The sequence below is a fragment of the Streptomyces sp. NPDC017991 genome, assembly GCF_044328075.1.
Classification (GTDB): domain Bacteria; phylum Actinomycetota; class Actinomycetes; order Streptomycetales; family Streptomycetaceae; genus Streptomyces.
Genome location: NZ_JBIRGP010000003.1, coordinates 588,735 through 644,836 on the forward strand (window position 1 = coordinate 588,735; position 56,102 = coordinate 644,836).

Sequence of the window (56,102 nt, forward strand, 5' to 3'; positions counted from 1 at the left end):
AAGAGGACCATGCCTCCGTCGCGGCCGACGAGCACGGTGGGCCGGCCCTGTGTGGCGCCGCCCATGTCGACCCATGAGCCGTGCCAGCCGTGGCCGTCCTCCGGACCACGTTGCCAGGTGTGGGTGACGCGCCCCTCGGGCCCCCGGGCGAACACCGACAGCGCGCCGTTGGGGTTGAGCACCACCGACGGGTCGCTCACGGGCCGGCCGCCCAGGGACACCCACTCCGGCGCCCACGCGCCCGCCTCCGACTGCCAGGTGTGCCACAGCGTCCCGTCGGTGCCCCGTACGAACACCGCGAGCTTGCCGTAGCGGCCGACCAGCGCCCATGGCCGCCCCACCGCGCCGGAGGACGGACGGCCCAGCGGGGTCCACGCCGACCACGCGCCGCCCGCCTGGTTCTGCCAGCGGTGCGCCACGTCCCCCGTCCCGTCGACCCCGGACACGACCATGCCCGAGCCGTGGTCCACCACGGACGGGATCCCGACGCCGACCTGCGGCGCGACCGCCCGGCCACCGGTCCACCAGGTGGTCTCCCGGCGGGCCCCCGCCCAGCCGAAACTGAAGTGGACGTGGTCGGTGTGCGGACTGCGACCGGTGTACGGGGTCCAGCCGGCGTCCGCGCGGGCGGCCTGCCAGATCCGCCGGTTCCAGATCATGTACATGATTCCGAAGCGGCGGGCGAGGGCGTGGCGGTTGCCGTGCCGGTCGGTGGCGAGCAGCCAGCCGATGAGATAGTCGGCGATACCGGCCTGGCTGTCGGCGGCGACCGCCCAGTCCCAGGCCCTGCCCTCCTTGTGCTCGCTGACTCCCGGCTCGCCGCACTCCCTGCTGATGCCCAGGCTGTGCGTGTCGGGGTAGGCGGCGAGGACCAGATCGCGGAAGCCGAGGAGGCCCGGCTTCGCCGCCGGGTCGCAGCCGCGTTGCCCCTCGTGGGGGGCGTAGTCGTCGATGTCGGAACCGAAGTCCGGGGTGGGGGGCGTGGGCATGCGATGGCCTCCTGGCATGACATGACGTCATGACCTGACGTGGTGCCGTGGCGTGGTGCTGTGAAGTGGTGCCGTGACGTGGCGCCGTGGGCGGATCACTTCGCCCCGGCTTCCTGCTCCACCCTGGCTGGCCGCGCTGTCGTCCCGGTCGGGCTTCGGTCACTTCCGCCCCAACGGATGAACGCCCCCGACGGGTTCACGTCACAGCTCTCGGCGTGCGCCGGGCGTGACGCCGAACGTGACGCCGAACGTGACGCCGGGCCGACGATCGCCCGGCGATAACTGTTCGACATCGCCCGAGGCATCCGGGAGGCTCCCCGCCATGACCCGAACCCCCGCACCTTCCGTCGTCCGCAACCCCGTCATCCACAGCATCACCTTCGACTGCACGGGCGATCCCTACGCTCTCGGCCTGTTCTGGAGCGAGTTGCTGGGCCGCCCGCTGGCCGACGACGACAAGCCGGGTGACCCGGAGGCGCTGATCGCGGACCCCGACGGAGGTCCGCGGCTGCTCTTCGTCCGCGTCCCGGAAGGCAAGACGGCCAAGAACCGCATCCACTTCGACCTGCGGCCGACGGGACGCACGCGGGCGGCGGAGGTCGAGCGGGCGCTCGCGCTCGGCGCGACCCTGATAGCGGACCGGACCCGCCCGGACGGCACCGGCTGGTTCCTCCTGGCGGACCCGGAGGGGAACGAGTTCTGTGTGGAGCGGGGGGAGTCGGACCGACTCGCCAGCTGACGCTGTCTCCGGCCCTGCTCTGGCGAGGAAGGGCCCCGGTCTCCACCTCGTCCGACCGTAGACGCCAAGGAGGCCGGTGCCGGCCGGTGAGGGCTTGTCGCGCAGTTCCCCGCGCCCCTGGGGGGTGGACCGGTTGTGTGTCGGCTGCGGGGCGGTGGGGGCTGGTCGCGCAGTTCCCCGCGCCCCCAGGAGGGGGCGTCTCGTTGTACGCCCGCGTTTCGGTCGGCGGTCGGTAGGGCGAGGCACGCAGTGCCCGCCCTCAGGGGCGCGGGGAACTGCGCGGCCAGCCCCCACCGGCCCGCACGGCGGATGCCGCATGCACCCATGTGGGTCGCCAAATGTGCGGCATGTGAGATTCACACCGATATTGGGCGCAAAGGAACCGGCTCCGGCGCCGGAGCCGCAGCGCACCGATGAGGAGGCACTCCATGCGTGGAGCCACACACGCCAGATGGGCCGTATGCGCGACGGCGGCAGCCCTCGCGGCGACGGCCTGTGGGGGAGGCGGGGACGGCGGCGACAGCGGCGGCGGTGGCGACGGCTCCGGAGTCCTCAGTTCGTCGTGGGGCGACCCGCAGAACCCCCTGGAGCCGGCCAACACCAACGAGGTGCAGGGCGGCAAGGTCCTCGACATGCTCTTCCGCGGTCTCAAGCGCTACGACGCCAAGACCGGCGAGGCCGAGGACATGCTGGCCGAGAAGATCGACACCTCGGACTCGCAGAACTTCACCGTCACCGTCAGGAGCGGCTGGACGTTCAGCAACGGCGAGGCGGTCACCGCCAAGTCGTTCGTGGACGCCTGGAACTACGGCGCCAGCCTCAAGAACAACCAGAAGAACGCGTACTTCTTCGGGTACATCGACGGCTACGACAAGGTCCATCCGGAAGACGGTGGCAAGCAGTCGGCCCAGACCTTGAGCGGGCTCAAGGTAACCGGCGACAACACCTTCACGATCAAGCTCAACCAGAAGTTCTCGACCTTCCCCGACACCCTCGGCTACGCCGCCTTCGCCCCGCTGCCCAAGGCGTTCTTCGACGACCACGCGACCTGGCTGAAGAAGCCGGTCGGCAACGGCCCGTACACGATCGACTCGTACGCCAAGGGCTCGGTGATGAAGATGCGCAAGTGGGACAAGTACCCGGGGGAGGACAAGGCCGAGAACGGTGGGGTGGACCTGAAGGTCTACACGGACAACAACACCGCCTACACGGACCTGATGGCCGGCAACCTCGACCTCGTCGACGACGTGCCCGCCGCCCAGCTCAAGAACGCCAAGAGCGACCTCGGCGACCGGTACATCAACACCCCCGCCGGCATCATCCAGACCCTCGCCTTCCCGTTCTACGACAAGAACTGGGGCAAGGACGGGATGGAGAAGGTCCGTACCGGTCTGTCCATGGCGATCAACCGGAAGCAGATCACCGAGACGATCTTCCAGAAGACGCGGACCCCCGCCACCGACTGGACCTCGCCCGTCCTCGGCGAGGACGGCGGCTTCAAGGACGGGCTGTGCGGTGACGCCTGCGAGTACGACCCCGACAAGGCCAAGAAGATGATCGAGGACGGCGGCGGGCTCCCCGGCGGGCAGGTCAAGATCTCGTACAACGCGGACACCGGCTCCCACAAGGAATGGGTGGACGCCGTCTGCAACTCCGTCAACAACGCGCTCGACAACGACAAGGCCTGCGTCGGCAACCCGGTCGGCACCTTCGCCGACTTCCGCAACCAGATCACCCAGTCCAAGATGTCGGGCCCCTTCCGGGCGGGCTGGCAGATGGACTACCCGCTGATCCAGAACTTCCTGCAGCCGCTGTACTACACCAACGCCTCGTCCAACGACGGCAAGTGGACCAGCGAGAAGTTCGACGACCTCGTCGACAAGGCGAACGCGGAGACCGACCAGGCCAAGGCCGTCGACCTGTTCCAGCAGGCCGAGGAGGTCCTGCGGGACGAGATGGGCGCCATTCCGCTCTGGTACCAGAACGGCAGCGCCGGCTACTCGGACCGGATCTCGAACGTGGCACTGAACCCGTTCAGCCTGCCCGTCTACAACGAGATCAAGGTCAGCTGAGCCACGGGGGCGCGCACTTCAGCAAGAAGGCAGGCGCGCGCCCCCGCCTACCTCCGGAGCCCTCATGGGACGGTATGTGATCCGGCGTCTGCTGCAGATGATCCCGGTCTTCATCGGCGCCACCCTGTTGATCTTTCTGATGGTGAACGTGATGGGCGACCCCATCGCGGGCCTGTGCGGCGACCGGAGTTGCGACCCCGCGACGGCGGCCCAGCTGCGCAAGGAGTTCGGCCTGGACAAGCCCGTGTGGCAGCAGTACGCGACCTACATGGGCAACGTCTTCACCGGCGACTTCGGCACCGCGTTCAACGGGCAGGAGGTCACCGAGCTGATGTCGACCGCCTTCCCGGTCACCATCCGGCTCACGATCGTCGCGATCCTCTTCGAGGTCGTCATCGGCATCGCGCTCGGTGTCGTCACCGGACTGCGCCGCGGCCGGCCCGTCGACACCGGTGTCCTGCTGATCACCCTCGTCGTCATCTCGGTGCCCACCTTCGTCACCGGTCTGCTGCTGCAACTGCTGCTCGGCGTCAAATGGGGGTGGATCAGTCCGTCCGTCTCCTCGGACGCCCCGTTCGACGAGCTGATCGTGCCCGGCCTCGTGCTCGCGTCCGTCTCCCTCGCCTATGTGACCCGGCTGACCCGGACGTCCATCGCCGAGAACCGGCGCGCCGACTACGTCCGTACGGCCATCGCCAAGGGCCTGCCCCGGCGCCGGGTCATCACCCGGCACCTGCTGCGCAACTCCCTCATCCCGGTGGTCACCTTCATCGGCACCGACATCGGCGCGCTGATGGGCGGCGCGATCGTCACCGAGCGGATCTTCAACATCCACGGCGTCGGCTTCCAGCTCTACCAGGGGATCCTGCGCCAGAACACGCAGACCGTCGTCGGCTTCGTGACCGTCCTCGTCCTCGTCTTCCTGGTGGCCAACCTGCTGGTCGACCTCCTGTACGCCGTACTCGACCCGAGGATCCGCTATGCCTGAGCAGCCGACGCCGCCGGAGCGGCCCCTGCCCTCCATGCCGCCGGGGCCGCACCTGTCCGGCGGCGGGCGCGCCCCCGAGGACGGCGCCATCGCCGCGACCGGCATGGGCGGCGCGATGGACCTCGCCACGCAGGAGGCCGACTCGCTGCGGAAGTCCCCGACCGGGCCGGACGGCTCCGGCCCGCAGGACAAGCCCCGGTCCCTGTGGTCCGACGCCTGGCGCGATCTTCGGCGCAACCCCGTCTTCATCATCTCGGGGCTCGTCATCCTCTTCCTGGTCGTCATCTCCCTGTGGCCCTCGGCGATCGCCTCCGGCAACCCCCTCAAGTGCGACCTCGCCAAGTCCCAGGAGGGATCCCAGCCGGGCCACCCCTTCGGCTACAACGGCCAGGGCTGCGACGTCTACACACGTACGGTGTACGGGGCCCGGGTCTCCGTCACCGTCGGCGTCTGCGCCACGCTCGGGGTGGCGATCCTCGGCTCGGTGCTGGGCGGACTCGCCGGGTTCTTCGGCGGGGCGTGGGACGCGGTCCTCTCCCGTATCACCGACATCTTCTTCGCCATCCCCGTCGTCCTCGGCGGTCTGGTGCTGCTGTCCGTCGTCACCAGCGCCACCATCTGGCCGGTGATCGGCTTCATGGTGCTGCTCGGCTGGCCGCAGATCTCCCGGATCGCCCGCGGGTCGGTCATCACCACCAAGCAGAACGACTACGTGCAGGCCGCCCGCGCGCTCGGCGCCTCCAACACCCGCATGCTGCTGAGGCACATCACGCCCAACGCGATCGCCCCGGTCATCGTCGTGGCGACCATCGCGCTGGGGACGTACATCTCGTTGGAGGCGACCCTCTCGTTCCTCGGCGTCGGGCTGAAGCCGCCCACGGTGAGCTGGGGCATCGACATCTCCTCGGCGTCCCAGTACATCCGCACCGCGCCGCACGCCCTGCTCTGGCCGGCCGGGGCGCTGGCCGTCACCGTCCTCGCGTTCATCATGCTCGGCGACGCGGTGCGCGACGCCCTCGACCCGAAGCTGAGGTGAGTGACGTGCTGCTCGAAGTGCGCGACCTGCACGTGGAGTTCAGGACCCGGGACGGGGTCGCCAAGGCCGTCAACGGGGTCACCTACAGCGTGGACGAGGGCGAGACGCTCGCCGTGCTCGGCGAGTCCGGCTCCGGCAAGTCCGTCACCGCGCAGGCCGTGATGGGCATCCTCGACACCCCGCCGGGGAAGATCACCGCGGGCGAGATCCTCTTCAAGGGCCAGGACCTCCTGAAGTTCAAGGAGGAGGCCCGGCGCAAGGTCCGCGGCGCCCAGATGGCGATGATCTTCCAGGACGCCCTGTCGTCCCTGAACCCGGTGCTCAGCGTCGGCGCCCAGCTCGGCGAGATGTTCACCGTCCACCGGGGCATGTCCCGCAAGGACGCGAAGGCCAAGGCCGTCGAGCTGATGGACCGGGTCCGCATCCCGGGCGCCGCCTCCCGGGTGGGCGACTACCCCCACCAGTTCTCCGGCGGCATGCGCCAGCGCATCATGATCGCGATGGCGCTGGCCCTCGAACCCGCCCTGATCATCGCCGACGAACCCACCACCGCCCTCGACGTCACCGTCCAGGCCCAGGTCATGGACCTGCTCGCCGAGCTGCAGCGCGAACTCAACATGGGCCTCATCCTCATCACCCACGACCTCGGCGTGGTCGCGGACGTCGCCGACCGCATCGCCGTGATGTACGCGGGCCGCATCGTCGAGTCCGCCCCGGTCCACGACATCTACAAGGCCCCCGCGCACCCGTACACGAAGGGCCTGCTCGAATCGATCCCGCGGCTCGACCAGAAGGGCCGGGAGCTGTACGCGATCAAGGGCCTGCCGCCCAACCTGATGAACATCCCACCGGGCTGCGCCTTCAACCCCCGCTGCCCCATGGCCCAGGACGTCTGCCGCACCGACGTACCGCCCCTGTACGAGGTGACCGAGGCGGGCACGGACCGCGTGAGCGCCTGCCACTTCTGGAGGGAGTGCCTCAATGGCTGAGCCGATCCTTCAGGTACGGGGCCTGGTCAAGCACTACCCGCTCACCCAGGGAATCCTGTTCCGCAAACAGGTGGGCGCGGTGAAGGCGGTCGACGGCGTCGACTTCGACCTCGGCGCCGGGGAAACCCTCGGCATCGTCGGCGAGTCCGGCTGCGGCAAGTCGACCGTCGCCAAGATGCTGGTCAACCTGGAGAGGCCGACCGCGGGCGAGATCAGATACAAGGGCGACGACATCACCAAGCTGTCCGGCCGCGCCCTCAAGGCCGTCCGCCGCAACATCCAGATGGTCTTCCAGGACCCGTACACCTCGCTCAACCCCCGTATGACCGTCGGCGACATCATCGGGGAGCCGTACGAGATCCACCCCGAGGTCGCGCCCAAGGGCGACCGGCGTCGCCAGGTGCAGGACCTGCTGGACGTGGTCGGGCTCAACCCGGAGTACATCAACCGCTATCCGCACCAGTTCTCCGGCGGCCAGCGCCAGCGCATCGGCATCGCGCGCGGCCTCGCCCTGCGCCCCGAGATCATCGTCGCGGACGAGCCGGTGTCGGCCCTCGACGTGTCCGTACAGGCGCAGGTCATCAACCTGATGGACCGCCTGCAGAGCGAGTTCGCCCTCTCCTACGTCTTCATCGCGCACGACCTGTCGATCGTGCGGCACATCTCCGACCGGGTCGGGGTGATGTACCTCGGCCGGATCGTGGAGACCGGCCGGGACGAGGAGATCTACGACCATCCGACGCACCCGTACACCCAGGCGCTGCTGTCCGCCGTGCCCGTACCGGACCCGGAGGCCCGTGAGCACCGGGAGCGGATCATCCTCTTCGGTGACGTGCCCTCCCCGGCGAACATCCCCTCCGGCTGCCGCTTCCGCACCCGCTGCTGGAAGGCCGCCGAGCGCTGCGCGATGGAGGTCCCGCTGCTGGCGGTGCCCGCGGAGTTCCGGTACGAGGCCGGTCCCGCCGCCCATGACTCGGCCTGCCACTTCGCGGAGGAGAAACAGGTCGTGCCCCCGGAGGAGCCGCGTGAGCAGCCGGAGGAACCGCCGGGCCGGATCCCGGACGAGCCGACCGACGGGCTGACATAAGATGACAAACATGCGGCAACTGCGTTAACACGCAGGCAACTTGGCCGACCCGGCACCGATATACGGACGCGGCACTCTGAACAGCGTACGGCCGTGCGGGTGCCGTAGACCGGCCGGGGAGCGCCATGTCTCCCCGGCCGGTCGCCGTTCCCGCGCGGGTCGCCGAGACCCGGGCTGATCCGAAAGAAGCGCCCTAGTTGCGGGCGGACCCGGCGAGTTCGTGTCGCGGCCCGTCCTCCTTCGGCGGTCCCTCCTGGTCGAGGGACGAACCCTCGGTGTCGATGTCCGGCAGCACCCGGTCCAGCGCGCGGGGTATCCACCAGCCCGCCTCACCGAGGAGCCGCAGGGCCGCCGGTACGAGCAGCATGCGGACGACGAGCGCGTCGACCAGTACCCCGACGGTCAGGGCCAGTCCGATGGACGCGACCATCTGGTCGCCGCCGCTGAAGGCGAAGCCGGCGAACACCGAGGCCATGATGGCGGCCGCCGCGACGACGACGGGGGAGGCCTGCCCGAAGCCCCGCACGATGGCCGCCCGGGTGGGGAGTCCGTTGCGGTGCGCCTCGTGCATACGGGCCACCAGGAACACCTGGTAGTCCATGGCGAGGCCGAACAGCACGCCCACCACGATCAGCGGCGTCAGACTGGCCAGCGGCCGGGCCTCGTCGAGGCCGACCAGGGCGCCGGCCCAGCCCCACTGGAAGACCGCCACCGTCACGCCGAGGCCCGCGGCCAGGGACATGAGGAACCCGGCGGTGGCCAGCAGCGGCACCATGACGGAACGGAACACGAGGGTGAGCAGGAGCAGCGAGAGCCCGACCACGGCGATCAGATAGATGATCAGGCCCGACGAGAGCGCCGAGTCGACGTCCACGTCGACCGCGGTCTGGCCGGTCACCGAGACCTTCGCGCCGGCCACGTCGTCCATCGCCGTGCGCAGCGAGTTCACCAGGTCGCCGGTGCGCGGGTCGGTCGGGCCGTGGTCGGGGGTGACGGCCAGGAAGGCGGCGTCCGCTTCCTCGGCGCGCTGGACGGGACTGACGTCGGCCACACCGTCCAGCGCGGTGATCTTCTTCGCCGTGCCGGTGGCGGTGTCCGCCGCCTCGGTGCCTTCGAAGAGCACGATCAGGGGGTTCTGTTCGCCGGCGCCGAACGCGTCGCTCACGGTGGTGTAGGCAGCGCGCTGGGAACTGGCCGGGTCGGGGCCGCCCGGGGGATCGAGTTCGGTCGTGAGCGAGAGGGCCGGAACGGCGAGCAGGGCGACGAGGGCGATGCCGCCCAGCATCGTGAGGACGGGCCGGTCGACCACCATCCGGGCCCAGCGACTCAGCAGGCCCGGCCCGCGGCGGCTGCCCGACCCCTCCGTGGCCGCTGACGCGTCCGCCGGTGCGTCTGCCGCCGGTGCTTCCGCCACCGGTGCCTGCTCCGTCGGTACTTGCTCCGCGGCCGGTGTTCCGGCCGCCGCGGTCACGGGTGCCGCGTACGCCGCGCCCCGTGCCGGGCGCTCCCTGCGCGGCAGCGCCCGGTGGCCGAGGGTCCGCAGCACGACCGGCACGAGGGTGAGAGAGGCGGCCACGGCCACGATCACGGCGAGTGCCGCGCCGAGCCCCATCTCGGTGATGAACGCGATCCGCACGACCGACAGGCCCGCCAGGGCGATCACCACGGTGGTCCCGGCCACCACCACGGAGGTGCCGGCCGTGCCGGAGGCGCGGGCCACGGCCGCGTCGATGCCGGCGCCCCGGCGGAGCTCGTCACGGAAGCGCGAGAGGATCAGCAGGGCGTAGTCGATGCCGACGGCCAGTCCCAGCATCACCGCGATGATCAGCGTGGTGGACTGGATGCCCTCGCCCGTCGCCGACCAGGCGAGAATGCCCAGGACGCCGACCACGACACCACTGAGCGCGGTCAGCATGTTCGCGCCGGCGGCGGCCAGCGAACCGAAGGTCAGCAGCAGCACGACGAAGGCGATCACGACTCCGGCGATCTCGGTGACGCCGGCGATCTCGGGCGGCCCGTCGTCGAGGGCCCCGCCGAGTTCGACGCCGTAACCCCGGTCCGTCAGCGCCGCCGCGGCCTCCCGGAGGTTGTCCTCGACGACCGCCTGGTCGGCCTCCAGGTCGACGGTGAGCGTCGAGACGGCGACCGAACCGTCCCGTGAGACGTAGGGCCGGCTCTCGTCGAACGGGTCCGCGGCGGACTTCACGTCGGGGACGGCCGCGGCACGTGACACGAGGCCGGCGACCAGGCGCCGGTCGTTCGGCCGCGTCAGGGAGGTGCCACCGGGTGCCTCGACGACCAGCAACAACTCACCGGCATCGGGGTCCGCTTCGGGAAACGCCTCCTTCATCGTGGCGAGCGCCGTGGTCGACTCGGCGCCCGAGATGCTGAATTCGGCGTCGGAGAATTTGGCGCCGCTGATCGTCACGACGGTGAGGACCACGGTCAGCACCAACCATGCGCCGGCGACGACGAGCCGGTGGCCGGCGCTGAACGCGCCGATCCTGGACAACAATCGGGACATCGGGGCTCCTGCGGAAAGCGGTACGCGGGCCGCTCGTGCGGCCGGTGCTCAGCTTCCGCCGGGAGGTGCCGGGCGGTCGTCGCACAGCGGCGGTAGTGGATCTACCGCCGCTGGTGTACTTCCGGTCCCCCGGTTCTCCTCCACCCGCGGTGGTTCGTCGCCTGCGGTGGTTCGTTGCCCGCCGCGCCCCGTCGCCCGGCTCGGTCAGTCCTCGCGCAGGCCCGCCCGCAGGGCCGCGACCACGAGTTGGGCCCGGTCCCGTACGTGCATCTTGCTCATGGCCCGGTTCACGTGGGTCTTCACCGTCAGCGGCGAGATGAACAGGCGCTCCGCGATGGCGTCGTTGTTCAGCCCCTGGGTGACCAGAACGGTGATCTCCCGTTCGCGGGAGGTCAGGGACCCGGCCTTGCGCAGATCCTCGGGCGAGACCGGTTCCCGCGGCCGCTGCTGCCGTGCCGTGCGGGTGAGATGTCCGACGACGGTGTCCGTCGCGACGGCGGACAGGGAGGAGCCGCCCGCGGCGACCCGCTCGACCGCCCGCAGGAGTTCCTCGTGGTCCGCCGACTTCCCGAGGAAGCCGTTGGCGCCGGCCTGGAGGGCGGCCAGGATGTCCTGGTCGGTGTCGAAGGTGGTCAGGACCAGGATCCCGATGTCCGCGGTGACGGCGTCGGCGCGCAGCCGGGTGATCGCTCCCACCCCGTCGAGCACCGGCATCCGCAGGTCCATCAGGATCACGTCGGGCACGAGGGCCCGCGCCATGTCGACGGCCCGGTGTCCGTCGGCCGCCTCGCCGACGACGTCGACTCCGGTGCCGGTCTCCAGCAGTGCGCGTATGCCGGAGCGGATCATCACCTGGTCGTCGACGACGAGTACGCGTACGACGCTCATCCGGACATCTCCCTCGTTCTGCGCGGCGCGGCGGCCGGCAGTTGTGCGGTCACCAGGAATCCCGCCGCGTCCGGACCCGCGTAAAACGTGCCGCCGAGGGCGTGGACCCGTTCCTCCATGCCCACGAGCCCCAGCCCGCTTCCGGCGGACTCCGTCTCCCGCGGTACCCAGGGGTTGCGGACCGACAGAGTGACGTATCCGCCGGCCGGCGGGCCGACGGTCACGGTGGCGCCGCCGTCGCCGTACCGCTGTGCGTTGGTGAGTGATTCCTGGAGCAGGCGCCGGGCGGCGGTCCGGGCGACCGGTGCGAGGGCGAGCAGGTGGTCCAGCCCCTCGGTGCCGACTTTCAGCCCGATGCCCTCGAAGCTCTCCAGTAGTTCGTCGACCATGGCGGCGTCCACCGGAGCGGCCGGGGCGATCTCGGACTCGGATGAGCGCAGGACGCCCAGGACGACCCCCAGTTCCTCCATCACCGACCGGGTGGCGGCCTGTACCTCGTCGAGGGCGCGCCGCGACACCTGTTGCGAGGGGTCGAGATTGGCCTTGGCGACATTGGTGTGGACGCTGACCACCGCGAGGTGATGGGCCACGCTGTCGTGGAGTTCGCGGGCGATCCTCAGCCGTTCCTCCGCCACGTGCCGGGCCACCTCCTCCCGTCTGCGCTCGGCTTCCTGGCGGCGGCGCCCCGTCTCCGCGGTCACGTAGCGCCGCTGCGCCTGCACCCACTGCCCCACCCCGACCATGGCGGCCGCGAGAGTGACGAGCCCGAACACCCCGACGTTGTCGCCGTCCTGCCACGGGTTGTAGGCGGCGACCATCGCGGCGCCCGCGACCGCGGCACCGGCGGCGATCGCGTCGAAGCGGGGACGGCGGAGGGCGAACAGGAACAGCAGTCCTCCCGCGACCGCCCAGGTGGCCCACGGCGCCGGATCGCGCACCTCCAGGGCGGCCAGCAGGGCGGATACGACGACGGCGGAAACCGAAGCCCGCACGGCCAGGGCGAGGCCGGCCGCGCCCATGGCGAGAATGACCCACAGCGTCGTCGAACCGGCGTGCTCGCCGACGGCCGCGGACACCGTGCCCACGGCCAACGCGCCCGCCACGGTGAGCGTGCCGCCGGCCGCCCATGGATCGGATCGCACCAGTGATCACTCCGGTTGCTGCGAGGTGGGCACGAGGAAACGCGCTGTAGAACGATGTTATACAGGCTTGCCCGCCCGGCGGGCCGAACAGGAGGAGTACGACGGATGAGTACCGGAGCGGGCCCGCCGTCCAGGCGCCGTACGGCGAGCGACCGACTGCACGCGGTCCTGCTGGACGCGGCGCAGAACGTGCTCGACCGCGAGGGCCTGGCCTCGGTCACCGTGCGCGCGGTCGCCCGCGAGGCCGAGGTCGCGCCCATGGGCGTGTACAACCGGTTCGGCAACAAGGAGGGACTGCTCGGCGCTCTGGCCGTCCGGGCGCTGAACGATCTCTGGCTCGCGGTCGAGGTGGACCGGTCGCCGGACCCCGAGCTGCGCTTCCGTCAGGCCTGCGACGGGTACCGGCACTTCGCGCTCGCGCATCCGCAGCGCTACGCGCTCATCTTCGGCGGCGGCGGACCGGTCGCCCGGACGGGTTCCGAGGCATCGGTGTACGGCCATGCGGTGTTCGAGGTCCTGATCGAGCTGGTCCAGGACCTCGCCGGCCGCCGCACCCCCGAGGGGTTCGCCGACTCGGGGGAGGCCGCGCAGGTGGTCTGGACGGCCCTGCACGGCGCGGTCCACCTGGAGCTGGGTGGCATCGGGCAGGTGTCCGGCTCGCAGGACACCTACCGGCGGCTGATCGACCTGCTGGTCCGCGCTCTGCGGTAGAGACCGACCGGGCGGTGGGTCCCGGCCGTCCTTCGGGTCCCGCCCACCGCGGTCCGCCTGCCGCGGTCTGCCTACCTCGGTCCGCCTACCGCAGTCCCAGTGACCGCTTCAGGAAGTCCACCTGGAGCAGCAGCAGATTCTCCGCGACCTGTTCCTGCGGGGTCATGTGCGTGACCCCGGACAGCGGCAGCACCTCGTGCGGACGGCCCGCGGCCAGCAGCGCGGAGGACAGCCGCAGGGAGTGCGCGACCACCACGTTGTCGTCGGCGAGGCCGTGCACGATCATCATGGGCCGCGCCGGTTCGACCGCCCCCACGAGGCCGTCGTCGTCGATCAGTGAGTTCGCCGCGTACACCTCGGGCTGCCGGTTCGGGTCGCCCAGATACCGCTCCGTGTAGTGGGTGTCGTACAGCCGCTGGTCGGTGACCGGCGCGCCCACCACGGCCGCGTGGAAGACGTCGGGGCGGCGCAGCGCCGCGAGCCCCGCGAGATAGCCGCCGAACGACCAGCCGCGGATCGCCACCCGGGTCAGATCCAGCGGGAAGCGCTCGGCGAGGGCCTGGAGCGCGTGGACCTGGTCGTCGAGGACGACCGCCGCCAGATCGTCCTTGACCGCCTTCTCCCAGGCCGGTGAGCGGCCCGGCATGCCCCGCCCGTCCGCCACGACCACGGCGAACCCCTGGTCGGCGAACCACTGGGGCGCGAGGTACGCGTTGTGCGCCGCCAGCACCCGCTGTCCGTGCGGCCCGCCGTAGGGGTCCATGAGCACCGGCAGCGGACCGTCGGTGTAGCCCGTGGGGAGCACGACGGCGCACGGTACCCGGCGCTCACCGGCTTCCGTGAGGTGCACGCGCGGGCTCGTTCCGGGGTGCTCGGCGTACGAGGCCACGGTCACCGGCACCGCGCGGGCGCCGGTCCGGGCGTTCCCCGTCGCCTTGCGGCCCCCGTCGCGCAATACCTTGACCTGCGCCCCGGGCCGGTCGGGCACGGCCGACACGAGTACGGTCACACCGCCCGCCCGGACCGCCGAGTGCACGCCGGGCTCCTGGGAGATCCGTTCCATGCCGAGGTCGTTGACCCGGTAGACGTGCACCTCCCCGATCTCGGGGTCGGCCGCGTCGGTGCCGGCCGACGCGGACACGAGCACGTCGTCGTCGGACACGTCGAGCACGGCGCGCACGTGCAACTGCGGCCCCGTGAGGGGGCGCTCGCCCACTGCCAGCACACGCGCCCCTCCCTCGTCGGTGATCCGCACGAGCTGTCCGCTCGGGCTCCAGCTCGGCACACCAGGGAAAAGATCAAGCCAAATCGGATCTTCGTCCGCGTGCACCATCCTGGTCGTCCCGCTGTCCGGATCGACGGCCAGATAGAGCTGACTCGCCTGGTCGCGCGCCTGTACGAGCAACAGCGGGGCCCCGGCGGCCGACCAGTGCACTCGCGCCAGGTACGGGTAACGGGCCCGGTCCCACCGGACCTCCGTACGTGCCCCGTCGAGTCCCAGTACGAAAAGCCGGACCTCCGCGTTGTCGGTGCCCGCCGCCGGATACGCGACCTGCTGCGGCTCCCGCTCGGGATGCGCGGGGTCCGAGATCCACCAGCGGCGTACGGGGGCGTCGTCGGCCCGCGCCACCAGCAGGCGGTCCGACTCCGGGGACCACCAGAAGCCCCGTGAGCGGCCCATCTCCTCGGCCGCGACGAACTCGGCGAGCCCGTAGGCGACCGTGTCCGACTCGGGCTCCGCGAGCGCCCGGTCGTCCTCGCCCTCGGCGCCGACGACGCGCAGGGTGCCCCCGGCGACGTACGCGACGAGCCGTCCGTCGGGGGACGGGCGGGGGTCGATCACCGGTCCGCGAACCCGCAGTTCACGTGCGGTGCCGGCCCTCAACTCGGCGGTGAAGAGCCGCCCCGACAGGGCGAAGGACGCCAACTCCACGGCGGCGTCCGTGGCGTAGCCGACGATGCCCGCGCCCCCCTCGCGGCTGCGCTCGCGACGGGCCCGTTCCGCCGCCGGGAGACGCTCGGAGGAACCCCCGAGGAGCGCCCCCGGGTCGGCTGCCGGGCGCTCCTCGCCGCTCGCCACGTCGAGAACCCACAACTGGTTCGCCCGGTCCGTGCCGGACGAGGACCGCAGGAACACCACACGTGAACCATCGGGCGCCACGGTGAACGCGCGGGGCGCGCCCAGCGTGAAACGCAGGGTGCGCGCCTGCCGGCGCGGAAAGGAGAGAGGCTCGGTCGTCATGCTCCGACCATATTGGCCATGCGCCCCCTTGTGCGGCCGTGCGCCGATCAATGCGCACGCACGAATAGTTATGATCACTAGCGCTGTGTGGGTATCAACCCGGTGACTGCTGTATGGATTTGCTGCCCCCCAATGTTCGACCCCACCCCCCGTTGTCCCTGGGATCTTTGGAGGTGAGCCGCCGTGGCACTTTCGATTTCGGCGGTGGTGCTACTGGCGATCATCGTCTTCATCCTGGTCAAGAAATCAGGGCTGAAGGCGCCTCACGCCATCGTGTGTGTCCTGCTCGGCTTCTACCTGGCGAGCTCGACGATCGCCCCGACGATCAACGAGCTGACCACGAACATCGCCGGCATGATCGGAGACATCAAGTTCTGACCCCGGTACGGGAGTGGGCTCTGGGCCGCGGGAGGCCGGGGCCCACGCCCGGCCGGAGGCCGGGGCCCGGTAGCCGGTCCGCTCAGCCTTCGGACCCGTACGGCACGATGTAGTTGCTTTTGCACCACGCCGGTTCGGAGGCGTGTCCGGCGGCAGTCTTGCGGACCATGTCTCTCCCGGCAGTTGCTCGATGAAGGCCGGCGACTCCCGTGGCGGGCGAGCCTGCGCTCGGATGGTGCCGTACCGCAGTTCAAGGATGCGGAGCCCCTTTCTCGTCGGAGGGCCCCGAAAGCCCCGAGAGCGCTGGGAGGCACGCGGAGCCCTCGAAGCCGGACGCGCCGGAGCAACTGAAGGCGCGCGCACCCGGCGTGCCCACCGCACGGCCTCGTAAGCCGCCCCGCTCCCCGCCGTACCGCGCCCCGCCTACGCCGCCCCCGCCCTCCTCCAAGCCGCCACGGACCTTCTCGCGGGCCTCCGGCGCCACAACCCGGGGCTCCTCCTCGTCCCCGGTGTCGCCGCCTGGCTGGAGCGGGACGTCGGCCCGACCGCCGTACGGCACGCGCAGACCTCGGACCTGCCTCCGGAGGGCCTAGGGCCTGTCGTCGGCGGCCTGCCGCTCTGCCGGCCCACCGCCTCGCCGCCCAGCTGCCGCCCCCGGCCCCGATCCGCCCGACCGCACCGGAGTCACCGGCCGTCCGCCGGTACCCGCTGCACAACTGCGACGGCTGCGACCGCGCCTTCCGCACCCCCGAACCGGGCCGCTGCCGGGACTGCCGGGTGACGGAACCCACGCCCGTCCGAGTGCGCGCGGACAAGTGACGGACGGGCCGTCGGGCACGTGCCGTGCGGCCGCGTGCGCCTCGTAGGGTGAGGGCATGACGGAACTGCCCGCCGGGCGTCTGCTCCTGGTGCACGCGCACCCGGACGACGAGGCGATCAACAACGGCGCCACCATGGCCGGGTACGCGGCCACGGGCGCCCAGGTCACCCTCGTGACCTGCACACGGGGCGAACTGGGCGAGGTCATCCCGCCCGGACTCGCGCATCTGTCGGGAGAGCAGCTCGGCGAGCACCGCCTGGCGGAGCTCGCCGAGGCGATGCGCGCACTGGGCGTGCGGGACACCCGCTCGCTCGGCGGCGCCGGCCGCTACGAGGACTCCGGGATGATGGGCCTCCCGGACAACGACAACCCGCGCTGCTTCTGGCGCGCGGATGTGGATGAAGCCGCCGCGCATCTGGTCGGTGTGATCCGCGAGGTACGCCCCCACGTGCTCGTCACCTATGACCCGGACGGCGGATACGGCCACCCGGATCACATCCAGGCCCACCGCGTCGCCATGCGCGCCGCCGACCTGGCGGCCGAGCCGGACTTCCGGACCGACCTCGGCGAACCGTGGGCGATCGCGAAGATCTACTGGAACCGCGTGCCGCGTTCCGTCGCCGAGGAGGGCTTCGCCCGGCTGAAGGACGTACTCGACGAACTGCCGTTCCCCGCAGCCGCGACGGTCGACGACGTGCCGGGCGTGGTGGACGACCCGGTGGTCACCACGGAGATCGACGGCACCGCCCAGGGCGCGGCCAAGGCCGCCGCTATGCGGGCGCACGCCACCCAGATCGAGGTCGCCGAACCCTGGTTCGCCCTCTCCAACCGGCTCGCGCAGCCCCTCTTCCTCGTGGAGTACTACGAGTTGGTGCGCGGCGAACGCGCCGGGACGGGCCGGGAGACCGATCTGTTCGCAGGGATCACAGAAGCAACCACCGAGGGCGGTACCCGATGAACGCGGCGAACAGGTCGAACGCGAACCGTTCGTACGCGGACCGGTCGAACGCGGGCGCCATGCTCGCCCAGCCCCTGCGCCCGCCGTCGGCCGTCCGGATCGTCGTCCACCTGGGCCTCTTCGTACTCGGCGCCGTGGTCGCGGCGGCCGGGGCGCTGGTCCAGTCGGGCTGGTTCCCGGGCGGGCTGCTGCTCGCGCTGGCCGGTGCGGCGGGCCTGTTCCTCGGGGGATCGCGCGCGACCGGCGGCCGGGCCGGTGCGGTCGCACCCGCGGCCGGCTGGATGATCGCCGTCGTCCTGCTCACCGCCAGCCGCCCCGAGGGCGACTTCCTCTTCGCTGCGGGAGCGGGCTCCTATCTCTTCCTGCTCGGCGGTATGGCGGTGGCTGTGATGTGCGCCACCCTTGGCCAGGGGCGGCAACCAAGCGGCGGCGCCGCCCGACTTGGCAAGTGACGTACCACTTCGCCACAGCTCGCAGGTGCGAGTCCGGTGTGGGTTTCCCCGACGGCCGCAAAATGAGCGGGACAAGTGGCCAGTATGGTGGAGCGCGCCGCCGAGCCGCCCGAATCGAGGTCGAGGTCGAGTAACCGGGCGGTGGAGCCAACCAGGAGAACCTGCCTTGAGTCGTGAAACTGACAGTTCGTCCTCCGGGCCCAACGGGCGCGGGGGAACCGCATACCCGTCGGGGACTCCGCCGTACGGAACGCCGATGGCGTCCGACGGCACCGCCGACGCGGGGCGTGCCGCCGGTGACCGGCCGGAACAGCCCAAGACCGAGACCACGCTGACGACGCGGATCCGTATCAACATCCCCGGATCCCGGCCGATTCCGCCGGTCGTCGTGCGCACGCCCGTGGCCAACGCGGAGTCCTCCGACGCCACAGGTGCGTCCCGGTCCGCCGCCCCGGACGCCGGACCGGCCACCGGTCCCGGCGGGCCCGTGGACTCCGACACGGGGTCCCACCCCATGCCCGGTGCCGGTGGCGCCGGCGGCGGTGGCGGCGCCGAGGAGAAGCGGAGCGACTGGTTCGCCCCCCGCAAGGCCGGTGCGCCGAAGGGCGGACCGGGCGGCGGCAACGCCAACGGCGCGGGTATGGCGGCCGGTTCGAGCGCCCAGGGCCCGGCGACGGGTGCCGGTGGGGGAGTTGGCCCCTCCGGCGCACCCGGCGCACCCGGTACGCCCGCAGCGCGGCCCGGCGGCGGTACCAGCGGCGCGGGGGCGGCCGGCGCGGGCGGCACCGGACCTGTGGCCCCCGGCCACGGCGGCGGTACCGGCTCCTTCGACGTCTCCCGGGCGCTGGCGGCGGGGCCGCTGGGCACCGGGCCGGGCGGATCGCCCTATCCGACGGGCGCCACGGCGGGCGACAACGGCGGCGCCGAACCGCGCCGCGACGTACTCCCGTACTTCTCCGACGGCGGCCAGGGCGGCCAGGCCGACCAAGGCGTACAGAACGGCCAGGGCGGTCAGCGCGGGCCCGTGGGCCCGACCGGCGGCCCGGTCAGCGGCGACACGCCCCTGGCGGCCCCCGGCGCTCCGGGCGGTCAGAGCGGTCAGGGCTTCCCCGGTGGTCCCGGTGGCCCCGGTGGTGCTCCCGGCGGCCAGCCCGGCCCAGGTGGTCACCGTGCGATCGGCCCCGGCGGCCCCGGCGCCCCTGCGGGCCCGGGCGGCCACCGTGCTCCCGGCGGTCAGGGCGCTCCCGGCAACCCCGGCGCGCCCGCGGGCCCCGGCGGCCCCGGCAGCCACCGTGCTCCCGGCGGCCCCGGCCCCGGTGGTCCGGGCGCTCCCGGTGCCCCGGACGCCTCGGGCTTCCCCGGCGGCAAGGGGCCCCAGAGCGGCTCCGCCTTCTCCGGTGCCCCCGCGGGGGCCGGCCGCCCCGGTGGCGGCCTGAGCGACGACACCGCGATCCTCACCCCGCAGATCCCCGCGCCCGAACCGGGCGCGCCGGGCTACGGCGGCGCCGGTGAGAACGTATCCGGACATACCCTCACCAGCGGCATCCCCGTCGTGCCCCCCGCCCCGAACTCGCCGTTCGGACCGGGCGCGCACACCGACGGACCCCTGCCGCACCAGCCCCCGAAGCTGCCGGAACCGGTCTCACCGGCCGCGCCCGCCGCAGCCCGGACCAAGAAGAAGAAAAAGGGCCGCAACAAGCTGGTGCTGCTGGTCACCGGCGTGGTGACCCTCGGCGGCCTCGCCTACGGCGCCGGACTGCTCATGAACCACTCCGATGTCCCCAAGGGCACCAGCGTGCTCGGTGTGGACATCGGCGGCGGTACGCGCGACGAGGCCGTCCAGAAGCTCGACGACGCCTTCAAGGCGTCGGCCGCCAAACCGCTGCAGCTCTCGGTCGAGGGCGACACCGTCGCGCTCAAGCCGGACCAGGCCGGACTCCAGCTCGACAGCCAGGCCACGGTGCGGGCCGCCGCGGGCAGCGACTACAACCCCGTCTCGGTGATCGGCTCGCTGTTCGGCAACGAGCGGGTCGTCGCCCCCGTGATGCCCGTCGACGAGGAGAAGCTGGCCGCCGCCCTCGAAGGCGCCGCGGGCGGCTCCGGTTCGGCGACCGAGGGCACGATCAAGTTCCAGTCGGGCAAGGCCGTCGCCGTCTACGGCAAGGCGGGCCAGGGCATCGACATCGGCCGGTCGACCGAGGCCGTCGAGGACGCGTACCGCACCCAGGTGGAGACCGGGAAGTCGGCTCCCGTGCGGGTGCCCACCACGGCGAAGGAGCCCAAGGTCTCCAAGGCCGAGGTCGACCGCATGATGAAGGAGTTCGCGCAGCCCGCGATGTCCGGACTCGTGACCGTCAAGGCGGGCACGGCGGTGGTCCAGTTCAGCCCCGAGAACTCCCTGTGGAAGTTCCTCGGCGTCAAGGCCACCGCCGACGGCAAGCTGGTCGACTACTACGACCTGCCCGCCCTGAAGGAACTGTACGGCGGCGCGTTCGACGGTGTGACGATCGCCCGGGGCAACGGCAAGAAGACCGCCGTCACCCCGCAGGACGTGGTCGGCGCACTGCGTGAGGCACTCCTCGGCAAGACGGCGACGGACCGCGTCGGAGTGATCGAGACCAACCCCACGTAGCGGCTGCGCGCTTCGCGGAAGGTCGAGAGGGCACCGGGTGATGGCCGGGTGCCCTCTCGACCTGTCCGGACGTCCGCCGCATCGCTGCCCGAGCGGGGCGCGAGCACGAGTTGGCAGCCGCGGAGGACGCTGTCCGGTCGGCAGTACGGCCGGCGGTCGCGATGCCCGGGCCCGGCCCTGGTTGCGTCATCTGGTCGAGTTGGGCGTGGAGTTGACCGAGCGGCCTACTTCGGGTCGGTGGCGGGGCGCTGCGGGAACTGGCCGCCAAGACGTCTTGAGGGGTCGGCCGGGAGTCAGTTGAGCATCGCGCGGGCCGCGTGCGCCTGGCTGCGTACGCGGGCCGCGGCCGGTTCGTCGACGGCGGCCACGATCTCCGCGTACGCGTCGAGTTCGGTGGCTCCCGTGAGGAAGTCGCCGCGCTGTACGAGGAGCTGGGCGCGCTCGTAACGCAGGCGGGCCGGGTGCGAGGGCAGCAGGAGGGTGAGATCGACCGCCCAGAGGGCCACGTCGGAGCGTTCGGGACGGGCGGCGGCCCAGGCGCGGATGTTGTTGAGGATGCGCAGGACGACGTCGAGCGGATCGGCGGGCGAGAGCATGGACGGGTCGAGGGGCGAGCCGGTGGCGCCGGCCACCAGCAGTTCCGCGTCGGTGCCGGTCAGTACGCGCCCGCCGACGAAGGGATCGACGAGGACCTGCTGCTCGGGCGGCCCGAAGCCGACGACGAAGTGACCGGGCAGGGCGACTCCGTAGACGGGCGCCCCGGCCCTTCTCGCGACCTCCATCCACACCACGGAGAGCAGGATGGGCAGTCCGCGGCGGCGCTTCAGCACCTTGTCCAGCAGTGAGGACTCCAGTCGCTGGTAGTCGCCGGGTGTACCGCGGTAGCCGAGGCCGCCGCCGAGGTGCTCGGAGAGTGCCGTCGCCCAGGACCGGGGGCCGCCGGGCCGGAACGGCAGCTCTCCGGCCAGCCGGTCCAGCTCGATCTGGGCCGCGTCCATCCCGGCCTCGGTCAGTTCGCCGTCCGCCTGGGCGCCCACCAGCAGACACAGGGCCGACAGGTCGGGGCGTTCGGCTCGTGCCTCTTCGCCGAAGCGCCGCCGCCATTCGGCGCTTCGCGCCGGGTCGGGGGGATGTAGTGGACGCATAGCTGCTTCGTGCCCTTTCACGCCGATCGATACCGGGTCCGCGCCGCGGGGTTCTCAGTAGGGGGTTCGGGGGCGTCCGTGGGGCGGCCGGGTGCGGGTGCGTCGTGGCCGGCCGCGCCGTTCCCCGCGCCCCTTGCGGGGCCTGGGTACAGGGGACTGTCGGGTGCGGCGGCGTCGTGGCTGGTCGCGCCGTTCCCCGCGCCCTTGATGGGGGGCGGGGTTGGGGCTCGGTAGTGGTGGTAGGCGTGGTGGGGGGTGAAGGTCAGGCGGGTGTACAGGGAACGGGCGCCCGTGTTGTCCGATTCCACCTGGAGCCAGGCCGCCGAGGCGCCCTCTGCCAGGGCCTGGCGGGCCAGCGCCGTCATGACCGTGGTGGCGAGGCCCTGGCGGCGCAGCGCGGGATCCACCTCCACCGCGGCGAAACCGGCCCAGCGGCCGTCGACGACACACCGGCCGATCGCCGCGGGCACGCCCGGCTCGCTGCCGGGCACGGTCGCGAACCACACCGAGGGCCCGCCGCCCAGCACCTTCAGCGCCACCTCGCTCACGCCCTTGCGCTGGTAGCGGCTCAGCCACGCCTCGTCGGCCTCGCGCGACAGCGCGACCGTCCGGCCGGAGCCGGAGCCGGTATCCGGGAGGTCGGCCATCGGCGCCAGCGCGCCGGTCCACAGCTCCGCGGACACCTCACGCACCCACCCCCGCGCCTCCAGCTCCGCGCACAGCGCTTCCTGCGTACCCTCCGCGCCGGTGGCGGTCTGCGTATAGGCGGGCAGCCCACGGGCCGCGTACCACTCCCGTACGAGCGACAGCGCCTCGTCCAGGGGCACGCCCGGATCGCCGAGGGGCAGGACCGAATTCGCGCGCCGGGTGAAACCGGACGCGGCCCGCAGCTCCCACTCGCCGAGCCGTTCGCGCTCCACCGGCTGCCAGGCCCGTGCGGCGACCCGCGCCAGTTCCTCGTACGAGGCCGCGGGGCCCCGTCTGCGGGCCGGCGCCGAGGGAACGACCTTGCCCGCCACCAGCGTCGATTCCGAAATGCGGACGCTTTCCCCGGACCGGCGTGTGATCAGCAGCACACCGTTGTCCCATGATGTGAGAACACCGACCGTGTCGGTGAACTTCTCACCCGCGGGAGCCCCTTCGCGCATCCGTCGCACCGAGACGCGTTTGCCCACGTCAGCGGGGGTGACACGGACCTCCAGCCGGATATGTGGAGAGAAATCCACAGCTCAGTCCAACCCTCCTGTTCGGATCATGCCCAAGAACGGAGATACTAGGTGCGGGCATCGACGACGCCGCGCTCCCGCGCGCCAGGTGGCGGAGCCTGAAGACGGCTCGCCAGCGCCCTATCGAGGAGGAACGACAGCGTGACCTACGTCATCGCGCAGCCTTGTGTCGACGTCAAGGACAAGGCGTGCATCGAGGAGTGCCCGGTCGACTGCATCTACGAGGGCCAGCGGTCCTTGTACATCCACCCGGACGAATGCGTCGACTGTGGTGCCTGTGAGCCGGTCTGCCCGGTCGAGGCGATCTTCTACGAGGACGACACTCCCGAGGAGTGGAAGGACTACTACAAGGCGAACGTCGAGTTCTTCGACGAGCTCGGCTCGCCCGGTGGTGCCAGCAAGCTGGGACTCATCGAGCGCGACCACCCCTTCGTCGCAGCGCTGCCGCCGCAGAACCAGTAAGCGGCCCGTACGCCGGCGGCCCCGCCCGGCGGCAGCCGTGGGCGCCGTCTCGGTCCCGTACGGCCCGCCGCCGTGCGGGGCCGCCGTGTCTGTCTTGTCTGCCATGTCTGCCGTGTCTGCCGTGCAGAAAGTGAGCCAGAACCCGTGTCCGCAGTCTCCGACCGGCTTCCCGCCTTTCCCTGGGACAAGCTGGAGCCCTTCAAGGCGAAGGCCGCCGCTCACCCGGACGGCATCGTCGACCTCTCCGTCGGCACCCCGGTCGACCCGGTGCCCGAGCTGATCCAGAAAGCTCTGGTCGCGGCCGCCGACTCGCCCGGCTATCCGACGGTGTGGGGCACACCGGAACTGCGGGACGCGCTGGTCGGCTGGTGCGGGCGACGGCTTGGCGCCCGGGACCTCACCCACCGCAACGTCCTGCCGGTGGTCGGTTCCAAGGAACTCGTGGCCTGGCTGCCGACCCAGCTGGGACTCGGCCCGGGGGAGAGGGTGGCCTACCCGCGCCTGGCGTACCCGACGTACGAGGTCGGCGCCCGCCTCGCCCGCGCGGACCACGTGGCCTACGACGACCCGACGGACCTGGACCCCACCGGCCTGAAGCTGCTGTGGCTCAACTCCCCGTCGAACCCGACAGGCCGCGTGCTCTCCCAGCAGGAACTCACCCGGATCGTCGCCTGGGCGCGCGAGCACGGTGTCCTCGTCCTCGCCGACGAGTGCTACATCGAACTGGGCTGGGAGGCCGACCCGGTCTCCGTCCTGCACCCCGAGGTGTGCGGCGGCTCGTACGAGGGGATCGTCGCGGTCCACTCGCTGTCGAAGCGGTCGAACCTCGCGGGCTACCGGTCGGCGTTCCTCGCCGGTGACCCCGCCGTCCTGGGTGACCTGCTCCAGATCCGCAAGCACGGCGGCATGATGACGTCCGCGCCCACGCAGGCCGCCACGGTGGCCGCCCTCTCCGACGACACGCACGTCCACGAGCAGCGCGAGCGGTACGCGGCCCGCCGCGAGGCCCTCCGCGACGCCCTGGTCCGGCACGGCTTCCGCATCGAGCACAGCGAGGCCAGCCTCTACCTCTGGGCGACCCGCGACGAGTCCTGCTGGGACACGGTGGCCCACCTGGCCGCCCTCGGCATCCTGGTGGCCCCCGGCGACTTCTACGGCCCGGCGGGCGCCAAGTTCGTAAGGGTGGCCCTGACGGCAACGGACGAAAGAGTCCAGGCGGCAACAACCCGCCTGACGACGGGCTGACCCCTGAAGGCGCCCCGCAGGGGCAGCCTTTCAGGGACGCGGGGAACGGCGCGCCCGGCCGAGACGCCCCCGCACCCGAAACCCCGTGGCCAGCCCCCACAAGGGGCGCGGGGAACGGCGCGCCCAGCCACGACGCTCCCGCACCCGAAACCGCGTGGCCAGCCCCCTCAAGGGGCGCGGGGAACGGCGCGCCCAGCCACGACGCACCCGCACCCAACAACCCACCAGCCCGCCGCAGGCGCAGGCGCAGGCGCCAAAGGGCAAAGGGGCCCAGGGGAAAACCCCTGAGCCCCTTCACCGCACAAGCCGAGCAGACGGCAAGCCGATCAGCCGAGCGGCAGCCCCTGCAGCGGCAGCCCCTCGGTCGGCAGCCCGCCCTTCGAGACCGCGTCGGTCGGCAGCCCACCACCGGTCGCCGACCCCGCGGTGTCACCGAGCACGTCACCCGTGGTCCCGGCAACGTCCCCGGCGGTCTTCTGCGCGGCGGGCGTCGCGGTCTTGACGGCCTTGCCGCCCGTCTTGCCCGCGGACGGCACAGCCTTCTTCACGGCCTTGCCGCCCGTTTCGCCGGCCATCCCGGTGGCGTTCTGCGCGGCGCCGTCCACGGTGGTGCCCGCGTTGTCCAGCGCGCTCAGGCCGCCGAGGTCGGGGGTGGCCGGCAGTGCGGCCGCGCTCGCGGAGCCGGCCGCACCGACCACGGGTGCCGCTCCCGCTGCGATGAGCAGCGCGACACGGGCGATCCGACGGGTCAGGGGGAGGGACATGGTGCTCCTTTGACGGGGAGAGAACGATGAAATCTTCCGCCGTGCCCGGCAGTTGACCGACGGACTGTCGACTGGCTGCCGACCGGCTGTTGATCTTTCCGGGCTCGGACGCAGTGACTACCGCTCGAAGCCCGCGAAGGTTGCGGTGGCCCGAAGTAAAGAGTTGGTAATGCGTCGCATTATCGGCTGTGGAGAAACCCGGGCAAAGAAGGCCTGGTCGCACAGTCCGCCGAATCCCTACAGCCCTTTGCTGACAAGGGATTTGGCGTCCACGGAGCAGATGCGGGACAAGCGCGCGGAAGGGCCGCAGAAAACCGTGGCTGCCTGTCGACCTGGCACGCCGGGAGTGCCACCAACGGGTGAGGGCCCGTACTACTGCCCGGTGACGATTCGAACCTCGCCCGCGGCGTTCCGGGCGACCGGATCCTCGTCGCGCCACTCGCTCCGGGTGCTGCCGGCCGTCCACACCCGGCCCGCGTAGGAGACCCGTTCGACGTGCAGCGCGGACGAGTTGGCGACGGCCCAGTGCGCGAGGGCCCAGCCGCGCTGCCGCTGCCCGCCTCCGGTGGCCGCGGTCTTCGGCACGGGCACGGTCACCGTGCGCTTGCCCCCGGAGCCGCTCACGGAGGCGGACGGCGCGGCCGGGGTGGACGGCGTGAGCGCAGGGTCTGCCGATGGATCTGCCGACGGGTCGGCCGAAGGGCTCGTGGCCACCGCGGCGCCCGCCTCCCGGAAGGCCCCGCGCCCGAAGTCCCGTACCAGCGCGGTGCGTACCGACTCCGGGCCGCCGGGCCGTGTGTCCGGGCGGCCCTCGCAGGTGAGGGTGGCGGCGGCGCGGCCGGTCAGGGCCGCCGCGAGGAGCGTCGCGTCCGGCTCGTGCTTCGCGTACGCCTCCGGGTAGCCGCTGCGCTGGACGCGCTGCGCGGCGACGGTGAGCGGCAGTCGCTTGTAGTCGGGCACCTTGTCCAGATGCTCGTAGAACTCGCCCGCCGCGTACGCCGGATCCAGGATCTCCTGCTCGGTGCCCCAGCCCTGCGAGGGCCGCTGCTGGAAGAGCCCCAGTGAATCCCGGTCGCCATGGCCGAGGTTGCGCAGGGCGGACTCCTGGAGGGCTGTCGCGAGGGCGATCGTGACGGCCCGCTCGGGCATACCGCGGTTGGTGCCGACGGCCGAGATCGTCGCCGCGTTCACCGCCTGCTCCGAAGTGAACTCGTACGACGTGCCGTCGTCCCCGGCCGAGACGACCGTGCACTTGGGCACCCCGGACCCGCCGGTCAGGTACTGCACGGTGAGATAGGCCGCGACGCCGAGCAGTACGACGAGCGCCGCTCCGAAACGGAGGAAGCGGCCACGGCGTACGGGAGCGACGGAAGTGGGGGACGGCTCAGGCACGCGTACAAGGTACTGGAGAGTACTGTCGGGGCCGTGTGAGGTTGAGGAGATTCACCGGCCCGTGGACAAGCCTCCGGGGAGGCCGCGAGGACCGGGCGCGTTAGGGTCGACGGCATGGCCGACACCCCTCTTGACCTCACGCTGGACGCCGCCCGGCTCACCGCGCGGCTCGTCGACTTCCCGTCCGAGAGCGGCACGGAGAAGCCCCTCGCGGACGCCGTCGAGACCGCCCTGCGCGCCCTGCCGCACCTCACGGTCGACCGGTACGGCAACAACGTCGTCGCGCGGACGAACCTGGGCCGGGCCGAGCGCGTGGTCCTGGCCGGGCACATCGACACGGTGCCCATCGCGGACAACGTGCCGTCGCGCCTGGACGAGGACGGCGTGCTCTGGGGCTGCGGCACCTGCGACATGAAGTCGGGCGTCGCGGTACAGCTGCGGATCGCGGCCACGGTGCCGGCCCCCAACCGCGACCTCACCTTCATCTTCTACGACAACGAAGAGGTCGCCGCAGACCTGAACGGCCTCAAGCATGTGGCCGAGGCCCGTCCGGAGTGGCTTGAGGGCGACTTCGCGGTCCTCCTGGAGCCCTCCGACGGACAGGTCGAGGGCGGCTGCCAGGGGACCCTGCGGGTGCTCCTGAGGACCACGGGGGAGCGGGCGCACTCGGCGCGCGGCTGGATGGGCTCGAACGCCATCCACGCCGCCTCCGCGATCCTCGCCCGCCTCGCCTCCTACGAGCCGCGTTACCCGGTCATCGACGGCCTCGAATACCGCGAGGGCCTGAACGCCGTCGGGATCTCGGGCGGGGTGGCGGGCAACGTGATCCCCGACGAGTGCGTGGTGAGCGTCAACTTCCGTTACGCGCCCGACCGCAGCGAGGAGGAGGCCCTCGCCCACGTCCGCGAGGTCTTCGCCGACTGCCGCGTGGCCGAGTTCGTCGTCGACGACCACAGCGGGGCGGCGCTGCCCGGCCTCTCGCATCCGGCCGCGGCGGCCTTCATCGAGGCCGTCGGAGGCACCCCGCAGCCCAAGTACGGCTGGACGGACGTCTCCCGCTTCAGCGCGCTGGGCGTCCCGGCGGTCAACTACGGCCCCGGCAATCCGCACTTGGCACACAAGCGGGACGAACGGGTCGAAACCGCCAAAATCCTGGCGGGCGAGGAACGGCTGAGGGCCTGGCTGACGGCCTGACCGGCCACCGCGCCGGCGGCCCGATCCGAGGCGGACATGCCGGCGTCCCCCCTCCTTAACCCGTGTAGATCTACGCTGAGGTGGAACGATCGGCAAGCGGAGGGAGCGGACATGGCTACCGGCAACCCCGAGGGCAGCAAGCAGCCACCGGAGGAGCAGCAGCTGGGCCCCGTGCTGCGCAGGCGGGGGCAGGTGCAGGCGAGCACGACGGACCAGCGGCTGCTGGACGCCGGCGGGCCGTCGGACTGGGTGCACACCGATCCCTGGCGCGTGCTGCGCATCCAGTCGGAGTTCATCGAGGGCTTCGGCACGCTGGCCGAACTCCCGGCCGCCATCAGTGTTTTCGGCTCGGCGCGCACACCGGCGGGCTCGCCCGAGTACGAGGCGGGGGTCGCGCTCGGCCGAGGCCTGGTCGAGGCGGGCTTCGCGGTGATCACCGGCGGTGGCCCCGGGGCCATGGAGGCCGCCAACAGGGGCGCCTGCGAGGCGAAGGGCATCTCCGTCGGCCTCGGCATCGAGCTGCCCTTCGAGCAGGGGCTCAACGAGTACGTCGACATCGGTCTCAACTTCCGGTACTTCTTCGTCCGCAAGATGATGTTCGTCAAGTACGCGCAGGGGTTCGTGGTGCTGCCGGGCGGCCTCGGCACGCTCGACGAACTCTTCGAGGCCCTCACCCTCGTGCAGACCCAGAAGGTCACGCGCTTCCCGATCGTGCTCTTCGGTACGGAGTACTGGGGCGGGCTGGTCGACTGGCTCAAGAACACCCTGATCGCCCAGGGCAAGGCGTCGGAGAAGGACCTGCTCCTGTTCCACCTCACGGACGACGTGGACGAGGCGGTGGCCCTGGTCTCCAAGGAGGCGGGGAGGTAGGAGGGGCTTCCGCCCCTGCCTCGGGGGCGCTGCCCCCGACCCCCGCCGCTCCTCAAACGCCGGAGGGGCTACCCACTCAGCCTGTCCGGCGTTTGAGGACGAGCGCGCAGCGCGATACGGGGGGCGGGGGCGAGAACCCCTACGCCAGCCCCCGCCGGGCCACGGCCGGCGGACGGTGGCCCGCGATCGACGCCACCATGTCCAACACCTGCCGCGTCTCCGCGACCTCATGCACCCGATACACCTGAGCCCCCAGCCACGCCGACACGGCAGTGGTCGCGAGCGTCCCCACCACCCGCTCCTTGACCGGCCGGTCGAGCGTCTCGCCCACGAAGTCCTTGTTGGACAACGACACCAGCACCGGCCACCCCGTGGACACCATCTCCCCGAGCCGCCGCGTCGCCTCCAGACTGTGCCGCGTGTTCTTCCCGAAGTCGTGCCCAGGGTCGATCAGCACGGACTCCCGGGGCACCCCGAGGGACACCGCCCGCTCGGCCAGCCCCACCGTCACCTCCAGGATGTCGGCCATGACGTCGTCGTAGGCGATGCGATGCGGCCGCGTACGAGGCTGGGTACCGCCCGCGTGCGTGCACACGATGCCCACCCCGTACCGCCCGGCGACCTCGGCGAGTCGCGGATCGACCCCGCCCCAGGCGTCGTTCAGCAGGTCCGCGCCGGCCTCGCACACGGCCTCGCCGACCTCGTGCCGCCAGGTGTCGACGCTGATGATCACGTCGGGGAAGCGGCGCCGTACCTCGGCGACGAACCCGACGGTCCGCCGCGCCTCCTCCTCGGCGGTCACTTCCTCGCCCGGCCCGGCCTTGACCCCGCCGATGTCGATGACGGCGGCTCCCTCGGACACCGCCTGCTCCACGCGTGCGAGCGCAGGCTCGTCGCGGAAGGTGGCTCCCTGGTCGTAGAAGGAGTCCGGGGTCCGGTTCACGATCGCCATGATCACCGGCTCGTGCGCGTCGAACTCGCGCCTGCCCAGCCTGAGCATCCCCTGTGACCTCTCCCAGTAGTTGTCGCCGTCGGGCCGCCTGCGACCCTAACGGTCAGAGTCGCATGGCACGATCGGTGCCTGACACTTTCCGTGCCGACGCGCCCCGCGTCGGCATCAGAGCGTGGGGACCTCAGAGATGTTCATGTTCCTGTTCCTGGTCGTCGCCCTCGTCGTCGTGGTCGGCGCGGTGACCCTCTCCGTCGTGGGAGGCGGTGACAGCGGCGCCCTCCCCGAGGCGCTGCCGGAGCGTCTGCGGGACCCGCTTCCCCCGGACCGCCCGGTGCACCGCGGCGACGTGGAGGCGCTGCGCTTCCCGCTGACCCTGCGCGGCTACCGCATGGCGGACGTGGACGACGCCCTCAACCGCCTCGGCGCCGAACTGGCCGAGCGGGACGCCCGTATCGCCGACCTGGAGGCCGCCCTGTCCGGCGCCCGCTCGGCCACGGCTCCCTCCGCGACCGCCTCCCCGGCCACCTCCCTGGAGAAGCCCGCGGAGGAGGACCACCGGTGAGCGACGCCCTGAAGGGTGCGGACGGGGCTCTGCGCTGCCCCTGGGCGCTGTCCACCGACGACTACGTGGCGTACCACGACGAGGAGTGGGGGCGCCCGGTCCACGGCGACGACGCGCTGTACGAGCGGCTGTGCCTGGAGGCCTTCCAGTCGGGTCTGTCCTGGATCACGATCCTGCGTCGCCGCGAGGGCTTCCGGGCCGCCTTCGCGGCGTTCAGGATCGCCGATGTGGCGACTTTCACGGACACCGACAAGGAGCGTCTCCTCGCCGACACGGGGATCATCCGCAACCGCGCCAAGATCGAGGCGACGGTCGCCAACGCGCGCGTGCTCGTCGACTGGGCGCCGGGCGAACTGGACGAGCTGATCTGGTCCTTCGCCCCGGACCCGGCCTCGCGCCCCGCCCCGAAGGCGCTGTCCGACGTTCCGGCGGTGACCGACGAGTCGACCGCCCTCTCCAGGACCCTCAAGAAGCGGGGCATCCGCTTCGTGGGCCCCACCACGGCCTACGCCCTGATGCAGGCCTGCGGCCTGGTCAACGACCATTTGGCGGACTGCGCCTCCCGGAAAGGCGCCCCGAAGGGGGCCTTTTAGGGGCGCGGGGAACTGCGTGCCCGGCCCCCACCGGACCGGCACCGTCGAACCGAACCAATCCGGTCCCCCTTCGGCTACCGGCCCAGGTACTTCGGCTTCTCCTTGTTGACGAACGCCTGTACGGCGATCAGGTGATCCTCTGATTCCCCCGCCCGCGTCTGCAGCTCGTCCTCCTTCTCCAAGGTCTCGTCCAGCGAGTGCGCGAGCCCGAACGCGAGGGACTCCTTGAGCGCGGCGTACGCGAGAGTCGGCCCCTCGGCCAGGGAGCGGGCCAGCTTCAACCCCTCCGCGGCCAGCTCCGCGGACGGCACGATCCGATTCGCGATCCCCAGCTCGTACGCCTCCTGCGCGGTGATGCTGCGCGGGAAGAGCAGCAGGTCGGCGGCGCGGGAGGGCCCGACGACCCGGGGCAGCGTCCAGGAGATCCCGGAGTCGGCGGTGAGCGCGACCCCGGCGAACGACGTGTTGAAGGCGGCCGTGTCGGCGACGATGCGGTAGTCCGCGGCGAGCGCGAAGCCGAAACCCGCGCCGGCCGCGACGCCGTTGACGGCCGCCACCACCGGCTTCGCCGCACCCGTCAGAGCCCGCACGATCGGGTTGTAATGCTCCTGGACCGTGCTCATGACGCCCTCGCCCGCGCCCGACTCGCGCGCCGCCAGCAGTCCGCCGACATGCTCCTTGAGGTCCTGGCCCACACAGAACGCCCGGTCGCCGGCGGCGGTGAGGAGCACGGCCCGTACGGACTCGTCCGCCGCGGCGGCCTGTGCCGCCTCGCGGAAGGCGACCTTGGTCGCGGTGTTCATCGCGTTCATCGCCTCGGGGCGGTTCAGCGTGATCGTCGCGAGTCCGTCGCTCACCTCGTAGAGCACGGTGTCGGCCATGATGGTCCCCTCAGGAGTTGCGGATCCGTCGTACCCGTCGGTACGCACTGCTTCCGAGGACAGCATGGCGGAGATCACGGTGGGCGGCGGCGTTCGTACATGTGACCTGCGTCAAAGAATTCCGGTGTCCGAAAGTCCATGCAGTGGCGCAGTATCGCAGTCACACCGCCGAAATGGGTGGTTTTGATCAAGCGCGTTGCGCAAGCGATGCCGACTGATGTTGGTCATCGGGTCCTGAGATGCGGGATAATGGCTGGGAAGCAATGTGTTCGATGCCGGTGACGCGTGTCCGACGAGAGGACGCGTGCCCTTCAACGGGGCCGTCGGCGACGATGAGCTGGTTTCAGGAAGGGGAACGAGCATGGCGGCCATGAAGCCGCGGACGGGCGATGGCCCGCTCGAGGTGACAAAGGAGGGGCGGGGCATCGTCATGCGCGTTCCGCTCGAAGGCGGCGGACGGCTCGTCGTGGAGCTGACCCCCGACGAGGCTGACGCGCTCGGCGACGCCCTCAAGAAGGTCGTCGGCTGACGCGGAACGCGACCATACCCTTCCACTGCCCCGGCATCAACGCGATGCCGGGGCAGTGGTATTTCCTGGGATTCCGGGGGCTCAGGGGGTTTCAGGGGGCCCGGATCAGCGCTTGACCGCGCACAGCAGGCCGTCGCCCACCGGCAGCAGTGAGGGAACCAGCTCCTGGCTCTCGCGGATCGCGCGCAGCAGTTCGCGCAGCCGCAGCACCTCCGTGGGCTGCGGGCCCGACTCCACCGTGCGCCCGTTCGCGAACACGCCCTCGAAGACGACGAGGCCGCCCACTCGGAGCAGGCGCAACGATTCAGCGAGGTAGTCGAGGCACTCCAGCCGGTCGCCGTCGCAGAAGACGAGGTCGTAGCCCGCGTCCGCGAGCCGGGGCAGGACGTCCAGCGCGCGGCCCGGGATGAAGCGGGCCCGGTTGCTGGCGAAGCCGGACGCCCGGAAGGCCTGGCGGGCGAACTGCTGGTGCTCCGGCTCGGGATCCACGGTCGTCAGTACGCCGTCCGGTCGCATGCCGTGCAGCAGATGAATACCGGAGACTCCGGTTCCGGTACCGATCTCCGCGACCGCCTTGGCGTCCACGGTGGCAGCGAGCAGTCGCAGCGCGGCGCCCGTGCCGGGCGACACCGAGCGCAGCCCTGCTTCCCGGGCCCGGTCCCGGGCCCAGTGCAGTGCCTCGTCCTCGGCGACAAAGGCGTCGGCGAACGCCCAGCTCGTCAGCCGGTTGCCGGTAATGGCCCTCTCCTGTCCCCGTGGTTGCCTGGGCGTGACTGTATCCGTTGCCGCCGGGAACCCGCAGATGGGACCAGGCGTTTAGAGAGGGTGGGGAACACGGGTCGGGAACTGCACGGGGGTGGCGGATGGAGCGGGACGGCCGGCAAGTGCTGACGCAGCCATATGAGCGCGTATCAATTTCTCGTAAAACCGCTTATCCGGAGCTAACGGGCGAGGTGGCTATGGTAGGGGCTCCACTGGACACCACCAGAGCCGACAGGGGAGGTGCGGCTGAACCTGTGGATCGAGGAGGGGTGCTCCGGCGCCTGCTCAGATCGTCGGGGGAGCCGAAATCCGTGAACAACACTGCTGACCGATCCCGCATCGCTGACTCCGCTCAGACCGCGACCTTCACGTCCGACGCGGACTCGCAGGCGTGGACTCCCCCCACGTGGGAGGAGATCGTCAGCACACACAGCGGCCGGGTGTACCGGCTCGCCTACCGCCTGACGGGCAACCAGCACGACGCCGAGGACCTGACGCAGGAAGTCTTCGTCCGGGTCTTCCGCTCCTTGTCGACCTACACGCCCGGCACCTTCGAGGGCTGGCTCCACCGCATCACCACCAACCTCTTCCTGGACATGGTCCGCCGCAAGCAGCGCATCCGTTTCGACGCCCTCGGCGACGACGCGGCCGAGCGCCTGCCCAGCCGCGAGCCCTCCCCGCAGCAGGTCTTCAACGACACGCACTTCGACGCGGACGTCCAGCAGGCTCTCGACACCCTGGCCCCGGAGTTCCGCGCCGCGGTCGTCCTCTGTGACATCGAGGGGCTTTCGTACGAGGAGATCGCCGCGACCCTGGGCGTCAAGCTCGGTACGGTCCGCAGCCGGATCCACCGCGGCCGCTCCCAGCTCCGCAAGGCGCTCGCCCACCGTTCCCCCGAGGCCCGTGCCGAGCGCCGCGGTTTCGCGGTCACCGGTGCGCCCGCTCTGGGAGGAGGGGGCGCGAGCGCGTGAGTGGATCACGGCTGAATCCTGCCGACGGACCCCTGGCCGAGCAGCACCTCGGCGACCGACTTTCCGCCCTGGTGGACGGTGAGCTCGGCCATGAGGCGCGCGAACGCGTCCTGGCCCACCTCGCCACCTGTGCGAAGTGCAAGTCGGAGGCCGACGAGCAGCGACGACTGAAGAACGTGTTCGCGGAGGTCGCCCCGCCGCCCCCGTCCGAGAGTTTCCTGGCCAGACTGCAGGGGCTCCCCGGAGGAGGTGACCCGGACGGCGACAGCCCGCGACTGGGCCGGGGAGCGTTCGGAGCGTCCGGAGTCTTCGACATGACGCCGGACTCCTTCGGTTACCTGCCCTCCGGCCCCCATGCGACCGCACTGCCCTCGGAAGAGCGCGGATTCCGCATCCATGACATCAGCAAGCGCGAGGCCGAGCGCTCCGCCTCCCGGGGACTGCGCTTCGCCGCCGCCGCGGCCGGTGCCGTCTCGCTCGCCGCGATCGCCCTCGGCGGGGTCTCGACCGGCGTCCCGTCCGACACCGCGGACGCACGCGGCGGTTCGGGCAGCGGAAGCAACGTGACCCCGATGCGCACATCGAGCACGACCGGTGCCACCGGTTCCGACTCGCAGCGCCGCCGGTCCCTCGCACCGCTGCTCGCCCAGGGGCAGCGTTCGTTCGGCAACGAAGGGGGCGCGCGGACCGAGATGTCCGCGCCGCTGCTGCCCGGTGTGCCGGCGCCCGGACTGCCCGCGACCGGCGAGCAGAACAAGGGCTCGGGTTCGATGCACGCGCTGACCACCCCCGTGGTGGCCGGGGCCGCCGCGATGTCCCCGCTGATACGTCCGTTCGCGCCGGCCCCACGGGTCACGCTGACCGCCTGGTCGTCGGGTCCGGAGTTCGAGGCGTCCGTGCTGTCGGCCGTGCCGTCGTTCGACCCGTCCGCCTCACCCGCGCCTTCCTCCTCGGGCTGAACCGGCCCTCTGCGCGGCGGCCCGCGAACCTGGTTGAATCCAGGGATGGGCCGCGCCCGCCGCTGGAATCCGGGCGCGGAGGTCGAGACAACGCGGCGAGCGCCGACATGCCGTGCCGCGGGTCAGGTGTGGGGAGAGCATGGACGAGGGGAAGCCCACGAAGCCGAAGTGGTGGAGCCGGCCACGGACCCATGGGCCGGATCCCGCTCCGGCGGACCCGGTTTCCACGGGGAGCGGCGCGAGCGGGTTGCACGGGGGAGACATGGACGGCGACTTCGAGCTGGAGAAGCCCGCGGGTCCGGGTCGGGATCCGGGTACACCCGCTGCGACCGCTGCGACCGCTGCGACCGCTGTCGGAGACGCCGGCGCCGGCGGGGCGGGCCCCATCGCCGCGCCGGCCGCGGGCGCCCCAGGTGAGCGGCCCAGGCCCCTGCACGATCCGGACCCCTACAGCACACCGCCGTACGGCGGGCCGGGCCCCTGGGCGCCCGCGCCGCCGGTGCAGCACCCGGGGACGACCCCCGCGCACGGCACGACGGTGGAGGCGGTCGCTCCGCCTCAGGACGCTCCGGGTGAGGCAGTTTCCGGGGCTCCTGCCCCGCAGACATTCACCCCTACCCCTCAGACATCCGCCTCTCAGACCTCCGCCCCCCAAGCATCCGTCTCTCAGGTATCCGCACCGCAGACGCAGGGCGCGGGCGCCCTCGGGCCGGAGTGGCCGGTCGGCCTTCAGGCGGCTGGGGCGTCCCACGACGCCACCGAGAACGGCGCCCCCGCTCCCGGCACCCCCTGGCAGAACTACGACCCCTGGGCCGCCGCGCCCCTCCAGCACCACGGGGTGGTCGTCGAGGCGCCGGGCGGGCGCCGCGGGCGGACCGGGCGTGCGCTGGTCCTCGGCGCCGCACTGCTCGCCCTGGTCTCCGGAGGCGTGGGCGGGGCCGTGGGCGCCTATCTGGAGCGGACCGGGGGGATCGACGACATCGAGCTGCCACAGGCTGGAGTGGAGGCCGAGGGACGGGCACCGGACAGCGTGGCCGGTATCGCGGCCAGCGCTCTGCCCGGCGTGGTGACACTGCACGTGAGCGGTTCGGAGGCGCAGGGCACCGGTACGGGGTTCGTCCTCGACCGGCGCGGCCACATCCTCACCAACAACCACGTCGTGGAACCGGCGGACGGCAGCGGCGAGATCACCGTGACGTTCAGCGGCGGCGAGACCGCCAAGGCCGAGGTCGTGGGCCACGACAGCGGCTACGACCTCGCCGTGGTCAAGGTCGCCCATGTCAGCGGGCTCAAGCCCCTTTCGCTCGGCAACTCGGACAACGTCCAGGTCGGTGACCCGGTGGTGGCCATCGGAGCACCCTTCGACCTGGAGAACACCGTCACCGCGGGCATCATCAGCGCCAAGGAGCGCCCCATCACGGCGGGCGGCGAGGAGGGCGACGGCAGCGACATCTCGTACGTGGACGCGCTGCAGACGGACGCCCCGATAAACCCCGGCAACTCCGGCGGTCCCCTGGTCGACTCCAAGGCCCGTGTCATCGGCATCAACAGCGCCATCCGCTCCGCCGACAGCGGCTCCGACCTGGAGGGCGGCCAGTCCGGTTCGATCGGCCTGGGCTTCGCCATACCGATCAACCAGGGCAGGCGCGTCGCCGAGGAGCTCATCAACACGGGCCGGGCGACCCATCCGGTGATCGGCGTGACGCTCGACATGGAGTACTCCGGCGACGGCGCCCGCGTCGGCACCAAGGGCAACGACGGCGGCGCGGCGGTCACCCGGGGCGGCCCCGGCGCCCAGGCAGGCGTCGAGGCCGGTGACGTCATCACCGAGGTCGACGGGCAGCGGGTGCACTCCGGCGAGGAGCTCATCGTCAAGACGCGGTCCCACCGGCCCGGCGACCGGCTGCGGCTGACGCTGGAGCGTGACGGCAAGGAGCGGAAGGTCACCCTCGTCCTCGGCTCGGCCGACGGGAACTGACACGGCGGACGACCGATGCGTACAAGGGGATGAACCGGGCCGGAAGCGGGGGCGGACGGTTGGTCACGAATCCGACAGGAAGTGCACAGGGAACGGCCCGGCCCCTTGTGCCACAAGGCAAACAACCGGGAAAACCCGCCGTGTACACGCGGTCCGGGGCCCCGGGACAGTACCGGTCGGACAGGAACGCCGGGTACCGTGGACCCGGCCCGGACCACGGACGAACTGCCGAGCGCCGAGGACATCGCAAGGAGCTGCAAGGTGTTCAATGACATAGGACCGCTTGAGCTGGTCACGATCGTTGTCCTTGCCGTGCTCGTCTTCGGTCCGGAGAAGCTCCCGAAGATGATCCAGGACGTCACGCGGACCATTCGCAAGATCCGTGAGTTCTCGGAGAGCGCCAAGGCGGACATCCGCGAGGAGCTGGGTCCGGAGTTCAAGGACTTCGAGTTCGAGGACCTCAACCCCAAGACGTTCATCCGCAAGCAGCTGGACAACGACGAGCTGGGGCTCAAGGAGATCCGTAACGGCTTCGACCTGAAGAAGGAGATGGCCGAGGTCACGGACGCCGTGCACGGCCGCGAGTCCGAGACGTCGTCCTCGACCTCCTCGTCCTCCTCGTCCTCGTCGGCGGGCTCGGCCGGTGGCACCGTGGACATGACGAAGAAGCGCGGGGAGTCGGCGCCGGAAGAGCGCCCGCCGTTCGACGCGGACGCGACCTGACACACCCCTGACACGACCCTGGCGGGACCCTGGCGCGACCCCGAGGCGGCCTGACGCGGCCCGACCCCGGGCGGCGCGCCCGTCGTCCGGAACGCGCTTCACTTTCAGTCGAACGCCGTCCGTCTCCCCGTGCCCCGCTTGGATTCCGTCCGTTCGAGATGCGTCGGATCGGGTACGTATGTGAGCCATGTGCCGACCGGTTTTCCGGCCTTCGGCGGAGCTGTGGCTATCCTGCCTAGTTGTTGTGCGGACCGGACGGACGCCCGAAGGGGGGCGGGCCACCCGGTCCGCCGAGAGCGAGGAGGCGTCCGGGCAGATGGAGACGACAAGTCGGGTAGGCGCGCAGGCGCCGGCTGCGGAGGGTGGACAACAGCTCCCCTCCGCCCGGCGCACGGTCGACGGCTACCTGCTGGCGCCCTTCCCGTGGTACGGCCTCGACGAGGCCTTCACGGGGCCGCGCTGGCTGATGCAGGTCGGCGCCGCGGCCGACGGAGCCATTGAACACGGCTCGATCGGACACGGTGACGAGCCGTCGGTGCGCAGTGAGTCCACCGAGGACAAGGAGCGATTCGCGGTCGTGGTGACCGTCGCGGGCAACCCCGTGCGGCGCAGCGCCGACGGCACGGGGCTGCTGGAGGCCACCTCGGTGTCCTCCGCGGCCTGGCTCGCCGGAGTGGGGCTGCTGTCCTTCACCTGGCCCGGCCAGATGGACCACACCCTGCGCGACGACTGGCTGGACCAGCAGACCGAGACGGCGTGGGTCCTCGCGGACGATCTGGACGGGTCCGACTGGTCGACGCTGTCCCTTCCCGTGGACGGGGTGCCGACGCCGTTCCACTACAGAGAATCCGAGTTCGGCTGGGTCCTCGCGGGCTCGACGCAGGAAGGGGTTCATGTGGGGGCGTACGGGCGGGGGATGAGTGCGTACGGGGTGGCTTTCGCCATGATCAAGGACATCGGCACGTACGCCTAGGCGGCGGGCCGCGTCGTATTTCGGGTGCGGGCCGGTGGGGGTTGCTCGCGCAGTTCCCCGCGCCCCTGAAAGACGGGGCTGCGCCCCTGTCTTTCGCCTTGGGGGCGCGGGGAACTGCGCGGCCGACCCCCACCGGCCCGCACCCGACAGCCCGGCCCAAGCGGCTCGCGCCCGAAGGCCCGCGGGGAACTGCGCGGCCCGCCACCGTGCGCCCGCGGTCGCCCGGGCACAGACCCCCGGCGGGAGACCCCCGGCGGGCCGTTCGCGGCGTTCTAGAACTTGTTCCTCGGGGTGATGCCCAGCGACATGCCCGACAGGCCCCGCTGGCGCCCCCCCAGCTTGCCCGCGATCGCGCGCAGCGCCGAGCCGGCCGGCGAGTCGGGGTCCGTCAGGACGACCGGCCTGCCGTCGTCGCCGCCCTCGCGCAGGCGGACGTCGATGGGAATGGAGCCGAGCACCGGCACGGTGGCACCCGTCGTGCGGGTCAGCCCGTCGGCCACCGACTGCCCACCACCCGTACCGAAGATGTCGACCATCTCGTCGCAGTGGGGGCACGGCATGCCCGCCATGTTCTCGACCACACCGACGATCTTCTGGTGGGTCTGCACGGCGATCGACCCGGCCCGCTCGGCGACCTCGGCCGCGGCCTGCTGAGGAGTCGTCACGACCAGGATCTCCGCGTTCGGGACGAGCTGCGCGACCGAGATCGCGATGTCGCCCGTACCCGGTGGCAGGTCCAGGAGCAGGACGTCCAGGTCGCCCCAGTACACGTCCGCGAGGAACTGCTGCAGCGCGCGGTGGAGCATCGGGCCGCGCCACACGACCGGCGCGTTGCCGGGGGTGAACATGCCGATCGAGATGACCTTCACACCGTTCGCCGACGGCGGCATGATCATGTTCTCGACCTGGGTCGGACGGCCCTCGGCGCCGAGCATGCGCGGCACGGAGTGGCCGTAGATGTCGGCGTCCACGACACCGACCTTCAGCCCGTCCGCGGCCATCGCCGCCGCGAGGTTGACCGTCACGGACGACTTTCCGACGCCGCCCTTGCCGGAGGCGACCGCGTAGACGCGCGTGAGGGAGCCCGGCTTGGCGAAGGGCACCTCGCGCTCGGCCTGCCCGCCGCGCAGCGCGGACGCCAGGTCCTTGCGCTGCTCGTCGCTCATCACGTCCAGCGTGACGTCGACGCGCGTGACGCCCTCAAGGCGTGCGACGGCCTCGGTCACGTTGTTCGTGATGGTCTCGCGCATCGGGCACCCGGAGACAGTCAGGTACACCGCGACCGCGACCGAACCGTCCGCGCCGATCTCCACGGATTTGACCATCCCCAACTCGGTGATGGGTCGATGGATCTCGGGGTCGTTCACCGTCGCCAGTGCTTCACGCACCGCGTCTTCCGTAGCCATGGGGTCGATGGTACGGCGCCCGGCCCGGGGGCCGGAAAGCCCCGTCACCGGTCGTCTACGTCACGTGCCCGGGGGTGTTCCGCCGGGAATACGCCACGCCGGTTGCCGGGCCGGTCGCCGGGCCGGTCGCCAGGCCCGTCCCCGGTGCCGTCGCGGCGCCGCTCCTCCAGCTCCTTGACCAGGTCCGCGAGCTCGGAGCGGATCCAGTCCCGGGTGGCGACCTCGCCGAGGCCCACGCGCAGCGCGGCGATCTCCCGGGTCAGATACTCGGTGTCCGCGATCGACCGTTCGTTCTGCTTGCGGTCCTGTTCGAGGTTGACCTTGTCGCGGTCGTCCTGCCGGTTCTGCGCGAGAAGGATCAAGGGCGCGGCGTACGAGGCCTGGAGCGAGAGCATCAGGGTGAGGAAGATGAACGGGTAGTTGTCGAAGCGCAGATCACGCGGCGCGAAGACGTTCCACACCACCCACAGGATGATGACGAACGTCATCCAGACGATGAACCGGCCGGTGCCGAGGAACCGCGCGATCCGCTCGGAGAGCCGTCCGAAGGCCTCCGGGTCGTACTCGGGCAGGAATCTGCGCCGCGGCGGCTGCGGCTGGTCGAGCCGCAGCCGGGGCCGCGCGGTGGTGCCCGCCCCCGTGGCCGCCCGCTCGCGGGCGTCGCGCTCAGGAGCCATCAGTGGCCTCCTCGGCGCCCGTGTGTCCGCCGCCGGCCGCTGAGGTGGCAGCCGGCTCGGTGCCGGACCCGATCGCTTCCTCGTCCGAGTGGAACTCCCTCTCCCGCCAGTCCTCGGGCAGCATGTGGTCGAGTACGTCGTCCACGGTGACCGCGCCGAGCAGCGAACCGCTCTCGTCGACGACGGGGGCCGCGACCATGTCGTACGTGGCGAAGAAGCCGGCCACGACGGGCAGCACGGCCTCCGGGTCCAGCGGCCGCAGGTCGTCGTCGATGATCGAGCCCACCAGCGTGTACGGCGGGTCGCGAAGGAGCCGCTGGAAGTGGACCGTGCCGAGGTACTTGCCGGTCGGGGTCTCGTCCGGGGGGCGGCACACGTACACCTGGGCGGCCAGCGCGGGGGAGAGGTCGGCGTTGCGCACCCGGGCGAGCGCGTCCGCGACGGTCGCGTCGGGCCGCAGCACGATCGGCTCGGTCGTCATCAGACCGCCCGCGGTGCGTTCCTCGTACGCCATCAGCCGCCGTACGTCCGCCGCGTCGTCCGGACGCATCAGCGCGAGCAGCCGCTCCTTGTCCTCCTCCGGCAGCTCGCCGAGCAGGTCGGCCGCGTCGTCGGGGTCCATGGCCTCCAGGACGTCCGCGGCGCGCTCCTCCTTGAGCTTGCCGAGGATCTCGATCTGGTCGTCCTCGGGGAGCTCCTCCAGGACGTCGGCGAGCCGGTCGTCGTCCAGGGCCGCGGCGACCTCGGCGCGCCGCTTCGCGGACAGATGGTGCAGGACGTTCGCCAGGTCGGCGGGGCGCAGCTGCTCGAAGGAGGCGAGCAGGTTCTCGGCGCCCTGTCCGTGCTCCTCCAGCGAGAACCCGGTGACGGCCGACCACTCGACGGTCAGGGTCTCCCCCTTGGCCCGCCGGAACGCGCCGCCGGTCCGCCCCTTCCGTACGAAGACCCGGTCGATCTCCCAGTCGCGGCGGGCCGGCAGCTGCTGGATGGCGATGTCCAGGACGGTGACCGTCTCGGGCGGTTCGCCGCTCTCCGCGAGGGTGACGCGCCGGTCGAGCAGTTCGCCGAGGACGAGCCGCTCGGTGGGGCGCTGCTCGAACCGGCGGACGTTCAGCACGCCGGTGGTGATGACCTGGCCCGACTCGATGCCCGTCACCCGGGTCATGGGCAGGAAGATACGACGCCGGGTGGACAGTTCGACGACGAGGCCGAGCAGTCGTGGGGGCCGCCGTCCGACGCGCAGCATGGCGACGAGGTCGCGCACGCGTCCCACCTGGTCGCCGTTGGGGTCGAAGACGGCGATGCCGGAGAGGTGCGAGACGAAGATCCTGGGGGCGCCTGCCGCCATCCGGGCGCCTCCTTCTTCGTACGGGCTTCGGTTCGGGTGTTATGGAGTGTCATGTCCGCTCGGGTGGGCTTCAGGCTAGCCCGTCCCGGTCGGATACGCCCTGGTGAGCGGTGCGGACGGACTGACTCCGAGGGGCGTTGCGGGCCCCGGTACGCTGCGGTACGCCGTTGAGGACGACCGCACGAGAGGCAGCGCCACCTGTGACTGCGATTCCCGGGGGACGAACCCGTAAGGCCGCGTTGGCGAGGGCCGTGTGCGCGCTCTTCGTGGCGGGGGCAGGGGTGACGGGGTGCGGCGGTGAGGATCCGGACGCGGGGACGAACGGGGTCGGGAAACTTCCCCCCGCCAAGATCCAGAGCCGGACGCAGTCGGCCGCGGGGGCCGCCGGGACGGTACGGCTGTCCGGGGCTGTGGTCAGCAACAAGCGCACCTACAAGCTGGACATGCAGCTGAAGAAGGACGGCGGTACGGGGTCGGTCACCTCGGACGGTGTCACGTTCCGCCTGCTGCGGGTGGACGAACACCTCTTCATCAAGGCCGACGCGGACTTCTGGAACCACCAGGACGGCAAGAGCGACGACAGTACGTCGGACACCGCGGCGGCGGGGAAGCTTGAGGGCATGTACGTGAAGGTCCCCAAGGGGGACCCCGCGTACCAGCAGCTCAGTGTCTTCACCGACAAGGACGTGCTGCTGGACGGGATTCTGTCCCTGCAGGGCGAGCTGGCGACGGACGGCCATCACGAGCTGAACGGTGTGCGCACGATCCGCCTCACCAGTGACAAGGGATCCGGCGGTCGGATCGACGTCTCGCTGGAGGGTAAGCCGTATCCGCTGCTGCTGGTCCGGGCGGGGGACGCGGGGACGATCCGTCTGACGGACTGGGGCCGGGACTTCGTCCTGAAGGCCCCGGACAAGGCGGACACGGTCGACTACGGCCAACAACTCCCGTCGTCCTGACCCGCGCAGTTCCCCGCGCCCCTAGAGGCGAAAGACTGCGCCGTTCCCCGCGCCCCTTAAAGCGAAAAGATTGCGCCGTTCCCCGCGCCCCTGAGGGGTGGGGGGTGTGTGGTTGTGACGGGGCGCAGCCCCGGCTTTTGGGGGCGCGGGGAACTGCGCGAGCAACCCCCACCGGCCCGCGGACGACACTCGACCCCACCCGCCCACCCACCCACCCGCCCACCCACCCACCCAAGCGCGCGCAGCGCTCAACGCCGGCGTCGACGGAAAAGCAGCCGCGGCAACCCCGCCGGGACAGGCAACCGCGTAGTCGCCGACGTAGGCACCGGCACCGCGGCCAACGAACCGCCGGGCAAGGCCGCGGTCGAACCCGTCGGCGCCAGCCGGACGACCCGGCACTCGCGAGCCCACCGCTCCGTCATCGCCTCACCGTCGGGCGCGTTCAACCGCTTCCCCTTCAGCTCGCCGACGGCGACCCCCCACTCCTCGGATCCGGGAGCCAGCTCCACGACGGACGCCGTCCAGGACACCAACCGCCCGCCCTTGTCCTTGCTGCGGACCGTCACGACCGCCTCGCGGCCGTCCACGAGCCCGGGCAGCGGCTGCTCACCGGGCCCGTCCCCGACCAGGTACACCGCCCCGTCGTGCCACACGTGCCACAGCGCCCGGGACGGCGCCCCCTGACCCTGACCCTGGCCCTGGTCGTGGCCATGGTCCTGGGGGTCCAGCGACGGGACACCGCTCCCGCGCACCCAGATGAGCCCGGACTTCTTGGTGGCCTCCTCGACGAGGGCCTGTTCGGCAAGAGCCTGATCCGTCATGCGGGCCAGCCTATCGGTGGCCCCGTACGGCTCCTCGGAGCGTTCTCAGAGCCAGCCGTTGCGCTTCAGCGTCCGGTGGATCCCCAGGCAGAGCACCACCGTGATGCCCATGATCGTGGGGTACCCGAACCGCCAGTGCAGCTCCGGCATGTGCTCGAAGTTCATGCCGTACACCCCGCACACCATCGTCGGCACGGCGATGATCGCCGCCCAGGACGTGATCTTGCGCATGTCCTCGTTCTGCGCGACGGACGCCTGCGCGAGGTTGGCCTGGAGGATCGAGTTGAGCAGCTCGTCGAAGGCGACGACCTGCTCGTGCACCCGCGCCAAGTGGTCGGCGACATCCCGGAAGTACTTCTGGATGTCGGGGTCGACCAGCCGCATCGGCCGCTCGCTCAGCAGCTGCATGGGCCGCAGCAGCGGCGACACCGCGCGCTTGAACTCCAGGACCTCCCGCTTGAGTTGGTAGATCCGGGCCGAGTCGACACCGCGCGACACCCCGCCCCTGCGGCCGGGCGAGAACACCTCGGTCTCGACGTCGTCGATGTCGTCCTGCATGGCGTCCGCGACCGCGATGTAACCGTCGACGACATGGTCGGCGATGGAGTGCAGTACGGCGGAGGGGCCTTTGGCGAGCAGCTCCGGGTCGTCCTGCAACCGGTGCCGCAGCGCCCGCAGCGAGCCCTGTCCGCCGTGCCGCACGGTGATGAAGAAGTCCCGCCCGGTGAAGCACATCACCTCGCCGGTCTCCACGACCTCGCTGGTGGCGGTGAGTTCGTCGTGCTCGACGTAGTGGATGGTCTTGAAGACGGCGAACAGCGTGTCGTCGTACCGCTCCAATTTGGGCCGCTGGTGGGCGTGGACGGCGTCCTCGACGGCGAGCGGGTGCAGCCCGAACTCGGCGGCCAGGCCCGAGAACTCGTCCTCGGTGGGCTCGTGCAGGCCGATCCACGCGAACCCCCCGTCGCGCCGCACCTGACGGATCGCCGTACGCGGCGTGAGGCTGTCGTCGGAGGGGAGGCGGACGCCGTCGCGGTAGACCGCGCAGTCCACGACGGCCGAACTCTCCGCAGCCGACCGGGTGGTGTCGTACGCCCCGCCGTCCTTGCGGAGCGAGGGGCGGACCGCGGCACGCAGGTTGTGGATCATCGACATGGGTGGCTCCTTCGCGAACGAAGGCCGCCGACGACGGTTGGAACTGCCCGGAATGGGGACGTCCTGACTGCGGATGTTTGGCACGTCCACAAAGCGGGGAGCACCGCACCGTCACGGTGGCGGCTTCGCTACTGATACAGATCAGAAAAATTCAGACAGATCAGGGAAAACGAAGTGCTCTTCCGTTGTGTACCGGACCGGCCATGACGCGAGCGCAGGAGATGACGCGAACGCGAGAGGTGGCAGTCGGCAGAGCGTGAGCTCGGGAAGCTGAGAGGAACTCAGCAGCCGGAAGAGCGGGTGGTACTGCCTGGTCGACTTCGATCCATGGAGCCCCACCTCCTCCGGCCGGTCCCCCGTAGGGGAGGTCCATCCCCCGTAGGGGAGTCTCATGCGTCGAGACGTGGGCCGGGACTTGAGAGCGACGCTTCTGCGTGCTGCCCCGGCCAGCGGCCAAGAGTATCAGCCGACTGAAGTGTCAAGCCGTCGCTTTGCCCGCTACTGACGAGTTCTATGCTCGGCGCATGGTTGATGTTCTTGCTCTGGTGGAAGCCCGTTTGCGTACCGCCCTGGGCGAACCGGACGCGCGCGCCGCGGTGACGTTCCTCGGCACCGACCGCATCGAGGTGCTCCGTTTCACGGACCTGGAGACCTCCGGTACGGCCCCCACCGGCATCGTCCGTTACGCGACGCTCGGCATGTCCGCCCAGCCGATGGCGGACCCCACGGCGGCCGTCGCCGACCCGGTCGCGGGCCCGCGCGCCGAGCTGGTCCTGTCGGTACGGGCCGGCGGCGCCGACACCGACACCGACAAGGTGCTCCGCCCCCTCGCCGTACTGGCCGCGTCCCCGCAGGTCGAGGGCCTGGTCGTGGCCCCGGGCGCCTCGCTCGACGTGGGCGATCCGCTGTGGCCGGGCGCCCCCTTCACCTCCGTCCTGGTCGCCGAGCCGGGCGGCCTGGTCGAGGATCTGGAACTCGACGCACCCCTGGATCCCGTACGTTTTCTGCCGCTGCTGCCCATGACGCCGAACGAGGCCGCGTGGAAGCGGGTGCACGGCGCCGGGGCGCTCCAGGAGCGCTGGCTGGCGGGCGGAACGGACCTGCGCGATCCCGCGCGCAGGTCCGTGTCCCTGGACTGACCCTCAACAGCCGACCCGGCTCGGCCGGTTGGGTATCTCACACCCCGTGAAGTCCGAGAAGCGACGGTCCGAGAAGCGACGGTCGGGGAAGTGCCGGCCAGGGAAGTGAGGGCCGGGGAACTGACGGCCGGGGAGGCGGGGCCTCAGTTCGCGAAGACGGTGACCCCGTCCTCCGCCGCGTGCCGCTCCTCCAGCTCCTGTGCCTCGTGCGTCAGGGACTCCCGGCGTACGAGGACCACGAGCGCGCCCAGCGCCGCCGTGACCGCCGCGACCACGAACGGGATGTGGATGTCGGTCCATTCCTCGATCCTCGGCGCGAAGAAGGGCGCCGCCGCGGCGGCGAACCAGCGGACGAAGTTGTAGCCGGCGCTCGCCACCGGGCGCGGCGCGTCCGACACGCCGAGGGCGAGCTCCGTGTAGACGGTGTTGTTCACGCCGATGAAGGCACCGGAGAGGATCGTGCAGACGACGGCCGTGGTGTGGCTGCCGTAGCCGAGGACGAGCACGTCGGCCGCGAGCAGCACCAGCGAGCCGCCGAGCACCTTCAGTGAGCCGAACCGGGCCTGCATGCGGGGTGCCACGAGCACCGAGAACACCGCGAGCAGCACACCCCAGGCGAAGAAGACCGCGCCCGATTTGTACGGGCTCATGTTCAGTACGAACGGCGTGAAGGCCAGCACGGTGAAGAACGTGTAGTTGTAGAAGAACGCCGAGCCCGCCACCGAGGCGAGACCGCCGTGGCCGAGAGCCCTGACCGGGTCGAGCAGGCCCGTCCTGCGCGCGGGCTTCGGCTGCTCCTTCAGGAACGCCGTGATGCACAGGAACCCGATCGCCATCAGGAACGCGGTGCCGAAGAACGGGTAGCGCCAGCTGGCGTCACCGAGCAGCGCGCCCAGCAGGGGCCCGCAGGCCATGCCGAGGCCCAGGGCCGACTCGTACAGGAGGATCGCCGCCGCGCTGCCGCCGGCCGCCGCGCCGACGATGACGGCGAGGGCGGTGGAGACGAACAGGGCGTTGCCGAGTCCCCAGCCGGCCCGGAAGCCGACGAGTTCGCCGACCGAGCCGGAGGTGCCGGAGAGTCCGGCGAAGACCACGACCAGCGCGAGGCCCAGCAGCAGGGTCTTGCGGCCGCCGATACGGCTGGAGACGAAGCCCGTGACCAGCATCGCGAGGGCGGTGATCAGGAAGTACGAGGTGAAGAGCAGGGAGACCTGGCCGGCGGTGGCGTCCAGGCCCTTGGCGATGGACGGCAGGATCGGGTCGACGAGGCCGATGCCCATGAAGGCGACGACGGATGCCCCGGCGGTCGCCCAGACCGCCTTCGGCTGACGCAGGAGGCTCGTGGCCCCCGCGTCGAAGGTGTCCCCTTCGGTGGGGCCTCCCGTGCTGCTGTTCATGCCCGCTCCTTCACGCTGCTCGCGGAGAGATGGTCGAAGATGGTTGGCGTATACACATAATAAGTTAGATCGGCTAATGAATGCAAGCTACATCTAGTTTGTGGTGGCGATGGGTCGTGGCGGGGAGGTGACAGGCGCGCGGCGGACGGGTGATCGTCCTTGACGCGACGAAGGACGGGGAGGACCGTTGTGCCACATGAGGGGCGAACCCAGTTGCCCGAAGTGTGGTGGCCGGGTCAGGGCTCCCGGCCTCTTTGCCGACTCCTGGCAGTGCGATGTGCACGGCATCGTGCATCCGCTGCAGCCCGTGATCCCGCCCAGCGTGGAAGCCCTCGGTGTGGTCGTGCACCGTGCGCGCGTACCGGTGTGGATGCCGTGGCCGCTGCCCGTCGGCTGGCTCTTCACGGGTGCGGCGTTCGCCGGTGACGACCGCAGCGGCGGTCGCGCGACGGCAGTCGCCTGCTCGGGGCCCGGGCCGCTCGGCGGATTCGGTGAGCTGATGCTCGTCGCCGAGGAGCTGGGCGTGGGTCTGGGCGCGCGGTACGCGGGCATCGAGGGGCTCGACCCGGGCCCGTACATGGACGTGGAGAAGCCCCCTCAGGTGAAGGTGCTGGCCGCGGGACGGCCGACGCCGCTCTGGCACGTCCCGGGGGTGCCCGGCGACCGGGCCGTCTTCGCCGGGGAGGCGCTCGGGCTGTGGCTGTGGGCGGTCGTGTGGCCCGAGCAGTCGGGGATGATGATGTACGACGAGCTGGTGCTGACGGATTTGCGGGATGCCGGCGCGGAGGCGGATCTGCTGCCGTGCGGGGCGCTGTCGCCGCGGATCCTGGAGCCCTAGGCTCCGCCGGTCTGTGCGGTTTCTCTGCGGCTTCCTCGGGGGGCGTCGCGTGGGAGTGCCGGGTGCGGGTCGTCGTGTGGCTGGTCGCGCGGTTCCCCGCGCCCCTTGAGTGGTGGGGCTGGGCCCGTGCCGCCTTGTGTAGGGGGCGACCCTGGGTGGTGGGTGTGACAGGAGCTGTTCCTGATCCCGTTATCCTTGAACGGTCCCCCTGTCCTGGCCTTGTCTGGAGTCCGCTCGTGCGCATCGATCTGCACTGCCACTCCAAGGCCTCCGACGGTACGGACACTCCGGCCGAGCTGGTGCGGAACGCCTCCGCGGCCGGTCTCGACGTCGTCGCGCTGACCGACCACGACACCACCCGCGGATACGCCGAGGCCATCGCGGCCGTGCCCGCCGGGCTGACGCTCGTGACCGGCGCCGAACTCTCCTGCCGCCTCGACGGCGTCGGCCTGCACATGCTGGCGTACCTCTTCGACCCCGAGGAGCCGGACCTGCTGCGTGAGCGTGAGCTGGTACGCGACGACCGGGTGCCCCGGGCCCAGGCGATGATCGGTAGCCTGCGGGAACTGGGCGTGCCCATCACCTGGGAGCACGTGGAGCGGATCGCGTCCGGCGGGTCCGTGGGCCGGCCGCACATCGCCACCGCGCTGGTCGAGCTGGGCGTGGTGCCGACCGTCTCGGACGCGTTCACGAGCGAGTGGCTCGCCGACGGCGGCCGGGCGCACATCCAGAAGCACGAGTCCGACCCCTTCGATATGATCCGGCTGGTCAAGGCCGCGGGTGGCGTGACCGTCTTCGCCCATCCCGCCGCCGCCAAGCGGGGCCGGACCGTACCGGAGTCCGCGATCGCCGAGCTGGCCGCGGCCGGGCTGGACGGCATCGAGGTCGACCACATGGACCACGACGCGGCCACCCGGGCCCGGCTGCGCGGACTCGCGGGCGAACTGGGGCTGCTGACGACCGGTTCGAGCGACTACCACGGCCACCGCAAGGCGTGCGAACTCGGCGAGTACACGACGGACCCCGAGATCTACGCCGAGATCACCCGCCGGGCGACGGGCGCGTTCCCCGTCCCGGGCACGGGCGGCCCAACGACCGCGTAACACCGACAGACCGCCACGCCCACAGACAGACGACGCCCTCAACGCCCCCTTAAGGGGCGCGGGGAACGGCGCAGTCTTTCGTCTCAAGGGGCGCGGGGAACGGCGCAGTCTTTCGCCTTAAGGGGCGCGGGGAACTGCGCGACCAGCCACGACGCACCCGCACCCGGCACGCACACGCACTCCCACCCACCCCCTCCTCAACACCACGCAAGGCTCAACTGCTCATGTTCGACCTCGCCATCTTCGGCTCCCTCTTCCTCACGCTCTTCGTCATCATGGATCCCCCCGGGATCACCCCGATCTTCCTCGCGCTGACATCCGGACGCCCCGCCAAGGTGCAGAAGCGCATGGCCCTCCAGGCCGTCTGCGTCGCCGGCGGCGTCATCACCGTCTTCGGCCTGCTCGGGCACCAGATCCTGAACTACCTGCACGTGTCGGTCCCCGCCCTGATGATCGCCGGCGGCCTGCTGCTCCTGCTCATCGCGCTCGACCTGCTCACGGGCAAGACCGACGAGCCCAAGCAGACCAAGGACGTCAACGTCGCCCTCGTACCCCTGGGCATGCCGCTGCTCGCGGGCCCCGGCGCGATCGTGTCCGTCATCCTCGCCGTGCAGAAGGCCGACAGCCCGGCGACCCAGGCGTCGGTGTGGACGGCGATCCTCGCCATCCACGTCGTGCTGTGGGTCGTGATGCGGTACTCGCTGCTGATCATCCGGGTCATCAAGGACGGCGGAGTCGTGCTCGTGACGCGCCTCGCGGGCATGATGCTCTCCGCGATCGCCGTGCAGCAGATCATCAACGGCGTCACCCAGGTCGTCCGGAGCAGCTGAACGCGGGACCCGCTGAACGTGGACCCATTGAACGCGGCCCCCTTGAACGCGAAACCCCCGCCCGGCATCGCGCCGGACGGGGGTTTCGAAGACTGTCTGTGAAGACTGTCGAACAACCGCTGTTATGAGGCCGAGGTGTCGGCCGGCCGGATCCAGAGGCGCTGCCCGATGGCGGCGGCCTGCTGAACGATCCGGTTGACGGAGGCGGCGTCCACGACGGTGCTGTCCACGGGCGTGCCGTCGACGTCGTCGAGTCGCATGATTTCGAAGCGCAAGGGCTTCTCCCTTCGTCTGGTCATCCTCCTGGAGGAGAACTACTGGTGGGGTGGGTGACCGGGTCATCTGTGTCCCGCGTTCCCATAGGAGTCAACGGGATGTTTGTTACGAACATTCCCTACGCTAAAGAAAACTTTCGAACGTCTAATTACTTGTGAGTATCGGGACCGGCTGTGTACACACAGTGACGTCCTGCGACAATGAGGCGCATATGAATGACGACATCGCGGCAGCCGACGACCCCGACGACTTCTCCACCCTCGCCGCGCGCATCGACCGCTCGAACGAGCTGCTCCAGCGCATGCTGGCCGAGGTGGCGAAGACGCCGTCGACCCACGCGATCTTCGTCGACGCCGGGTACCTCTACGCGGCGGCGGGCCGGCTCGTGGCGGGCACGGAGGACCGCCGGGCCTTCGAGCTGGACGCCGAGGGGCTCATCGACGCGCTCATCGACCGGGCGCGCACGATCTTCGCGGACAGCAGGCTGCTGCGCGTCTACTGGTACGACGGGGCGCGGCGCCGCATCCACACGGCGGAGCAGCAGTCCATCGCCGAGCTGCCCGACGTCAAGGTCCGGCTCGGCAACCTCAACGCCAACAACCAGCAGAAGGGCGTCGACTCCCTGATCCGTTCCGACCTGGAGTCACTGGCCCGGCACCGCGCCATCAGCGACGCGGCGCTCATCGGCGGCGACGAGGACCTGGTCTCGGCCGTGGAGGCGGCGCAGGGATACGGGGCCCGGGTCCACCTCTGGGGCATCGAGGCCCCGGAGGGCCGCAACCAGGCGGAGCCGCTGCTCTGGGAGGTCGACAGCCAGCGCACGTTCGATCTCGACTTCTTCAAGCCGTACGTGGTCCGGCGCGCCACCGCCTCCTACGAGACGTCGGCGGTGGCCCGGCCGAGCCGGGAGGACGTGCGGTTCGTGGGGGCGCAGATCGCCGCGAAGTGGCTGGCCGCGCGGGGGCGGGAGTCGTTGGCGGAGCTGCTTCCCGGCCATCCGTATCTGCCCGGGCCGGTCGATCAGGAGCTGCTCGTGGAGTCCGAGGGGCTCTTGCAGTATTCGCTGCGCGGGCAGGCGGATTTGCGGCGGGCGCTGCGGGACGGCTTTTGGGAGCACTTGCAGGGGCAGTACTGAGCGATTCGCTTCGGCGCCCGGCCCGAGCGGTCCGTTGTGCGTGCGTGGTGGTGACCTGTGGGCCCGGTGAGGGCTGGACGCGCAGGTCCCCGCCCTTCGGGACGGCGGATCTAGCCCAGGTGGTCCCAGAACGCGGCCAGCGCCTCCGCTGTTTCCAGGGGGCGGTCCGCGTTGGGGGAGTGCTCGGCTCCGTGGATGATCGTGCGGTGCGCCTCCAGGCGTACGGCCATGTCGTCGAGGAGCGGGACCGGCCAGGTGTCGTCGCTCTCGCCCGACAGGACGTGCACGGGCAGGCGCAGCGCCGCAAGCTCGGCCACCCGGTCGGACTCCTCACACAGCTGCCGCCCAGCCGCGGCGAGCTGAGCCGGGCTGTTGCCGAGCCAGCGTCGTCTGAGGTCCTGCTGGTCGTCCAGGCCGGCGTCCAGCTCGCCCTCGGCGTCCTCCGGCGGGTCCAGCGCCCGGATCGCCTCCCACACCTGCGCCATGTCCATCACGGTCAGCGCGTCCCGCAGCAGTTTCACGCGCTGTTGCTGACTGGGGGAGATCTCCGCGGGCCCGGAGGACACCAGGGTGAGGGACCGGAAGCGGGCCGGCTCCAGCAGGACGGCCGCGCGGGCGACCTGTCCGCCGAACGAATGGCCCAGCAGATGGAAGCGTTCCTCGGAACCGTCGGAGCCGCTTGAGCCGTCGTGGCTGTCGGCGAGCGCGTCGAGCTGCGCTAGTACATCCAGCGCCAACTCGCCCTGCGCGTAAGGCGTTTCGTCGTCGCGCGGGCCCGGTGACTCGTACTGGCCCCGGCCGTCCACCGCGACGGTCCGGTAGCCGGCCGCCGCGAGCGGCTCGTGCAGCGAGATGAAGTCCTCCTTGCTGCCGGTGAACCCTGGCAGCAGCAGCACGGTTCCCTTCGTGGGGCTGCCCGCGTCGATCACGGCGAACTCCCCGCGCGCGGTGCCGAGGCGATACGCGCGGGCCCCGGAGGGCGGGACGAAGGTGAAGGGCCTGCTCATGAGAAGGAGGCTATCCGGGCAACCTGACAGGTGGCATACCGGGCGGCGTACCGGCCCGTGGCGCCGGGCAGCGTACCCGTCGGTGGCACCGGGCTTTCGAAGCCCTGTCGGGGCCCGTTCGCGGAACGCCGACGGCCCGGCCCCCGCAAGGGGAACCGGGCCGTCGGATGCGGAACTCAGCCCTCCGTGGGCTCGGCGGACGCAGCCGCCTTGCGCGTACGGCGACGCGGCTTGGCCTCGGGCGCTGCCTCGGCCTCGGCCGACTCCGTGACCGCATCCGTGGCGGTTGCCTTGGCTGCTGTCTTGGCGGCCGTCTGGCGCGTGCGACGCGGCTTGACCGGAGCCTCGGCGGTGTCCGCCGCGGTCTCGGTGGCCTGGGCCGGGATGTCGGCCTCGGCGACCGCGGCCTTACGGGTGCGGCGGCGGGGCTTCGTCTCGGTCGCCTCGGCCGTGTCCACGGCGCTCTCCGCCGCTTCCACGGGCGCGGCGGCCTTGCGGGTGCGGCGCGGCTTCGTCACCGTGGCCGCCGGTTCCTCGACCGTCGTGCCCTCGGCGGTGTCCACCGCGGTCTCGGCGGCGACAGCGGCCTTACGCGTACGCCGACGCGGCTTGGCCTCCTCGACGGGTGCTTCCTCCACCGGAGCCGCCGGGGCGACGGGAGCCGTCTCGGCGGTCGCGGCGGCCTTGCGGGTGCGGCGGCGGGGCTTGGCCTCGGGCTCCTCGGTCGCCTGCGCCGGGATACCGGCCTCGGCGACCGCGGTGACCTCGGCGCTCTCGGTGGCCACGGCGGCCTTACGCGTACGGCGGCGCGGCTTGGTCTCAGCGGCCTCAGCGGCCTCAGCGGCCTCGGCGGTGTCCAGGGCCGTCTCGGCGGCGGCCGTGGTCGTGGCCTTGCGGGTGCGGCGCGGCTTGGCTTCGACGGCCTCGACCGGGTCGGCGACGGCGTCCACCGCGGTCACGGCTGCCTCGGCGACCGTGGCCTTGCGGGTGCGGCGGCGGGGCTTGGTCACCACGGCTTCGGCGGCCTCGGCGGCCTCGGTCACGACGGTCGGCTCGGCCTCGGGGGCCTCCTCGACGACGGCGACCTCGGGCTGTCCGGCCTCCGCCGTGCGACGGGTGCGACGGCGGCGCGGCTTGGCCTCGGCGTCCGCCACCGGCTCGGCGACGGGCGCGACGTCCGGTACGGCAGCCGGTACGACGGCCGGCTCGGGGACCTCGACGGCCGTGCCCTCGGCCGTGGCGACCGCGGTGGCGGCTGCCTCCGACCCGCCTGCGGCACGTGTACGACGACGCCGGCGCGCGCTGCGCGACTCCGTCGCCTGACCCGATCCGGTGCTGTCCGCCACGGTCTCCGGTGCGGACTGCGCTGCAGCCTGCGACGTGCTCTGCGGCTCCGCGGCGTCGAGCGCCGTGCCGTTGCGCGTACGACGACGGCGGCGCGGTGTGCGCTCCGCACGATCACGATCACGGTCACGGTCACGACCGCGGTCTCGGTCGCGCTCGGCGACCGGGGCCGGACCTGCCGCGGGACGGCCACCGCGGCCACCGCGGGCGCCACGCCCACCGGTCTCGCCGAGGTCCTCGACGACCTCGGCCGACAGACCGGCACGGGTGCGCTCGGAACGCGGCAGGACACCCTTGGTGCCGGCCGGGATGCTCAGCTCCTCGAAGAGGTGCGCGGACGTGGAGTACGTCTCCGGCGGGTCCGGGAAGCCGAGGTCCAGCGCCTTGTTGATCAGCTGCCAGCGGGGGATGTCGTCCCAGTCGACGAGCGTGACGGCGATGCCCTTGGCGCCCGCGCGGCCCGTACGGCCGATGCGGTGCAGGTACGTCTTCTCGTCCTCGGGGGACTGGTAGTTGATGACGTGCGTGACGCCCTCGACGTCGATGCCGCGCGCGGCCACGTCGGTGCAGACGAGCACGTCCACCTTGCCGTTGCGGAACGCGCGCAGCGCCTGCTCGCGGGCGCCCTGGCCGAGGTCGCCGTGGACCGCGCCGGAGGCGAATCCGCGCTGCTGCAGCTGGTCGGCGAGGTCGGCCGCCGTGCGCTTCGTACGGCAGAAGACCATCGCGAGACCGCGGCCGTCGGCCTGCAGTATGCGCGAGACCAGCTCGGGCTTGTCCATGTTGTGCGCGCGGTAGATGAACTGCGCGGTGTTCCTGACGGTCGCGCCCACGTCGTCCGGCTCCGAGGCGCGGATGTGCGTGGGCTGCGACATGTAGCGGCGCGCGAGACCGATGACCGCGCCCGGCATGGTCGCCGAGAACAGCATCGTCTGGCGGCGGACCGGCAGCATGTTCATGATCTTCTCGACGTCGGGCAGGAAGCCCAGGTCGAGCATCTCGTCGGCCTCGTCGAGGACAAGGGCGCGCACGTGCTTGAGGTTGAGCTTCTTCTGGCCCGCGAGGTCCAGCAGCCGGCCCGGGGTGCCGACGACGACGTCGATGCCCTTCTTGAGGGCCTCGACCTGCGGCTCGTACGCCCGCCCGCCGTAGATGGCGAGCACGCGGACGTTACGGACCTTGCCGGCCGTCAGCAGGTCGTTGGTGACCTGGGTGCACAGCTCGCGCGTCGGGACGACGACGAGGGCCTGCGGGGCGTCGGTGAGCTGCTCGGGCTGCGCCCGGCCCGCCTCGACGTCCGCGGGGACGGTCACGCGCTCGAGGAGCGGGAGGCCGAAACCCAGCGTCTTGCCGGTGCCGGTCTTGGCCTGGCCGATGACGTCGTTGCCCGCGAGGGCGACGGGGAGCGTCATCTCCTGGATGGGAAAGGGACTCAGGATGCCGACGGCCTCAAGGGCCTCGGCAGTCTCGGGAAGGATCCCGAGGTCTCGGAAGGTAGTCAGGGTGCTGCCTCTTCTGTGTACGCGGTGCGAGGCGAGCGCGGGGGTCGTGTCGGGGACCGTGCCGGGGACGTCGGCCGCTATTGACCAGCGGCCGGGGTGGCACAGGACCACTGCCGACGCTCAAGCGTTCGTACCGCTGAGGGTCCCTCCGCTATGCCGTACGCACTGTGCCGTACGGGCCGGAAGGGCTGTCGGGTCGGAGCCGATCGGGCCACCGACCGGGCATCCTCATTCGTGCGGATCCGCCGGGTCACGTTGATCAACTCAGCGAGCGCATTACCACCATACCCCGGATCCGCGCATATGCGATGGCCGATTTGGTCACGTAGTCGTCGTC

49 protein-coding genes and 3 pseudogenes are annotated in these 56,102 nt (G+C 71.4%); 30 read left to right on the forward strand and 22 right to left on the reverse strand.

The window, feature by feature from the left end:
* Positions 1-989 (reverse strand): annotated as a pseudogene (locus ACH4DZ_RS11120) (hypothetical protein); the annotation flags it as partial.
* Between the two features lie 322 nt (positions 990-1,311).
* On the opposite strand from ACH4DZ_RS11120, the gene ACH4DZ_RS11125 reads away from it, so the two are divergent.
* The 6 genes from ACH4DZ_RS11125 (at position 1,312) to ACH4DZ_RS11150 (ending at position 7,900) form a co-directional block, all read left to right on the forward strand.
* Positions 1,312-1,728 carry a VOC family protein gene (locus ACH4DZ_RS11125; RefSeq protein WP_398286734.1) on the forward strand — a complete coding sequence of 139 codons (417 nt, stop codon included), beginning with the start codon at positions 1,312-1,314 and terminating at the stop codon, positions 1,726-1,728.
* A gap of 428 nt (positions 1,729-2,156) precedes the next feature.
* Positions 2,157-3,800 carry an ABC transporter substrate-binding protein gene (locus tag ACH4DZ_RS11130; RefSeq protein ID WP_398286735.1) on the forward strand — a complete coding sequence of 548 codons (1,644 nt, stop codon included), beginning with the start codon at positions 2,157-2,159 and terminating at the stop codon, positions 3,798-3,800.
* Between the two features lie 64 nt (positions 3,801-3,864).
* Entirely contained in the window at positions 3,865-4,788 is a 924-nt protein-coding gene (locus ACH4DZ_RS11135; RefSeq protein WP_398286736.1) for an ABC transporter permease, read from the forward strand.
* The gene (locus ACH4DZ_RS11140; RefSeq protein WP_398286737.1) at positions 4,781-5,824 is read left to right on the forward strand and encodes an ABC transporter permease; all 1,044 of its coding nucleotides are present in this window, start codon (positions 4,781-4,783) and stop codon (positions 5,822-5,824) included. Before ACH4DZ_RS11135 ends, ACH4DZ_RS11140 begins: the two co-directional genes overlap by 8 nt.
* Positions 5,825-5,829: 5 nt before the next feature.
* Complete coding sequence (locus ACH4DZ_RS11145) at positions 5,830-6,813, forward strand: ABC transporter ATP-binding protein (protein WP_398286739.1); 984 nt, start codon at positions 5,830-5,832, stop codon at positions 6,811-6,813.
* Positions 6,806-7,900, forward strand: coding sequence for an ABC transporter ATP-binding protein (locus tag ACH4DZ_RS11150; RefSeq protein WP_398286740.1), 1,095 nt, complete (start codon positions 6,806-6,808; stop codon positions 7,898-7,900). Before ACH4DZ_RS11145 ends, ACH4DZ_RS11150 begins: the two co-directional genes overlap by 8 nt.
* Before the next feature lie 193 nt (positions 7,901-8,093).
* Here ACH4DZ_RS11150 and ACH4DZ_RS11155 read toward each other — a convergent pair whose 3' ends face one another.
* The 3 genes from ACH4DZ_RS11155 to ACH4DZ_RS11165 form a co-directional block, all read right to left on the reverse strand.
* Positions 8,094-10,424, reverse strand: coding sequence for an MMPL family transporter (locus ACH4DZ_RS11155; RefSeq protein ID WP_398286742.1), 2,331 nt, complete (start codon positions 10,422-10,424; stop codon positions 8,094-8,096).
* Positions 10,425-10,628: 204 nt separating this feature from the next.
* The gene (locus ACH4DZ_RS11160) at positions 10,629-11,312 is read right to left on the reverse strand and encodes a response regulator (protein WP_398286743.1); all 684 of its coding nucleotides are present in this window, start codon (positions 11,310-11,312) and stop codon (positions 10,629-10,631) included.
* Positions 11,309-12,454, reverse strand: coding sequence for a sensor histidine kinase (locus ACH4DZ_RS11165; protein WP_398286746.1), 1,146 nt, complete (start codon positions 12,452-12,454; stop codon positions 11,309-11,311). Before ACH4DZ_RS11165 ends, ACH4DZ_RS11160 begins: the two co-directional genes overlap by 4 nt.
* Before the next feature lie 105 nt (positions 12,455-12,559).
* On the opposite strand from ACH4DZ_RS11165, the gene ACH4DZ_RS11170 reads away from it, so the two are divergent.
* Positions 12,560-13,165 carry a TetR/AcrR family transcriptional regulator gene (locus ACH4DZ_RS11170; protein WP_398286747.1) on the forward strand — a complete coding sequence of 202 codons (606 nt, stop codon included), beginning with the start codon at positions 12,560-12,562 and terminating at the stop codon, positions 13,163-13,165.
* 85 nt (positions 13,166-13,250) lie between these two features.
* Here the strand turns inward: ACH4DZ_RS11170 and ACH4DZ_RS11175 are convergent, their stop codons facing one another.
* Complete coding sequence (locus ACH4DZ_RS11175) at positions 13,251-15,407, reverse strand: prolyl oligopeptidase family serine peptidase (protein WP_398286748.1); 2,157 nt, start codon at positions 15,405-15,407, stop codon at positions 13,251-13,253.
* A gap of 183 nt (positions 15,408-15,590) precedes the next feature.
* Between ACH4DZ_RS11175 and ACH4DZ_RS11180 the strand changes: the two genes are divergently transcribed.
* Complete coding sequence (locus tag ACH4DZ_RS11180) at positions 15,591-15,785, forward strand: hypothetical protein (RefSeq protein ID WP_107020199.1); 195 nt, start codon at positions 15,591-15,593, stop codon at positions 15,783-15,785.
* Positions 15,786-15,953: 168 nt separating this feature from the next.
* Here ACH4DZ_RS11180 and ACH4DZ_RS11185 read toward each other — a convergent pair.
* A pseudogene (locus ACH4DZ_RS11185) lies at positions 15,954-16,088 on the reverse strand (transcriptional regulator); the annotation flags it as partial.
* A 97-nt stretch (positions 16,089-16,185) separates the two neighbouring features.
* Between ACH4DZ_RS11185 and ACH4DZ_RS11190 the strand changes: the two are divergent.
* From ACH4DZ_RS11190 to ACH4DZ_RS11205, 4 genes and pseudogenes are all read left to right on the forward strand, one after another.
* Positions 16,186-16,604: pseudogene (locus ACH4DZ_RS11190) on the forward strand (helix-turn-helix domain-containing protein); the annotation flags it as partial.
* A 56-nt stretch (positions 16,605-16,660) separates the two neighbouring features.
* The gene (mshB, locus tag ACH4DZ_RS11195; RefSeq protein ID WP_398286749.1) at positions 16,661-17,563 is read left to right on the forward strand and encodes an N-acetyl-1-D-myo-inositol-2-amino-2-deoxy-alpha-D-glucopyranoside deacetylase; all 903 of its coding nucleotides are present in this window, start codon (positions 16,661-16,663) and stop codon (positions 17,561-17,563) included.
* 59 nt (positions 17,564-17,622) lie between these two features.
* Positions 17,623-18,015 (forward strand): DUF6113 family protein, encoded by a 393-nt coding sequence (locus ACH4DZ_RS11200; RefSeq protein WP_398287072.1) that lies wholly within the window; start codon positions 17,623-17,625, stop codon positions 18,013-18,015.
* 256 nt (positions 18,016-18,271) lie between these two features.
* The gene (locus ACH4DZ_RS11205) at positions 18,272-20,647 is read left to right on the forward strand and encodes a hypothetical protein (protein WP_398286750.1); all 2,376 of its coding nucleotides are present in this window, start codon (positions 18,272-18,274) and stop codon (positions 20,645-20,647) included.
* Positions 20,648-20,940: 293 nt separating this feature from the next.
* Here ACH4DZ_RS11205 and ACH4DZ_RS11210 read toward each other — a convergent pair whose 3' ends face one another.
* Together ACH4DZ_RS11210 and ACH4DZ_RS11215 are read right to left on the reverse strand one after the other, a co-directional pair.
* A complete protein-coding gene (locus tag ACH4DZ_RS11210) occupies positions 20,941-21,792 on the reverse strand; it encodes a tetratricopeptide repeat protein (RefSeq protein ID WP_398286751.1) in 852 nt (283 codons plus the stop codon).
* Between the two features lie 17 nt (positions 21,793-21,809).
* A complete protein-coding gene (locus ACH4DZ_RS11215) occupies positions 21,810-22,868 on the reverse strand; it encodes a GNAT family N-acetyltransferase (RefSeq protein WP_398287073.1) in 1,059 nt (352 codons plus the stop codon).
* A gap of 291 nt (positions 22,869-23,159) precedes the next feature.
* Here ACH4DZ_RS11215 and fdxA point away from each other — a divergent pair, with 291 nt between their 5' ends.
* Entirely contained in the window at positions 23,160-23,480 is a 321-nt protein-coding gene (fdxA, locus tag ACH4DZ_RS11220) for a ferredoxin (protein ID WP_003973842.1), read from the forward strand.
* A gap of 144 nt (positions 23,481-23,624) precedes the next feature.
* A complete protein-coding gene (locus ACH4DZ_RS11225) occupies positions 23,625-24,725 on the forward strand; it encodes a bifunctional succinyldiaminopimelate transaminase/glutamate-prephenate aminotransferase (protein ID WP_398286753.1) in 1,101 nt (366 codons plus the stop codon).
* Positions 24,726-25,051: 326 nt separating this feature from the next.
* Here the strand turns inward: ACH4DZ_RS11225 and ACH4DZ_RS11230 are convergent, their stop codons facing one another.
* Positions 25,052-25,489, reverse strand: a complete 438-nt coding sequence (locus ACH4DZ_RS11230) for an ATP-binding protein (protein ID WP_398286754.1) — start codon at positions 25,487-25,489, stop codon at positions 25,052-25,054.
* A gap of 372 nt (positions 25,490-25,861) precedes the next feature.
* Positions 25,862-26,881, reverse strand: coding sequence for a heavy metal transporter (locus ACH4DZ_RS11235; protein WP_398286756.1), 1,020 nt, complete (start codon positions 26,879-26,881; stop codon positions 25,862-25,864).
* Positions 26,882-26,995: 114 nt separating this feature from the next.
* Here ACH4DZ_RS11235 and dapE point away from each other — a divergent pair, with 114 nt between their 5' ends.
* Together dapE and ACH4DZ_RS11245 are read left to right on the forward strand one after the other, a co-directional pair.
* Positions 26,996-28,075 (forward strand): succinyl-diaminopimelate desuccinylase, encoded by a 1,080-nt coding sequence (gene dapE / locus ACH4DZ_RS11240; RefSeq protein WP_398286757.1) that lies wholly within the window; start codon positions 26,996-26,998, stop codon positions 28,073-28,075.
* Positions 28,076-28,186: 111 nt separating this feature from the next.
* A complete protein-coding gene (locus tag ACH4DZ_RS11245; protein ID WP_398286759.1) occupies positions 28,187-28,945 on the forward strand; it encodes a TIGR00730 family Rossman fold protein in 759 nt (252 codons plus the stop codon).
* A gap of 139 nt (positions 28,946-29,084) precedes the next feature.
* Here the strand turns inward: ACH4DZ_RS11245 and folP are convergent, their stop codons facing one another.
* The gene (folP, locus tag ACH4DZ_RS11250; RefSeq protein WP_107020186.1) at positions 29,085-29,945 is read right to left on the reverse strand and encodes a dihydropteroate synthase; all 861 of its coding nucleotides are present in this window, start codon (positions 29,943-29,945) and stop codon (positions 29,085-29,087) included.
* A 139-nt stretch (positions 29,946-30,084) separates the two neighbouring features.
* Between folP and ACH4DZ_RS11255 the strand changes: the two genes are divergently transcribed.
* Together ACH4DZ_RS11255 and ACH4DZ_RS11260 are read left to right on the forward strand one after the other, a co-directional pair.
* Positions 30,085-30,459, forward strand: coding sequence for a DivIVA domain-containing protein (locus ACH4DZ_RS11255; RefSeq protein WP_398287074.1), 375 nt, complete (start codon positions 30,085-30,087; stop codon positions 30,457-30,459).
* Entirely contained in the window at positions 30,456-31,052 is a 597-nt protein-coding gene (locus ACH4DZ_RS11260) for a DNA-3-methyladenine glycosylase I (RefSeq protein WP_398286761.1), read from the forward strand. The genes ACH4DZ_RS11255 and ACH4DZ_RS11260 overlap by 4 nt, the downstream gene beginning before the upstream one ends.
* Positions 31,053-31,126: 74 nt before the next feature.
* Here the strand turns inward: ACH4DZ_RS11260 and ACH4DZ_RS11265 are convergent, their stop codons facing one another.
* Complete coding sequence (locus ACH4DZ_RS11265) at positions 31,127-31,933, reverse strand: enoyl-CoA hydratase/isomerase family protein (RefSeq protein ID WP_398286762.1); 807 nt, start codon at positions 31,931-31,933, stop codon at positions 31,127-31,129.
* Positions 31,934-32,294: 361 nt separating this feature from the next.
* Here ACH4DZ_RS11265 and ACH4DZ_RS11270 point away from each other — a divergent pair, with 361 nt between their 5' ends.
* Positions 32,295-32,462 carry a DUF3117 domain-containing protein gene (locus ACH4DZ_RS11270; RefSeq protein ID WP_003966491.1) on the forward strand — a complete coding sequence of 56 codons (168 nt, stop codon included), beginning with the start codon at positions 32,295-32,297 and terminating at the stop codon, positions 32,460-32,462.
* Between the two features lie 105 nt (positions 32,463-32,567).
* Here the strand turns inward: ACH4DZ_RS11270 and ACH4DZ_RS11275 are convergent, their stop codons facing one another.
* Positions 32,568-33,266, reverse strand: a complete 699-nt coding sequence (locus ACH4DZ_RS11275; RefSeq protein WP_281403130.1) for an O-methyltransferase — start codon at positions 33,264-33,266, stop codon at positions 32,568-32,570.
* A gap of 227 nt (positions 33,267-33,493) precedes the next feature.
* On the opposite strand from ACH4DZ_RS11275, the gene sigE reads away from it, so the two are divergent.
* The 5 genes from sigE to ACH4DZ_RS11300 all read left to right on the forward strand — a co-directional run bounded on the left by sigE (position 33,494) and on the right by ACH4DZ_RS11300 (position 38,828).
* On the forward strand, positions 33,494-34,195 hold the full coding sequence (sigE, locus tag ACH4DZ_RS11280; RefSeq protein ID WP_398287075.1) for an RNA polymerase sigma factor SigE: 702 nt from the start codon (positions 33,494-33,496) through the stop codon (positions 34,193-34,195).
* On the forward strand, positions 34,192-35,154 hold the full coding sequence (locus tag ACH4DZ_RS11285; protein ID WP_398286765.1) for an anti-sigma factor family protein: 963 nt from the start codon (positions 34,192-34,194) through the stop codon (positions 35,152-35,154). Before sigE ends, ACH4DZ_RS11285 begins: the two co-directional genes overlap by 4 nt.
* Before the next feature lie 139 nt (positions 35,155-35,293).
* Complete coding sequence (locus ACH4DZ_RS11290; protein ID WP_398286767.1) at positions 35,294-37,132, forward strand: trypsin-like peptidase domain-containing protein; 1,839 nt, start codon at positions 35,294-35,296, stop codon at positions 37,130-37,132.
* Between the two features lie 261 nt (positions 37,133-37,393).
* The gene (locus tag ACH4DZ_RS11295) at positions 37,394-37,855 is read left to right on the forward strand and encodes a sec-independent translocase (RefSeq protein ID WP_398287076.1); all 462 of its coding nucleotides are present in this window, start codon (positions 37,394-37,396) and stop codon (positions 37,853-37,855) included.
* Positions 37,856-38,171: 316 nt separating this feature from the next.
* A complete protein-coding gene (locus tag ACH4DZ_RS11300; protein WP_398286769.1) occupies positions 38,172-38,828 on the forward strand; it encodes a hypothetical protein in 657 nt (218 codons plus the stop codon).
* A gap of 272 nt (positions 38,829-39,100) precedes the next feature.
* Here ACH4DZ_RS11300 and ACH4DZ_RS11305 read toward each other — a convergent pair whose 3' ends face one another.
* The 3 genes from ACH4DZ_RS11305 to ACH4DZ_RS11315 are packed head-to-tail and all read right to left on the reverse strand — an operon-like array spanning position 39,101 to position 42,259.
* A complete protein-coding gene (locus tag ACH4DZ_RS11305; protein ID WP_398286770.1) occupies positions 39,101-40,234 on the reverse strand; it encodes an Mrp/NBP35 family ATP-binding protein in 1,134 nt (377 codons plus the stop codon).
* A gap of 44 nt (positions 40,235-40,278) precedes the next feature.
* On the reverse strand, positions 40,279-40,911 hold the full coding sequence (locus ACH4DZ_RS11310; protein WP_398286771.1) for a DUF1003 domain-containing protein: 633 nt from the start codon (positions 40,909-40,911) through the stop codon (positions 40,279-40,281).
* Complete coding sequence (locus ACH4DZ_RS11315) at positions 40,901-42,259, reverse strand: magnesium transporter MgtE N-terminal domain-containing protein (protein ID WP_398286772.1); 1,359 nt, start codon at positions 42,257-42,259, stop codon at positions 40,901-40,903. The genes ACH4DZ_RS11310 and ACH4DZ_RS11315 overlap by 11 nt, the downstream gene beginning before the upstream one ends.
* Positions 42,260-42,459: 200 nt before the next feature.
* Between ACH4DZ_RS11315 and ACH4DZ_RS11320 the strand changes: the two genes are divergently transcribed.
* Positions 42,460-43,218: a hypothetical protein gene (locus ACH4DZ_RS11320; RefSeq protein ID WP_398286773.1), complete on the forward strand. Its 759-nt coding sequence runs from the start codon at positions 42,460-42,462 to the stop codon at positions 43,216-43,218.
* 248 nt (positions 43,219-43,466) lie between these two features.
* Here ACH4DZ_RS11320 and ACH4DZ_RS11325 read toward each other — a convergent pair whose 3' ends face one another.
* Positions 43,467-44,039 (reverse strand): hypothetical protein, encoded by a 573-nt coding sequence (locus ACH4DZ_RS11325; RefSeq protein WP_398286775.1) that lies wholly within the window; start codon positions 44,037-44,039, stop codon positions 43,467-43,469.
* Between the two features lie 45 nt (positions 44,040-44,084).
* Positions 44,085-45,194, reverse strand: a complete 1,110-nt coding sequence (locus tag ACH4DZ_RS11330) for a magnesium and cobalt transport protein CorA (protein ID WP_398286776.1) — start codon at positions 45,192-45,194, stop codon at positions 44,085-44,087.
* Positions 45,195-45,718: 524 nt separating this feature from the next.
* On the opposite strand from ACH4DZ_RS11330, the gene ACH4DZ_RS11335 reads away from it, so the two are divergent.
* Positions 45,719-46,333: a suppressor of fused domain protein gene (locus ACH4DZ_RS11335; protein WP_398286777.1), complete on the forward strand. Its 615-nt coding sequence runs from the start codon at positions 45,719-45,721 to the stop codon at positions 46,331-46,333.
* A 143-nt stretch (positions 46,334-46,476) separates the two neighbouring features.
* On the opposite strand, the gene ACH4DZ_RS11340 is transcribed toward ACH4DZ_RS11335, so the two are convergent.
* The gene (locus ACH4DZ_RS11340; protein ID WP_398286778.1) at positions 46,477-47,730 is read right to left on the reverse strand and encodes an MFS transporter; all 1,254 of its coding nucleotides are present in this window, start codon (positions 47,728-47,730) and stop codon (positions 46,477-46,479) included.
* A gap of 196 nt (positions 47,731-47,926) precedes the next feature.
* On the opposite strand from ACH4DZ_RS11340, the gene ACH4DZ_RS11345 reads away from it, so the two are divergent.
* From ACH4DZ_RS11345 to ACH4DZ_RS11355, 3 genes are all read left to right on the forward strand, one after another.
* The gene (locus tag ACH4DZ_RS11345; protein WP_398286780.1) at positions 47,927-48,568 is read left to right on the forward strand and encodes a DUF6758 family protein; all 642 of its coding nucleotides are present in this window, start codon (positions 47,927-47,929) and stop codon (positions 48,566-48,568) included.
* Between the two features lie 236 nt (positions 48,569-48,804).
* Positions 48,805-49,671, forward strand: a complete 867-nt coding sequence (locus tag ACH4DZ_RS11350) for a PHP domain-containing protein (RefSeq protein WP_398286782.1) — start codon at positions 48,805-48,807, stop codon at positions 49,669-49,671.
* A gap of 224 nt (positions 49,672-49,895) precedes the next feature.
* Positions 49,896-50,501, forward strand: coding sequence for a MarC family protein (locus ACH4DZ_RS11355; protein WP_398286783.1), 606 nt, complete (start codon positions 49,896-49,898; stop codon positions 50,499-50,501).
* A gap of 122 nt (positions 50,502-50,623) precedes the next feature.
* Here the strand turns inward: ACH4DZ_RS11355 and ACH4DZ_RS11360 are convergent, their stop codons facing one another.
* The gene (locus ACH4DZ_RS11360; RefSeq protein WP_007384531.1) at positions 50,624-50,776 is read right to left on the reverse strand and encodes a hypothetical protein; all 153 of its coding nucleotides are present in this window, start codon (positions 50,774-50,776) and stop codon (positions 50,624-50,626) included.
* A gap of 212 nt (positions 50,777-50,988) precedes the next feature.
* Between ACH4DZ_RS11360 and ACH4DZ_RS11365 the strand changes: the two genes are divergently transcribed.
* Positions 50,989-51,912: an NYN domain-containing protein gene (locus ACH4DZ_RS11365; protein ID WP_398286784.1), complete on the forward strand. Its 924-nt coding sequence runs from the start codon at positions 50,989-50,991 to the stop codon at positions 51,910-51,912.
* Positions 51,913-52,022: 110 nt separating this feature from the next.
* On the opposite strand, the gene ACH4DZ_RS11370 is transcribed toward ACH4DZ_RS11365, so the two are convergent.
* Entirely contained in the window at positions 52,023-52,919 is an 897-nt protein-coding gene (locus tag ACH4DZ_RS11370; RefSeq protein WP_398286786.1) for an alpha/beta fold hydrolase, read from the reverse strand.
* Positions 52,920-53,095: 176 nt separating this feature from the next.
* On the reverse strand, positions 53,096-55,675 hold the full coding sequence (locus ACH4DZ_RS11375; protein WP_398286787.1) for a DEAD/DEAH box helicase: 2,580 nt from the start codon (positions 55,673-55,675) through the stop codon (positions 53,096-53,098).
* Positions 55,676-56,102 lie beyond the last annotated feature (427 nt).

Bases quoted from the DNA above. Each gene is read 5' to 3' on its own strand.
- ACH4DZ_RS11290 (WP_398286767.1), top strand. From the start codon at position 35,294: ATGGACGAGGGGAAGCCCACGAAGCCGAAGTGGTGGAGCCGGCCACGG.
- ACH4DZ_RS11150 (WP_398286740.1), top strand. From the start codon at position 6,806: ATGGCTGAGCCGATCCTTCAGGTACGGGGCCTGGTCAAGCACTACCCG.
- ACH4DZ_RS11205 (WP_398286750.1), top strand. From the start codon at position 18,272: ATGGCGTCCGACGGCACCGCCGACGCGGGGCGTGCCGCCGGTGACCGG.
- ACH4DZ_RS11125 (WP_398286734.1), top strand. From the start codon at position 1,312: ATGACCCGAACCCCCGCACCTTCCGTCGTCCGCAACCCCGTCATCCAC.
- ACH4DZ_RS11315 (WP_398286772.1), bottom strand. From the start codon at position 42,259: ATGGCGGCAGGCGCCCCCAGGATCTTCGTCTCGCACCTCTCCGGCATC.
- ACH4DZ_RS11335 (WP_398286777.1), top strand. From the start codon at position 45,719: ATGGTTGATGTTCTTGCTCTGGTGGAAGCCCGTTTGCGTACCGCCCTG.
- ACH4DZ_RS11355 (WP_398286783.1), top strand. From the start codon at position 49,896: ATGTTCGACCTCGCCATCTTCGGCTCCCTCTTCCTCACGCTCTTCGTC.
- ACH4DZ_RS11245 (WP_398286759.1), top strand. From the start codon at position 28,187: ATGGCTACCGGCAACCCCGAGGGCAGCAAGCAGCCACCGGAGGAGCAG.
- ACH4DZ_RS11340 (WP_398286778.1), bottom strand. From the start codon at position 47,730: ATGAACAGCAGCACGGGAGGCCCCACCGAAGGGGACACCTTCGACGCG.
- mshB (WP_398286749.1), top strand. From the start codon at position 16,661: ATGACGGAACTGCCCGCCGGGCGTCTGCTCCTGGTGCACGCGCACCCG.
- ACH4DZ_RS11200 (WP_398287072.1), top strand. From the start codon at position 17,623: ATGCTCGCCCAGCCCCTGCGCCCGCCGTCGGCCGTCCGGATCGTCGTC.
- ACH4DZ_RS11305 (WP_398286770.1), bottom strand. From the start codon at position 40,234: ATGGCTACGGAAGACGCGGTGCGTGAAGCACTGGCGACGGTGAACGAC.
- ACH4DZ_RS11310 (WP_398286771.1), bottom strand. From the start codon at position 40,911: ATGGCTCCTGAGCGCGACGCCCGCGAGCGGGCGGCCACGGGGGCGGGC.
- dapE (WP_398286757.1), top strand. From the start codon at position 26,996: ATGGCCGACACCCCTCTTGACCTCACGCTGGACGCCGCCCGGCTCACC.
- ACH4DZ_RS11375 (WP_398286787.1), bottom strand. From the start codon at position 55,675: ATGACGCTCCCCGTCGCCCTCGCGGGCAACGACGTCATCGGCCAGGCC.
- ACH4DZ_RS11325 (WP_398286775.1), bottom strand. From the start codon at position 44,039: ATGACGGATCAGGCTCTTGCCGAACAGGCCCTCGTCGAGGAGGCCACC.
- ACH4DZ_RS11300 (WP_398286769.1), top strand. From the start codon at position 38,172: ATGGAGACGACAAGTCGGGTAGGCGCGCAGGCGCCGGCTGCGGAGGGT.
- ACH4DZ_RS11175 (WP_398286748.1), bottom strand. From the start codon at position 15,407: ATGACGACCGAGCCTCTCTCCTTTCCGCGCCGGCAGGCGCGCACCCTG.
- ACH4DZ_RS11370 (WP_398286786.1), bottom strand. From the start codon at position 52,919: ATGAGCAGGCCCTTCACCTTCGTCCCGCCCTCCGGGGCCCGCGCGTAT.
- ACH4DZ_RS11270 (WP_003966491.1), top strand. From the start codon at position 32,295: ATGGCGGCCATGAAGCCGCGGACGGGCGATGGCCCGCTCGAGGTGACA.
- ACH4DZ_RS11130 (WP_398286735.1), top strand. From the start codon at position 2,157: ATGCGTGGAGCCACACACGCCAGATGGGCCGTATGCGCGACGGCGGCA.
- ACH4DZ_RS11330 (WP_398286776.1), bottom strand. From the start codon at position 45,194: ATGTCGATGATCCACAACCTGCGTGCCGCGGTCCGCCCCTCGCTCCGC.
- folP (WP_107020186.1), bottom strand. From the start codon at position 29,945: ATGCTCAGGCTGGGCAGGCGCGAGTTCGACGCGCACGAGCCGGTGATC.
- ACH4DZ_RS11365 (WP_398286784.1), top strand. From the start codon at position 50,989: ATGAATGACGACATCGCGGCAGCCGACGACCCCGACGACTTCTCCACC.
- ACH4DZ_RS11230 (WP_398286754.1), bottom strand. From the start codon at position 25,489: ATGTCCCTCCCCCTGACCCGTCGGATCGCCCGTGTCGCGCTGCTCATC.
- ACH4DZ_RS11255 (WP_398287074.1), top strand. From the start codon at position 30,085: ATGTTCATGTTCCTGTTCCTGGTCGTCGCCCTCGTCGTCGTGGTCGGC.
- ACH4DZ_RS11135 (WP_398286736.1), top strand. From the start codon at position 3,865: ATGGGACGGTATGTGATCCGGCGTCTGCTGCAGATGATCCCGGTCTTC.
- ACH4DZ_RS11345 (WP_398286780.1), top strand. From the start codon at position 47,927: ATGAGGGGCGAACCCAGTTGCCCGAAGTGTGGTGGCCGGGTCAGGGCT.
- ACH4DZ_RS11160 (WP_398286743.1), bottom strand. From the start codon at position 11,312: ATGAGCGTCGTACGCGTACTCGTCGTCGACGACCAGGTGATGATCCGC.
- ACH4DZ_RS11155 (WP_398286742.1), bottom strand. From the start codon at position 10,424: ATGTCCCGATTGTTGTCCAGGATCGGCGCGTTCAGCGCCGGCCACCGG.
- ACH4DZ_RS11170 (WP_398286747.1), top strand. From the start codon at position 12,560: ATGAGTACCGGAGCGGGCCCGCCGTCCAGGCGCCGTACGGCGAGCGAC.
- ACH4DZ_RS11210 (WP_398286751.1), bottom strand. From the start codon at position 21,792: ATGCGTCCACTACATCCCCCCGACCCGGCGCGAAGCGCCGAATGGCGG.
- ACH4DZ_RS11140 (WP_398286737.1), top strand. From the start codon at position 4,781: ATGCCTGAGCAGCCGACGCCGCCGGAGCGGCCCCTGCCCTCCATGCCG.
- ACH4DZ_RS11265 (WP_398286762.1), bottom strand. From the start codon at position 31,933: ATGGCCGACACCGTGCTCTACGAGGTGAGCGACGGACTCGCGACGATC.